Annotated in this window: 49 protein-coding genes (1 of these 49 only partly in view); 27 read left to right on the top strand and 22 right to left on the bottom strand. The window is 68.0% G+C overall.

The genetic code is table 11. The features are described 5' to 3' along the window. Positions 1 to 320: the start of a hypothetical protein gene (locus VFE83_RS05245; RefSeq protein ID WP_324903832.1), read on the bottom strand. 610 nt of this gene lie to the left of the window's left edge; the window shows 320 of its 930 coding nt (coding positions 1-320); its start codon is at positions 318 to 320; its stop codon lies off the left edge, out of view. Positions 321 to 421: 101 nt separating this feature from the next. Here VFE83_RS05245 and purT point away from each other — a divergent pair, with 101 nt between their 5' ends. The 3 genes from purT (at position 422) to VFE83_RS05230 (ending at position 2424) form a co-directional block, all read left to right on the top strand. After that, on the top strand, positions 422 to 1621 hold the full coding sequence (purT, locus tag VFE83_RS05240) for a formate-dependent phosphoribosylglycinamide formyltransferase (protein ID WP_324903831.1): 1200 nt from the start codon (positions 422 to 424) through the stop codon (positions 1619 to 1621). A gap of 10 nt (positions 1622 to 1631) precedes the next feature. Then, positions 1632 to 2054 (top strand): hypothetical protein, encoded by a 423-nt coding sequence (locus VFE83_RS05235; protein WP_324903830.1) that lies wholly within the window; start codon positions 1632 to 1634, stop codon positions 2052 to 2054. Between the two features lie 106 nt (positions 2055 to 2160). After that, on the top strand, positions 2161 to 2424 hold the full coding sequence (locus tag VFE83_RS05230) for a hypothetical protein (RefSeq protein ID WP_324903829.1): 264 nt from the start codon (positions 2161 to 2163) through the stop codon (positions 2422 to 2424). A gap of 829 nt (positions 2425 to 3253) precedes the next feature. Here VFE83_RS05230 and VFE83_RS05225 read toward each other — a convergent pair. Together VFE83_RS05225 and VFE83_RS05220 are read right to left on the bottom strand one after the other, a co-directional pair. Further along, positions 3254 to 4477 (bottom strand): endonuclease/exonuclease/phosphatase family protein, encoded by a 1224-nt coding sequence (locus VFE83_RS05225; protein ID WP_324903828.1) that lies wholly within the window; start codon positions 4475 to 4477, stop codon positions 3254 to 3256. Positions 4478 to 4541: 64 nt separating this feature from the next. After that, on the bottom strand, positions 4542 to 5276 hold the full coding sequence (locus VFE83_RS05220) for an arginyltransferase (RefSeq protein WP_324903827.1): 735 nt from the start codon (positions 5274 to 5276) through the stop codon (positions 4542 to 4544). 140 nt (positions 5277 to 5416) lie between these two features. On the opposite strand from VFE83_RS05220, the gene VFE83_RS05215 reads away from it, so the two are divergent. Continuing rightward, entirely contained in the window at positions 5417 to 6040 is a 624-nt protein-coding gene (locus VFE83_RS05215; RefSeq protein WP_324903826.1) for an EF-hand domain-containing protein, read from the top strand. Positions 6041 to 6166: 126 nt separating this feature from the next. On the opposite strand, the gene VFE83_RS05210 is transcribed toward VFE83_RS05215, so the two are convergent. The 3 genes from VFE83_RS05210 to VFE83_RS05200 form a co-directional block, all read right to left on the bottom strand. Continuing rightward, positions 6167 to 7015: a hypothetical protein gene (locus VFE83_RS05210; RefSeq protein ID WP_324903825.1), complete on the bottom strand. Its 849-nt coding sequence runs from the start codon at positions 7013 to 7015 to the stop codon at positions 6167 to 6169. Between the two features lies 1 nt (position 7016). Continuing rightward, on the bottom strand, positions 7017 to 7928 hold the full coding sequence (gene tesB, locus VFE83_RS05205; protein WP_324903824.1) for an acyl-CoA thioesterase II: 912 nt from the start codon (positions 7926 to 7928) through the stop codon (positions 7017 to 7019). 105 nt (positions 7929 to 8033) lie between these two features. Next, complete coding sequence (locus tag VFE83_RS05200; protein ID WP_324903823.1) at positions 8034 to 8606, bottom strand: N-acetylmuramoyl-L-alanine amidase; 573 nt, start codon at positions 8604 to 8606, stop codon at positions 8034 to 8036. 122 nt (positions 8607 to 8728) lie between these two features. On the opposite strand from VFE83_RS05200, the gene VFE83_RS05195 reads away from it, so the two are divergent. From VFE83_RS05195 to VFE83_RS05175, 5 genes are all read left to right on the top strand, one after another. Continuing rightward, a complete protein-coding gene (locus VFE83_RS05195) occupies positions 8729 to 9226 on the top strand; it encodes an MOSC domain-containing protein (protein WP_324903822.1) in 498 nt (165 codons plus the stop codon). 91 nt (positions 9227 to 9317) lie between these two features. Further along, positions 9318 to 9848, top strand: a complete 531-nt coding sequence (locus VFE83_RS05190) for a hypothetical protein (RefSeq protein WP_324903821.1) — start codon at positions 9318 to 9320, stop codon at positions 9846 to 9848. Between the two features lies 1 nt (position 9849). After that, complete coding sequence (rlmKL, locus tag VFE83_RS05185) at positions 9850 to 12063, top strand: bifunctional 23S rRNA (guanine(2069)-N(7))-methyltransferase RlmK/23S rRNA (guanine(2445)-N(2))-methyltransferase RlmL (protein ID WP_324903820.1); 2214 nt, start codon at positions 9850 to 9852, stop codon at positions 12061 to 12063. A 226-nt stretch (positions 12064 to 12289) separates the two neighbouring features. Next, positions 12290 to 13153, top strand: a complete 864-nt coding sequence (locus VFE83_RS05180) for a pirin family protein (protein ID WP_324903819.1) — start codon at positions 12290 to 12292, stop codon at positions 13151 to 13153. 43 nt (positions 13154 to 13196) lie between these two features. Then, entirely contained in the window at positions 13197 to 13511 is a 315-nt protein-coding gene (locus tag VFE83_RS05175; protein ID WP_324903818.1) for a DUF3861 domain-containing protein, read from the top strand. 54 nt (positions 13512 to 13565) lie between these two features. Here VFE83_RS05175 and aqpZ read toward each other — a convergent pair whose 3' ends face one another. The 4 genes from aqpZ to VFE83_RS05155 all read right to left on the bottom strand — a co-directional run bounded on the left by aqpZ (position 13566) and on the right by VFE83_RS05155 (position 16491). After that, complete coding sequence (aqpZ, locus tag VFE83_RS05170) at positions 13566 to 14306, bottom strand: aquaporin Z (protein WP_324903817.1); 741 nt, start codon at positions 14304 to 14306, stop codon at positions 13566 to 13568. 211 nt (positions 14307 to 14517) lie between these two features. After that, positions 14518 to 14970 (bottom strand): hypothetical protein, encoded by a 453-nt coding sequence (locus VFE83_RS05165; protein WP_324903816.1) that lies wholly within the window; start codon positions 14968 to 14970, stop codon positions 14518 to 14520. A gap of 195 nt (positions 14971 to 15165) precedes the next feature. After that, a complete protein-coding gene (locus tag VFE83_RS05160) occupies positions 15166 to 16026 on the bottom strand; it encodes a pirin family protein (protein ID WP_324903815.1) in 861 nt (286 codons plus the stop codon). 102 nt (positions 16027 to 16128) lie between these two features. Beyond that, positions 16129 to 16491, bottom strand: a complete 363-nt coding sequence (locus VFE83_RS05155; protein WP_324903814.1) for a hypothetical protein — start codon at positions 16489 to 16491, stop codon at positions 16129 to 16131. Positions 16492 to 16598: 107 nt separating this feature from the next. On the opposite strand from VFE83_RS05155, the gene VFE83_RS05150 reads away from it, so the two are divergent. Further along, on the top strand, positions 16599 to 18170 hold the full coding sequence (locus tag VFE83_RS05150) for a phospholipase D family protein (protein ID WP_324903813.1): 1572 nt from the start codon (positions 16599 to 16601) through the stop codon (positions 18168 to 18170). A 21-nt stretch (positions 18171 to 18191) separates the two neighbouring features. On the opposite strand, the gene VFE83_RS05145 is transcribed toward VFE83_RS05150, so the two are convergent. Next, on the bottom strand, positions 18192 to 18734 hold the full coding sequence (locus tag VFE83_RS05145; protein ID WP_324903812.1) for a phosphoglycerate mutase family protein: 543 nt from the start codon (positions 18732 to 18734) through the stop codon (positions 18192 to 18194). Positions 18735 to 18754: 20 nt separating this feature from the next. Next, the gene (gene mfd / locus VFE83_RS05140; protein WP_324903811.1) at positions 18755 to 22216 is read right to left on the bottom strand and encodes a transcription-repair coupling factor; all 3462 of its coding nucleotides are present in this window, start codon (positions 22214 to 22216) and stop codon (positions 18755 to 18757) included. A gap of 197 nt (positions 22217 to 22413) precedes the next feature. On the opposite strand from mfd, the gene VFE83_RS05135 reads away from it, so the two are divergent. Together VFE83_RS05135 and VFE83_RS05130 are read left to right on the top strand one after the other, a co-directional pair. Then, positions 22414 to 22869, top strand: a complete 456-nt coding sequence (locus VFE83_RS05135; protein ID WP_324903810.1) for a MarR family transcriptional regulator — start codon at positions 22414 to 22416, stop codon at positions 22867 to 22869. Between the two features lie 125 nt (positions 22870 to 22994). Continuing rightward, positions 22995 to 23420: an organic hydroperoxide resistance protein gene (locus VFE83_RS05130; protein ID WP_324903809.1), complete on the top strand. Its 426-nt coding sequence runs from the start codon at positions 22995 to 22997 to the stop codon at positions 23418 to 23420. A gap of 53 nt (positions 23421 to 23473) precedes the next feature. Here VFE83_RS05130 and VFE83_RS05125 read toward each other — a convergent pair whose 3' ends face one another. The 3 genes from VFE83_RS05125 to VFE83_RS05115 form a co-directional block, all read right to left on the bottom strand. Then, the gene (locus VFE83_RS05125; protein WP_324903808.1) at positions 23474 to 23746 is read right to left on the bottom strand and encodes a DUF4242 domain-containing protein; all 273 of its coding nucleotides are present in this window, start codon (positions 23744 to 23746) and stop codon (positions 23474 to 23476) included. A gap of 15 nt (positions 23747 to 23761) precedes the next feature. Continuing rightward, positions 23762 to 24811 carry a class I SAM-dependent methyltransferase gene (locus VFE83_RS05120; protein ID WP_324903807.1) on the bottom strand — a complete coding sequence of 350 codons (1050 nt, stop codon included), beginning with the start codon at positions 24809 to 24811 and terminating at the stop codon, positions 23762 to 23764. A gap of 108 nt (positions 24812 to 24919) precedes the next feature. Then, positions 24920 to 25471: a GNAT family N-acetyltransferase gene (locus VFE83_RS05115; RefSeq protein WP_324903806.1), complete on the bottom strand. Its 552-nt coding sequence runs from the start codon at positions 25469 to 25471 to the stop codon at positions 24920 to 24922. Positions 25472 to 25525: 54 nt separating this feature from the next. Here VFE83_RS05115 and VFE83_RS05110 point away from each other — a divergent pair, with 54 nt between their 5' ends. Both VFE83_RS05110 and VFE83_RS05105 read left to right on the top strand, forming a co-directional pair. Then, the gene (locus VFE83_RS05110; protein ID WP_324903805.1) at positions 25526 to 25876 is read left to right on the top strand and encodes an MmcQ/YjbR family DNA-binding protein; all 351 of its coding nucleotides are present in this window, start codon (positions 25526 to 25528) and stop codon (positions 25874 to 25876) included. 101 nt (positions 25877 to 25977) lie between these two features. Further along, positions 25978 to 26892, top strand: a complete 915-nt coding sequence (locus VFE83_RS05105) for a cation diffusion facilitator family transporter (RefSeq protein ID WP_324903804.1) — start codon at positions 25978 to 25980, stop codon at positions 26890 to 26892. A 215-nt stretch (positions 26893 to 27107) separates the two neighbouring features. Here VFE83_RS05105 and VFE83_RS05100 read toward each other — a convergent pair whose 3' ends face one another. Further along, positions 27108 to 27968 carry a 23S rRNA (adenine(2030)-N(6))-methyltransferase RlmJ gene (locus VFE83_RS05100; protein ID WP_324903803.1) on the bottom strand — a complete coding sequence of 287 codons (861 nt, stop codon included), beginning with the start codon at positions 27966 to 27968 and terminating at the stop codon, positions 27108 to 27110. 90 nt (positions 27969 to 28058) lie between these two features. Here VFE83_RS05100 and creB point away from each other — a divergent pair, with 90 nt between their 5' ends. The 5 genes from creB to VFE83_RS05075 all read left to right on the top strand — a co-directional run bounded on the left by creB (position 28059) and on the right by VFE83_RS05075 (position 34480). After that, positions 28059 to 28745, top strand: a complete 687-nt coding sequence (gene creB / locus VFE83_RS05095; RefSeq protein WP_324903802.1) for a two-component system response regulator CreB — start codon at positions 28059 to 28061, stop codon at positions 28743 to 28745. Further along, entirely contained in the window at positions 28742 to 30172 is a 1431-nt protein-coding gene (gene creC / locus VFE83_RS05090) for a two-component system sensor histidine kinase CreC (RefSeq protein ID WP_324903801.1), read from the top strand. Before creB ends, creC begins: the two co-directional genes overlap by 4 nt. A 1343-nt stretch (positions 30173 to 31515) precedes the next feature. Then, a complete protein-coding gene (gene creD / locus VFE83_RS05085) occupies positions 31516 to 32856 on the top strand; it encodes a cell envelope integrity protein CreD (protein WP_324903800.1) in 1341 nt (446 codons plus the stop codon). 83 nt (positions 32857 to 32939) lie between these two features. After that, the gene (locus tag VFE83_RS05080) at positions 32940 to 33569 is read left to right on the top strand and encodes a GNAT family N-acetyltransferase (protein WP_324903799.1); all 630 of its coding nucleotides are present in this window, start codon (positions 32940 to 32942) and stop codon (positions 33567 to 33569) included. A 26-nt stretch (positions 33570 to 33595) separates the two neighbouring features. Then, entirely contained in the window at positions 33596 to 34480 is an 885-nt protein-coding gene (locus VFE83_RS05075) for a carbon-nitrogen hydrolase family protein (RefSeq protein ID WP_324903873.1), read from the top strand. 750 nt (positions 34481 to 35230) lie between these two features. Here VFE83_RS05075 and VFE83_RS05070 read toward each other — a convergent pair. Together VFE83_RS05070 and VFE83_RS05065 are read right to left on the bottom strand one after the other, a co-directional pair. Beyond that, positions 35231 to 35779, bottom strand: a complete 549-nt coding sequence (locus VFE83_RS05070) for a phosphatase PAP2 family protein (protein WP_324903798.1) — start codon at positions 35777 to 35779, stop codon at positions 35231 to 35233. Further along, the gene (locus VFE83_RS05065; RefSeq protein ID WP_324903797.1) at positions 35776 to 36948 is read right to left on the bottom strand and encodes a glycosyltransferase family 1 protein; all 1173 of its coding nucleotides are present in this window, start codon (positions 36946 to 36948) and stop codon (positions 35776 to 35778) included. Before VFE83_RS05065 ends, VFE83_RS05070 begins: the two co-directional genes overlap by 4 nt. 219 nt (positions 36949 to 37167) lie before the next feature. Between VFE83_RS05065 and VFE83_RS05060 the strand changes: the two genes are divergently transcribed. Both VFE83_RS05060 and mdoH read left to right on the top strand, forming a co-directional pair. Further along, positions 37168 to 38715, top strand: a complete 1548-nt coding sequence (locus VFE83_RS05060) for a glucan biosynthesis protein G (protein WP_324903796.1) — start codon at positions 37168 to 37170, stop codon at positions 38713 to 38715. Positions 38716 to 38738: 23 nt separating this feature from the next. After that, complete coding sequence (gene mdoH / locus VFE83_RS05055; protein ID WP_324903872.1) at positions 38739 to 40637, top strand: glucans biosynthesis glucosyltransferase MdoH; 1899 nt, start codon at positions 38739 to 38741, stop codon at positions 40635 to 40637. 57 nt (positions 40638 to 40694) lie between these two features. Here the strand turns inward: mdoH and VFE83_RS05050 are convergent, their stop codons facing one another. The 3 genes from VFE83_RS05050 to VFE83_RS05040 all read right to left on the bottom strand — a co-directional run bounded on the left by VFE83_RS05050 (position 40695) and on the right by VFE83_RS05040 (position 48490). Next, a complete protein-coding gene (locus tag VFE83_RS05050; protein WP_324903795.1) occupies positions 40695 to 42050 on the bottom strand; it encodes a Gfo/Idh/MocA family protein in 1356 nt (451 codons plus the stop codon). Between the two features lie 53 nt (positions 42051 to 42103). Next, on the bottom strand, positions 42104 to 45079 hold the full coding sequence (locus VFE83_RS05045) for a TonB-dependent receptor plug domain-containing protein (RefSeq protein ID WP_324903794.1): 2976 nt from the start codon (positions 45077 to 45079) through the stop codon (positions 42104 to 42106). Between the two features lie 126 nt (positions 45080 to 45205). Further along, the gene (locus VFE83_RS05040) at positions 45206 to 48490 is read right to left on the bottom strand and encodes a TIM-barrel domain-containing protein (protein WP_414674693.1); all 3285 of its coding nucleotides are present in this window, start codon (positions 48488 to 48490) and stop codon (positions 45206 to 45208) included. A gap of 385 nt (positions 48491 to 48875) precedes the next feature. Between VFE83_RS05040 and VFE83_RS05035 the strand changes: the two genes are divergently transcribed. Genes VFE83_RS05035 through VFE83_RS05010 form a run of 6 tightly spaced genes read left to right on the top strand, consistent with a single transcriptional unit; the run spans position 48876 to position 56151 of the window. Further along, positions 48876 to 50033, top strand: coding sequence for an SIS domain-containing protein (locus tag VFE83_RS05035; RefSeq protein ID WP_324903792.1), 1158 nt, complete (start codon positions 48876 to 48878; stop codon positions 50031 to 50033). A gap of 6 nt (positions 50034 to 50039) precedes the next feature. Further along, complete coding sequence (locus VFE83_RS05030; RefSeq protein ID WP_324903791.1) at positions 50040 to 50969, top strand: ROK family protein; 930 nt, start codon at positions 50040 to 50042, stop codon at positions 50967 to 50969. A 21-nt stretch (positions 50970 to 50990) separates the two neighbouring features. Further along, positions 50991 to 52346, top strand: a complete 1356-nt coding sequence (locus VFE83_RS05025; protein ID WP_324903790.1) for a D-tagatose-bisphosphate aldolase, class II, non-catalytic subunit — start codon at positions 50991 to 50993, stop codon at positions 52344 to 52346. Positions 52347 to 52380: 34 nt separating this feature from the next. Then, positions 52381 to 53157 carry a DeoR family transcriptional regulator gene (locus tag VFE83_RS05020; RefSeq protein WP_324903789.1) on the top strand — a complete coding sequence of 259 codons (777 nt, stop codon included), beginning with the start codon at positions 52381 to 52383 and terminating at the stop codon, positions 53155 to 53157. After that, positions 53154 to 54290 carry an N-acetylglucosamine-6-phosphate deacetylase gene (locus VFE83_RS05015; RefSeq protein ID WP_324903788.1) on the top strand — a complete coding sequence of 379 codons (1137 nt, stop codon included), beginning with the start codon at positions 53154 to 53156 and terminating at the stop codon, positions 54288 to 54290. The genes VFE83_RS05020 and VFE83_RS05015 overlap by 4 nt, the downstream gene beginning before the upstream one ends. A gap of 49 nt (positions 54291 to 54339) precedes the next feature. Then, positions 54340 to 56151 carry an MFS transporter gene (locus VFE83_RS05010; protein ID WP_324903787.1) on the top strand — a complete coding sequence of 604 codons (1812 nt, stop codon included), beginning with the start codon at positions 54340 to 54342 and terminating at the stop codon, positions 56149 to 56151. A gap of 51 nt (positions 56152 to 56202) precedes the next feature. Here VFE83_RS05010 and VFE83_RS05005 read toward each other — a convergent pair. Continuing rightward, positions 56203 to 56472, bottom strand: a 270-nt coding sequence (locus tag VFE83_RS05005) for a SecDF P1 head subdomain-containing protein (protein WP_414674692.1), incomplete at its 5' end; no start/stop codon positions are given.

The following is a 56472-nucleotide window of genomic DNA, read 5'->3' as shown; positions in this document are numbered from 1 at the left end:
TCGAACGCCGCGATGTCCTCCCAATCGGTCTTGGTCACGCCTTCCACGCGCAGCGTCGCCAGGCGCGTGCCGCTGGTGCTCACCGCGAACAGCCGCTCCGGATTGCCGCCGTCGTCGAGCATCCACAGCACGTCAGCATGACGGCGCGAGGCGGCCAGACCGCTGATCTCGTCCAGTTGCGGGTCGATGAGGACGCCGGCCAGCCGGGTGCCGTGTTCGGCGGGTTCGGGCTGTGGCGTCTCGCGTGCACATGCCGCCAGCGCCATCGCGAGGACGGCGATCAGGCAGCGCTGCAGGTTGCGCGGGTGGGGGCCGGGCATCAACGAAGGATCGCATGCGGCCGCGATGTGCCATAGCCCGTCGGCGCGGCCGTTGCACATGCACCGTTAAACTAGCCCGCTCCCCCCAACGCGGATTGCGCATGGTCACGCTCGGCACGCCCCTGTCTCCACACGCTTTCCGCGTCCTGCTGCTCGGTTCTGGCGAACTGGGCAAGGAGGTGGCGATCGAACTGCAGCGCTATGGCGCCGAAGTCGTGGCGGCCGACCGCTATGCGGACGCGCCGGCGATGCAGGTGGCGCACCGCAGCCACGTGCTCGACATGCTGGATGGCGGCGCCGTGCGTGCGCTGATCGCGCTGGAGCGCCCGCACCTGATCGTGCCGGAGATCGAGGCCATCCACACGCAGACGCTGGTCGAGCTGGAGCGCGAGTTCCACGCCCGCGGCAGCGACGTCCGCGTGATCCCGACCGCGCGCGCGGCACGCCTGACGATGGACCGCGAAGGCATCCGCCGACTGGCCGCGGAAACGCTGGGCCTGCCGACGTCGCCGTACCGCTTCGTCGACACGCTGGAGGACTACCGCGCCGCCGTCGAAGCGGTCGGCCTGCCGTGCGTGGTCAAGCCGGTGATGTCGTCCTCGGGCAAGGGCCAGAGCCTGGTGCGCAGCGCGCAGGACGTCGACGCGGCATGGGAATACGCGCAGACCGGTGGCCGCGCCGGCGCGGGTCGCGTGATCGTCGAGGGCTTCATCGATTTCGAATATGAAATCACCCTGCTGACCGTGCGCCATGCCGGCGGCACCACGTTCTGCACACCCATCGGCCATCTGCAGCGCGATGGCGACTATCGTGAAAGCTGGCAGCCGCAGCCGATGTCGCCGCGCGCGCTGGAACGTGCGCAGGAGATCTCGCGTGCCATTACCGACGAGCTGGGCGGCTGGGGTGTGTTCGGCGTCGAACTGTTCGTGAAGGACGACGAAGTGTGGTTCAGCGAAGTCTCGCCGCGTCCGCACGACACCGGCCTGGTCACGCTGATCTCGCAGGACCTCAGCGAGTTCGCCCTGCATGCGCGCGCGATCCTGGGGCTGCCGATTCCTTCCATCCGCCAGTTCGGTCCCTCGGCTTCGTGCGCGGTGCTGGCGCACGGGCACGGCGTGCCGGTGTTCGAGAACGTGGACGCTGCGCTGACCCAGGCCGATACGCAGCTGCGCCTGTTCGGCAAGCCTCGCGTGGAAGGCCATCGGCGCGTGGCGGTGACGCTGGCGCTGGGCGACGACATCGAACAGGCGCGCGAACGCGCACGTACCGCTGCGGCGGCCCTGACCATCGAACTGCGCTGAGGAATCGCCCATGCCCCTGACCGAAGAAATGAGCGGCTATGCGGTGTTCCTCTACCCGCAGGCGCTGGCGATGCTGGGAGAGGCAATCAAGCCTTACCTGCGCGACGACGACCGCGGCCCGCACCTGGTGTGCAGCTCCATCGACACCGGCGGCGCGCTGATCGAGATGACGCTGGAGGGACGCACGGACACGGGCGAAGCGGTGTCCGTGGAGGTGATGATCCCAGTCAACATGGTGCGGATGATTGTTTCTGCACGCAGCGATGCGGCGTTCGGGTTCGGACCGCGCGTACCGGCCGAGGTAGTGACCGCGCTTCCGCCGCAGCCATTGGCGTCGGCTTCGCCGGGAACGGTTGACGTGGTCGAGCCGGTGAAGGCGACATCGGCCAAGGGCGGTGCGTCTGCGGAGGCGAAGCTGCCGCCGGAGGGGTGAGGGGAAGTGGGCGCCGGTGCGTGGCGCGTGCTCTTTGCCCGTCGTTCCGGCGAAGGCGAGCTCCATTTGCTGTCGCCCTCGTCATCCGGGGGACGGCGGGATTTATATGCTGTTGCTTTTTCTGCTCGTCATTCCCGCGAAGGCGAGAATCCAGGGACTTTTCACGCTTTACCGGCCGTACCGGCCGTCGCTCAGCAGCGATGCCTCAGCCGTTGCTCGTCATCCCGGCGAAAGCCGGGATCCAGCCGCCGTTGCTTCTGCTCGTCTGTCGTTGCTCATGCTCGTCATCGCCGCGGAGGCGGAGATCCAAGGACTTTCACGCTTTACCGGTGCGCTTGAACAACGAGAGCAAAAGCTTCCGTCCGTCTAAAGCCGGCCGGGTCACTTTTCTTTGCTGGCCCAAAGAAAAGTAACCAAAAGAAACGGTCTTCCCCGACGAAGCAATCCCACAACCGGAGAAGGAGTGGGCGCCCCGCAAGTCGGCGTCCTGCCTCCTTGCTTAGCGCCGCACATCCATGTGCGGCGCCCTCCGGGTCTAGAGGTGTGATGGGCTGTTCAGCAGCAACAGCAACAACAGTAGCAACAAAACAGCCGCAACAACGCAGCCGCCACGCACCTGCTTCAGCTCTTGCTCGTCATTCCCGCGAAGGCGGGAATCCACGCGACCGGCGTATCACGCCGTTTGACAGCAGGTGTTCGAGCGCCCACTGTGTTCGTCGTCGGAGTGGTCACGGGCAATGGCCAAAGCGCCGTTGCCCAAACACGCTCGCTAAAGCGTGAAAAGTCCCTGGATCCCCGCCTGCGCGGGATGACGGGGCCAGGCCAGAGCAGCAGAGAGGCGCATTTTGGCAACGGCAGGCGGGTCGGGCTCTCTGCCGTCATTCCCGCGAAGGCGGGAATCCATCGACGGGCGTATCACGTCTTCCGGCAGCGGTACCGTGGGTCGGTGTGTGCGCTTCATCCGAGGGCTGGACAACCACTAGAGCGTCGTTGCCAATTGCATCTGGCGAAGCGTGGAAAGTCCCTGGATCCCCGCCTGCGCGGGGATGACGAGCCAAGAGCGAAAGGCGAAAGGCGCAGCCGCCGAACTGCCGTTGAGATGTGAAATCCGTGTGCCTGCGCCACCGCGAAGTGAATCTGGGCAGTGCTGGTCCGTGCGACAGGCGAGGCACGGACGTCATTGCGCCGCTAGTCCGCACCTACTGCAATTCCACGCACACCAGATGGTGATCGCTGCCATCTGCAATGGCAGCCTCCGGTGATTCGGCGGGTGGCCAGAACACGCCGCTGTCCTTCACGGCGAAGCCGACGGATGGCAAAACGTAGTCCAGCCGCATCGTGCCGGCCCTGGGACCGAAGTCGCCGGTGGCGTGCGCGGGTGCGCCGCGGTGCGCGACACCCGCCTGCGCATACTTCGCCGCCACTTCCACCGCGCCTTCGCTGCGTGGCGTTGCATGACGGGCCACGCGCGGGTGTTCGAGCAGTTCAACGATGGCGTCGTGGTGGCCGTCGCCGTCGATGGGATCGTTGTTGAGGTCGCCCGCGATCACGAATCGCGCATCCGGAGCCAGTCCGCCACAGCGGCCCTGGTCGTCGCACAGCCACGGCTTGTCGCCGGGCGTGAGGTATTCCTGCCACAGGCGGATTTCGTCCGCATTGCGCGCGCCGTTGCGATCCTCCGGCCCGTCGAACACCGGTGGCGTCGGATGCGAGACGAGGAAGTGCACGACACCCGAAGGCGTACGCACCGGAACGTCCCAGTGCGACTTGGACGACAGGCGCAGCTGGGACCAGATGTTCGCCGGATACCACGGCTGGCCAGTGGCCGGATCGAGCGGCTGGCGCGCGCCGGGCAGTGCGCTCCACTTCAGCAGCTGGAAGGTGCGCACCTGTTCGGGATCGATCGGGAACTTCGACAGCACCAGCATCCCGTACTGCCCCGGGTGCAGGCCGTAGCCCCAGGCGTCATTGCCGCGGTTGCGGCCCTCGCCGCTGGCGGTGCCGTCGCGGTCGAGGTCCAGGCCGCTGGGCACACCGGTGTTCACCGGGGCGAAGTAACGGTACGGATAGCGCAGCGGATCGCCGCCGCCGGGCTGTGCGACCTCCAAGTAATAGCGCTGGAACAGGTCCGCCGCGCGGCCGTTTGCGTCGTAGTCGAACTCGTTCAGCAGCACGAGGTCGGGACGCACGCGCTGCAGGACCGAAGCGATCTTGCGGGCGCCCGGATCGCCACCTTCGAGCCGCCGGATCACTCCGCCCGCCTGGTCGTCGAACAGCGACGTGTTGTAGGTCGCCACGCGCAGCGTGTCGTCGGCGGTCATGGCGCGCGCCCACGCCTCGGGGTCGCCCTTGACGTTGACCTGGGTGCACGCGGCGAGCAGCACCGCGAACGATGCGGAAAACAGAGGGAGGAGTCTCGACATCGCGCGATTCTGTCACGGCCCCGCGCACGCCGGATGACAACGCGTGGCGCGTGCACCCTCGACGTCAGGGAAGGTCGTGCCATTGGCGCCCGTCGAAAGCTTCCAGCGGGTGGAAGCGGCGCTTGTAGTCCATCTTCGGATGGCCTTCGATCCAGTAACCCAGGTAGACGTGGCGACGCCGTTCGCGACGCGCCCATTCCAGCTGGCGCAGGATGGCCAGCGTGCCCAGGCCACGCGCGGCTTCGTCGGGATCGTAGAAGGTGTACACGGCCGACAGGGCTGTGTCGGTGCAGTCCGTGACCGCCACGGCCAGCAGCTTGCCCGGCCCCTGGTGCGACGGCTCGCGCAATTCGAGGAAGCGTCCTTCGCTCCAGCTGCCGATCAGGAACTGGTCGAACTCCGTCGCGCCGTGTCCGTCCATGCCGCCGCCGGCATGACGCGCGGCGAGATAGCGCCGGTACAACGCCAGTTGCTCGGCGGTGCGCTGCGCTGGCAGCACGCGCATCTGCACGTGCGCGTTGCGCGCCAGGCAACGGCGCTGGCTGCGGTCGGGCACGAAACGGTCGACGGGAATGCGTACCGCGACACAGGCGCGACAGCCGGCGCAATGCGGGCGGTACACGATGTCGCCCGAGCGGCGGAATCCCCAGCTCAATGCATGCGGATACCAGTGGCGCAGGCGAGGATCGCGCGGGTCGAGCACCAGGTCGCGCGCCGAACGTTCCGGCCAGTAGCCACAGGCGTGTTCGCCCGTGTGGAACAGGCGGAGATCGTCGCTGTCCTGCGGTTCGGTGCCCATGCACCGGAGCATAGCGCCCGTCGGCGTGAGGACAACGCTGTCGTGCGGCTGAACGCGCCCGCCCGGGCGTCAACCGTCCGATGCCGGAGGCGTTGACTGGTCATCGGCGCCGCCCGGTGCCGCCCGCAGGAGTCGCACTCATGAATCGCAACACCCTTTCCGTCGTGCTCGTCGCCGCGCTCGCGGCGGTTACCGGTGGCGTTGCCCTGGCCGCGCCGCAGGGCGATACGCCGCGCCGCCCGCAACTGGATACCAACCAGGACGGCCTCATCGACCGCACCGAGGCCGCTGCCATGCCGCGCCTGGCCGAGCGTTTCGACGAACTCGACCGCAACCGCGACGGCAAGCTCGACCGCTCCGAACGTCCGCACCGCAAGGGCGGTCACCATGGCCGTCACCGCGGTGGCATGGAACGCGTGGTGCGTGCCGACGCCGACGGCGATGGTCGCATCAGCCGCACCGAGGCGGCCGATCTGTCCTGGATCGCCAAGTCGTTCGACCAGATCGACGCGAACCGCGACGGCTACCTGGTCCGCAGCGAGCTGCGCAGCTACCACGAGCGCATGCGCCCGCAGCGCGAGGCCGAGCGGGCCAAGCGTGCGCAGGAGCGGTTCGCCGCGGCCGACCTCAACAAGGACGGCAAGCTGAGCCGGGTCGAGGTCAGCGAGAAGATGCCGCGCCTGTCGAAGGCCTTCGCCTTCCTCGATGAGGACCGCGACGGCTTCCTCACGCGCGACGATCTGAAGCCTCCGATGCATCGTTGAACCATGACCGCGTGAACTTCCCCCACATCGCGCGGTCGGAAGCAACACGCATCTACGGTTCAACCCCCTTGTACCCGTGCCGGTGTCTCCCCGGCGCGGGTCTTTTTTTGGGGTGCGTGGCGGTCGTTACATCGCCACGTGCTTGACGGTGCGCACGACCTGCCAGCCGCCGCTTTCGGCCTGTTTCACTTCCAGCGTCTTGTACGACGCCGACATGCGGTGATGGTAGGCGGTGTATTCGACCAGGCCGCTGACCAGGCCGGTCGATGCGTCGCGCGCCTGCGGGCGGAAGGCGTGCACGTCGACGATCAGGGCAGGGCGGCCGGTGGAGCGATGGGTGCTGCCGACGTCCTCGTTGGCGCTGCGCACGCATTCGGACGACGGCACGAGCTGGCGCTTGCCAGCCGATGCCTGCAGCGCCTGCACCAGTTCCGGCGAGGCCGGCTGCCCGTCGATCGACAGGCACAGCACGTCGATGCGCGCACTGGGCAACTCCCGTGCGAACACCGCCGCCGCCAGCGGCTGCGGGATCGCGGCGACGGAGCCGTCGAGCGGGTGGGTCTTCAGCGCTTCGGTCGGGATGTCGGTCTTCAGTGCGTTCATGATCGCCAGCACGCCGACCACGACGATGCCCGCCATCAGCACCAGCTTGATGCGCAGCATGCGCGACTGGGATTTGGCCTTCGCCGGGCTGTCCGTGGCGGCGAGGTTGTAGCTGGGACCGGCGAAGCTCTCGCGCGTGGATTCCAGCAGCCCGGCCTCGCGGAGGATCTCGCGCGCCTTCACCGTGTCGTCCGAGCGCACCACCCACACCGCCGGCTTGGGGCCGCTCTCGTCGCTGTAGCTGAACGTGCCGCGGCGGCCGCCCTTGTACGAGCGGCCGTTGGTGATGCGAACCTCGATGTCGGCATCGCGCAGCATCTGCGCGACGCTTTCGACGTTCTCGAGACGCTGGCTGCTGAAGACCTGCCTCATGTCATTCCTTCGCGGGTACGTGCGCGGCCGCCGCGGCGTCCTTCACCACGCGGATCAGGCCTTCCTGCGCGGTGCTGGCGACCAGGTGGCCGCTGCGGTCGAAGATCTGGCCGCGCGCAAGGCCGCGGGCTCCCTGCACGCTGGGGCTGTCGATGGAGTACAGCAGCCAGTCGTCCGCGCGGAACGGACGATGGAACCACAGCGCATGGTCCAGCGAAGCCATCTGCACGTTCGGCTGGTAGTAGCTGATGCCGTGCGGGAACGTCGCCGTGCCCAGCAGGTGGAAGTCCGACGCGTAGGCCAGCAGCGCGCGGTGCAGTTCCGGCGCGTCGCCCACGCGCTCGGTGAGGCGGAACCAGAACTGCTGGTACGGCGGACGCTTGGGCGGGTTGAGCTCGTCGCGCGGGTAGATGTGGCGGAACTCGAACGGCCCCTTGCGCGACAGCCAGCGCTGGATCTTGATCGGCAGCGTGGCCATCACGTGCTCGGGCACGGCCGGTGCGGGGTCGATGTCCTCGGGCTTGGGCACTTCGGGCATCGACAGCTGGTGTTCGCCCGACTCCTCTTCCTGCTGGAACGAGGCGGCCATGAAGAAGATCACCTCGCCGTGCTGGATCGCGGTGACGCGGCGAACCGAGAAGCTGCCGCCGTCGCGGGTCCGGTCGATCTGGTAGACGATCGGCGCGGCGATGTCGCCGGCGCGCAGGAAATAGGCATGCAGCGAATGCGCGCCGCGCGGCACCTGCATCGTCGCCTGCGCCGCCGACAGCGCCTGTCCCAGCACCTGGCCGCCGAACACGTACTTGGTGCCGATGTCGCGGCTCTGGCCGCGGAACAGGTTGTCCTCCAGCCGTTCGAGCGAGAGCAGTTCAACCAGTTCGTGGACAACCTGCTCGGGAGCGGGGACGGTCATGCGAAGGCTCATCGGAGGCGGGGCCGAAGTATAACCGCCGGTCCAGGACGGCCCGGTTGCGGGAGACTCGGCCGGCAACACACAGCACTCGCTGCGACGGCTGCCTCAGCGCAGCCGCTCCAGGCGCACCTGCGCCATCAACGCGTCCCAGGGAAACAGCGGCCCCGGATCACGCTTGCGGTAAACCATCACCCCGGGATCGTCGGTGGCCGGCACCTGCGTCGTGTCCAGGTCCTCGTGGCCCGCGATGAACCGCAACGACCGCAATGTCGCCTGCAGATGTTCGACCAGTTGCAGCAGCGCCTTGATCTGCGCAGCGGCATACGGCTCGTCCATCGACTGGTGCGACGCGGCCAGCCAGTCGGGATAGCGGCCGCGGTTGACCAGTTCGATGCCGATGGCACGCTCGTTGTGGCCGCGCACATGGTGGGCGACGCGTTCCAGTGCGACGTACTGGTGCACGCTGCCGTCGCGGTCGACGTAGTAGTGCCCGCTGTTGCCGGTCTGGCTGCCCTCGTATAGCACTTCCTCGCCGAAGCGGCGCGCCATGGCCAGGTCGGGGAGCTCGGTGCAGTGGATGACCAGCAGGTCGATCTGCCCCACCTCCCGATGCTGCAGGCGGTCCTGGTAGGGCAGGGGCTCGAAGGTGATCGGCAGGGCCGGAGCGGCGGGCGGCATGGGGCCGGATGCTACCATTCGCCCCTCCCGCATCGACCGGCCGCGCGCCGGCTCCCACGCCGGGTTCTCTCCCGCACATCGACGCGTCGACCGCATCGGCCGATCCGACGCACGGAACCGCCATGAAACTGCCTCCCGCCGACTCCGAGCTCGGCAAACTGATGGCCACGCTGCCGCGCCCAGGCCGGATCGAGTGGATCGGCCTGCGTCCGAAGCGCGACGTGTCCATGGACGAGGTGCAGCAGGTCGTGGCCGAAACCGGCGCGGGCCTGGTGGGCGATCGCTACAGCGGCGGCAGCGGCAAGCGCGGCATCACCCTGATCCAGGCCGAGCACCTGCCGGTGATCGCGGCCCTGTCCGGGCACGAGTCGGTGCAGCCGGCGACGCTGCGCCGCAACCTGGTCGTGTCCGGCCTGCCGCTGATCGCGCTGAAGGGCCGTCGCTTCCGCGTCGGTGAGGTGCTGCTGGAAGGCACCGACGAATGCGATCCGTGTTCGCGCATGGAAGCCGCGCTCGGCCCCGGCGGTTTCAATGCCATGCGCAACCACGGCGGCCTGTGCGCACGCATCCTCGAGGGCGGCACGATCCGGCTCGGCGACGCGGTGACGCCGGTCGACTGATCGCGGCGTTCACGGCGCCGGCCGGTACCGGCGCACTACATTTCCTGCCTGCCCGTCGAAACAGGGCGGCTTTCGTCATCCAGGAAGATTCATGAGCACCCGCGGACACTGCATCCTCTCCCACGGCTTCGAGAGCGGCCCGGACGCCACCAAGGTCACGGCGCTGGCTGACGTCGCGCAGCGGCTGGGATGGAGCCACGAGCGTCCCGACTACACGGACCTGGACGCCATGCGCGAGGTGAGCGAACTGGGCGACGTGCACGCGCGCCTGCAGCGCCTGCTGGAACGCGCCCGCGAGGCGGCTTCGCGCGGCCCGGTGGTGCTGGCCGGATCGAGCCTCGGTGCGTACATCTCCGGACTGGTGTCGCTGCAGGTGCCGTCGCAGGCGCTGTTCCTGATGGCGCCGCCGGTGCGCATGGGTGAAGCGCCGCGACTGGAAGCCGCACGCGTTCCGACGTCGATCATCCACGGCTGGAACGACGAACTGATTCCGGCGGCCGAAGTCGTGGCCTGGGCTTACGCGCGCGGCGCGCGGCTGCTGCTGGTGGACGACAGCCATCGCCTGGCCAACCACGTCGAAGCCAGCGCCGAGGCGTTCGCTTCTCTGCTCGCGGCGGTCTGACATGAAGTTCTACGCCAGCTGCGGCAAGGGCCTGGAATACCTGCTCGCCGACGAGTTGATGGCACTCGGCTGCACGCGCGCGACGGCGGCCATCGCCGGCGCCAACGTCGAAGGCTCGCTGGCCGATGCGCAGCGCGCCGTGCTGTGGTCGCGTCTGGCCAGCCGCGTGCTGTGGCCCATCGCGGAATTCGACTGCCCTGACGAGCATGCGCTGTACGCGGGCGCGGCCGCCGTGGCGTGGCCGGACCATCTGGCCTCGGGCGACACGGTCGCGGTGGACGCGCACGTGTCGGGCGACGCGATCACGCACGCGCGTTACGCGGCGCAGCGCGTCAAGGACGCCGTGGTCGACGTGATGCGCGCGAAGACCGGAGCGCGACCGGACGTGGACGTCGAGCATCCCGACCTGCGCCTCAACCTTGTGCTGCGCAAGGGACGCGCGATCCTGTCGGTCGATCTGTCCGGTGGATCGATGCACCGCCGCGGCTGGCGCACCAAGCAGGGCGAGGCGCCGCTGAAGGAAAACCTCGCCGCGGCCGTGCTGCTGCGTGGCCAGTGGCCGCGCGTATACGCTGAAGGCGGCGCGCTGCTCGACCCGATGTGCGGCAGCGGCACGCTGCTGATCGAAGGCGCGCTGATGGCCGCCGACGTGGCGCCGGGCCTGCAGCGCCATGGCAACGAAACGCCAACGCGCTGGCGCGGCTTCGACGCGGCCGCATGGAGCGCGATGCGCGAGGATGCGCGCAAGCGCGAAGCCACTGGCATGAATGCGCTGCGTCCGGCCTTCTTCGGTCGCGACACCGACCCGCACGCGATCCGCGCAGCGCAGGACAATGCGGTGCTGGCCGGCCTGGCGGGGCTGATCGATTTCAAGGTCGGAGACATCCGTTCGCTCGCGGCTCCTGTATCGGACACTGCCTCCGCCGACCAGACGGAGCACGTGCCCGCCGACGCAAGCGCGCCGGAGCCGGGCAAGGGTCTGGTCGTATGCAACCCGCCGTACGACGCGCGGCTTGCCGCCGACCCCGCGCTGTATCGCGCGCTGGGCGACGCGCTCAAGCGCGCCGTTCCGCAGTGGCGCGCCAGCGTGCTGTGCGGCGATGCCGAGCTGGCGTTCGCCACGGGCCTGCGTGCGCAGAAGAAATACCAGGTCTTCAACGGCGCCATCGAGTGCACGCTGATCGTGTGCGATCCGGTCGCGCCGCCGCAGCGCAGGCGCGTCGACGAAAGCGGCAACGACGTGGCTCCGCAGCTGTCGGAAGGCGCGCAGATGGTCGCCAACCGCCTGCGCAAGAACCTGCACAAGCTCAAGCGCTGGCGAGAGCGCGAAGGCGTGACGTGCTTCCGGGCGTACGACGCGGACATCCCGGAGTACGCCGCGGCCATCGACGTCTACCAGACCGACGAGGCCACGCCACGCACGTTCCTGCACGTGCAGGAATACGCCGCGCCGGCGGAGATCCCCGAGAACGTGCAGCGTCGTCGCCTCAACGAACTGCTTTCGGCGGTACGCGAGGTCTTCGGCGTGCCGCGCGAGCAGGTGGCACTCAAGACGCGGGCCCGCGGCAAGGGCGGCAGCAAATATGGACAGATGGACTCGCGCGGCGAATTCGTCACCGTGCACGAAGGCCATGCGCGGCTGCGCGTGAACCTGTTCGACTACCTCGATACCGGGCTGTTCCTCGACCACCGGCCGATGCGCCTGCGCATCTATGAAGAGGCGCAGGACACGCGCTTTCTCAACCTGTTCGGCTACACCGGCGCGGCCACCGTGCACGCAGCCGTGGGCGGCGCACGCATGACTACCACGATCGACCTGTCGGCCACATACCTGGAGTGGTGCGCCGACAACCTGCGCGAGAACAACGTCGGCGGTACGCGCCATCGCCTCGTGCAGGCCGACGCGATGAACTGGCTGGAAGCCGACACGCACCAGTACGACCTGATCTTCTGCGATCCGCCGACCTTCTCCAATTCCAAGCGTGCCGACGACTTCGACGTCCAGGCCAGCCACGTGCGCCTGCTGCAACTGGCCGTGGCGCGGCTGGACGCGGGCGGGGTGCTGTACTTCTCCAACAACTTCCGGCGCTTCCGTCTGGACGAGGTCGCCGTCGCGCAGTTCGCGCACGTGGAGGAGATCAGCGCGAGCACCATTCCGCCCGACTTCGAGCGCGACGCGCGCATCCATCGCTGCTGGCGCATCACGCGACGCTGATCGCATCGCCCTCGTCAGCCGCGGCTGCTGAACAGGCGGGCGCGGGCGCCACGGGGACGTGCTTCACACGCCCGGATTCGTGCCGTGCCGATACTTTGGCCCGGGGCGTCGCCGCCCTGGTGCGAGGGCCACCGACACCGGTCCCGTAACCTTCCGTTCCACGCGCGGTACTGTCCTCGCGACGCCGCGGCCCGCACCTTGTCGTATCGCAACGCAAGGAGTCGCCATGACCTCCGTGACCTCAATGTCCACCGCCGCCCGCATCGGGCGCACCCTGCGCGGCATGCCGGCCTCCGATGGCGCCGGCGTGAAGCTGACCCGCGTGATCGGCACGCCGCAGCTGGAGATGCTCGATCCGTTCCTGATGCTGGACGAGTTCGGCACCGATCGCGCCGAGGATTACCTGGCAGGTTTTCCCGAGCATCCGCATCGCGGCTTCGAGACCGTCACCTACATGCTCGACGGCCGCATGCGCCACAAGGACAACCACGGCAACGAGGGCGTGCTGGTGCCCGGCAGCGTGCAGTGGATGACCGCCGGCCGCGGCCTGGTGCATTCGGAGATGCCCGAACAGCAGGAAGGCCGCATGCGCGGTTTCCAGCTGTGGGTAAACCTGCCGGCCGCCGAGAAGATGACGCAGCCGCGCTACCAGGAGTTCGCACCCGAGCGCATCCCGCTGCTGCAGCCGGCGCAGGGTGTGCAGGTGAAGGTGATCGCCGGTCGTGTGGGCGACGTGGACGGGCCGATCCGCCAGCCCGCGACGGAGCCGGTGTACCTGGACATCGAACTCGCACCGCAGGCCACCTGGCAGTACGAATTGCCCGAGGAGCACAACGGTTTCGTCTACGCCTTCGAAGGTGAGGGCGTGGTGGGCGAGGGCGATGGCGCCCGCGCGCTGGCCGCGCAGGAACTGGGCGTGCTGATCGGCGGCTCGCGCTTCACCATCGCGGGCGGCGACAAGGGCGTGCGCGTGATCCTGGTGGCCGGACGGCCGCTGCGCGAACCGGTCGCACGTTACGGCCCGTTCGTGATGAACACGAAGGAGCAGGTAATGCAGGCGTTCGTCGATTTCCAGCAGGGACGCTTCTGATGCGGGCTGCCATAGAAACAACGTCACTGATGGAGGTGTGCTGATGGCCGCGCGCGAACACCGTTACCGCATCACGCTGGAACACCTCGCCACGCCGCGCGAGGACATGGAGCGGCATGCGCCGCTGGTGTTCGAGGACGGCAACCACGACGACATCTTCCGCATCGTCGACCTGCAGCGGCGCAGCGGCCGCTTCGCCAGCGACGACGAAGCCGCGGCCTTCGCGCTTGGGCTGAAGTTGCTCAGCGAGGCGGTTCTGCGTAATCGCGAAGACCCACTGCTGCAACAGCTGAAGGCGCCGATCGGCGATTTCATCCGCCAGCTCAAGGCGGCCGGTGCGAACAGGTCGGATGCGTAAAGAAACGAAGGCCACCATGCGTGGCCTTCGCCCTTTGGCGGATGTGATGTGCGCTCAGCGCGGCGCGGTGCCGGTGACGTCCGGGCCTTCCTGCCCGAGCCACCGGTAGATCACGCCGCCCAGCAGGCCACCGGCAATCGGTGCCACCCAGAACAGCCAAAGTTGCGACATTGCCGTGGCGCCGGCGAACACGCCCACGCCCGTCGAACGCGCCGGATTCACCGAGGTGTTGGTCACCGGGATGCTGATCAGGTGGATCAGGGTCAGCGCGAGGCCGATGGCCAGCGGCGCGAAGCCGACGGGCGCCTTGGTGTGCGTGGCGCCCAGGATCACCACCAGGAACATCGCCGTCATGACGATCTCGCACAGGAACGCGGCGTTGATGCCGTAGCCGCCCGGCGAATGCGCGCCATAGCCGTTGCTGGCGAACGCACCGGGTGCGTCGGGATTGATCATGAAGCCGGACGCGCCGCTGGCGATGTGCAGCAGGATGAAACCGGCGAGCAGGCCGCCCAGCACCTGCGCGATCACGTACGGCACCAGGTCGCGCGCGGGGAATCGCCCTCCGGCCCACAGGCCGAAGCTCACCGCCGGATTGAAGTGCGCGCCCGAGATGTGGCCCAGCGCGTACGCACCGGTGACGACGGTGAGGCCGAAGGCCAGCGACACACCCAGCAGCCCGATGCCGAGCGGGTTGCCGTCGCCGCCGAAATTGGCCGCGAGTACCGCACTGCCGCAACCGCCCAGAACGAGCCAGAACGTGCCGATGAACTCGGCCGCGAGACGCTTGATCATGCTGCCTCCTCTTCTTCCTTGCGAAGTTGACGGATCAGCTCGGGCCGTACTGCCAACCACCGCCCGAGCGGCGCTGTTGCAGTCTGCATGGCCCTGCCCGACGGCAGGGTCCGGCCCATCATAGGCGTGCCGGCGGCGGATGGAACCCTCGCACGCGGCATCGGCGCCCTGCATGAGGCAGGGCGACAGGTCTCCGGACCGGCGTCCGGAATTACTTGCTGCTCAGTCGGGTGCTGGGAAAGCGGATGGACTGCGCCTCGCTGATCGTGGCGCCCAGCTGCTGCGGTTCGGCCTGCAGCCAGATGTGGGCGACCCTGCCATCGGCCAGTTCCATCAGGGTTTCGCGCACTTCCAGGTTCGGACGCGTCGCGAGCTCGCCCTTGTACCAGTACATCTGCTGGCCATCGATCACGCCGGCTTCGGCGCGGTTGCCGCGCTTGGGCTCGAACGGCGACTTGCGTGCGATGTACAGCCCGAACGCTTCCGAGCCGTCCGCGCGCAGGGCGCGGCAGAAGTCGGAATCGCCGCTGCTGCGGTATTCCCAGGTGAGGCCCGACGTTGCGGGCATCTGCGGACAATTCCCCTGGTCCTGCGCCTGCGCGCTCGCCATGCCCAGCCCGGCGAGCACCAGCAGGGCGGACCCACGCCATGCGGTCGTGTTCACGACTTACCCCCTGTGATTGTTGCGAAACACCCCTTCGTTCAACGCTGTTGCGCTTCAAACGCGATCGGCGAACCGTGATCGATTCGCACGATCAGGTCCGAACATAGTCCAGAAAACGGCACTTGACAAATAACCAAACTTAATAGGCGAAAAGCCCGGCTTATACGTCCGGGCCACCGATCGGCCTGGCTTATGTCAGCGCTCGGGCAGGGGGATGAACTCGTCGTCGCCCGGTACCTTGCCGAAGCGTCCGTCCAGCCAGTCCTGCTTGGCCTGCTCGATCCGGTCCTTCGAGCTGGAGACGAAGTTCCACCACAGGTGACGCGGGCCATCCAGCGGCTCGCCGCCCAGCAGCATCGCCTTGACCGGCGTGCGGGCCCGCAGCTTGGGTCGGGTGCCGGCGTCCAGCACCACCAGGTGCATGGCCGGGATGTCCGCGCCGTCCAGTTGCGCATCACCCTCGAGAACGTAAAGGGCCCGCTGCGGATGACTGTCGTCAAGCGCGAGCTCCGCGTCGGCGTCCAGGTCGATGGCCACGTACAGCGTGTCGGCGTACACGCGCACCGGCGATTCCTCGCCGTAGCCGCGACCGGCCACCACGCGCAGCCAGCTGCCGTCGCGGCGCTGTTGCGGCAGCGTGGCCGCGGGGTGGTGGAAGAAGCCCGGCTCGGCTTCCTCGTCGCTGCGCGGCAGTGCGACCCAGGTCTGCATGCCATGCAGCGGGTGTTCGTGTTCGCGCAGCGTGGTGGGCGTGCGCTCGGAATGGGCGATGCCGCGACCGGCGGTCATCCAGTTCACGTCGCCGGGATTGATGTCCTGCAGGCTGCCCAGCGTGTCGCGATGCGTGATGGAGCCCGACCACAGGAAGGTCACCGTCGCCAGGCCGATGTGCGGATGCGGGCGCACGTCGATGCCGCGGCCAGGCTCGAACACCGCAGGGCCCATGTGGTCGACGAACACGAACGGTCCGACCGAGCGCGCCTGGATGCTCGGCACGGCGCGGCGCACCTGGAAGCCTCCGAGGTCGTGTACGCGCGGGGAGACGATGACGGTCATGGCAGGTTCCTCGACGATGAAGTGGCCAGCGTCGCACGTCGCAGTTGCAACGGCATGCACGACGGTGCTGTCGCGGGCAATGATGATTCCCGGTCTTTGACTCTAGCGCTTGTCGATGAGCAGCGTGGCGGCCGGCGCACCGCCAAACGCCAGGTCGACCAGCGTGATGTGCAGGTCGCCGTCGTCCAGCGACGAGGCGGAGGCGAGCAGCACCAGATCGCGTGCCACACCCGCACGTTCCATGCGCAGGTGCACCTGCGCATCGCCGGCTTGGATGCACTGTACCTGCGGCGGGCAGCGCGAATCGTTGCGTGTGCCCACGTACTGCAGGCGGGTGCGGTCGGGCAGGGTGATGCTTTCGCCCGGCCTCAATGCCGACTGCACCGGCCACGACGTGGCGGGCGCGCTGGCACAGGCGGCCAGCAGCAGCGAAGACAGCGCGACGAAAACGGCTCTGGCATTCATGAAGCGTTCGCTGGAAGGTGCGGGCACGCAGTCTAGCGAGCCGCGCGCGTGAACGGCCGTTGCGCATCGCGTGGCTAGAATCGGACGACGTCCCACGCCGGATCGACATGACCAGAAAACTGCGTTGGGTGGCCTCCGCACTGCTGGTCCTGCTGGCAGCGTCGCTGCTCTCTGTTTACAGCTACGGCCGCTTCGCCGAGCGCGCCCGCGGCCCAACCACCTTGTCGATTCCGGCCGATCGCATCGAGACGCCGCTCGACCGGGCGATCGCCCCGCTGACCCAGGCGCGGCCGGGACACGCGGGACTGTCGCTGATCGCCGACAACCTCGATGCCTTCACCATCCGCGCGGTAACCGCGCGTACCGCCGGGCGCAGCCTGGACCTGCAGTACTACATCTGGAAGCCCGACCTCACCGGCAACCTCATCGTGCACGAGGTGCTGCGCGCGGCCGATCGCGGCGTGCGCGTGCGCCTGCTGCTGGACGACCTGAACTCGCACGCCAAGGACTCGGTGCTGGCCGCGCTGGATCGGCACCCGAACATCGAAGTGCGCATGTTCAATCCCTCGCTCAGCCGCGAGTCGTATTTCCTGCGCGGCATCGAACTGCTGCTGCGCGGATTCAGCCTGAACCGGCGCATGCACAACAAGGCCTGGATTGCCGACGGCCGCGTGGCGGTGGTGGGTGGGCGCAACATCGGCGACGAGTACTTCGGTGCGGCGCAGGCGTCGAACTTCCTGGATGCCGACCTGGCGGTGGTCGGGCCGCCAGTGCAGGAAACCGCGCGCATCTTCGACGCATTCTGGAACAGCCGCTCCGCGATTCCACTGTCGGAACTGGTGGAGAGCGACGAACTGTCGCTGCAACGGCTGCGTCGCGTCGGCGCGCTGGAGTACCGCTCGGAAGATGCCGAGCCCTACGGCGAACAACTGGCGCGCTCGCCTTCGGTGCAGGCGCTGTTGCGCGGCAGCCGGGCGCTGCGCTGGACGCCCGACGCACACGTGTACTCCGATCCGCCCGAGAAAGCCGAAGGCGCGCCCCGGCGCGACTGGCTGATCGATGCGCTGCTGCCCGCGACCACGCAGGCCAAGCGCGAGCTGTTCATCAGCTCGCCGTATTTCGTCCCGGGCGATGCCGGCGTGGCCGCACTGCTGCGGCTGCGCGACCGTGGCGTGCACGTGAGCGTGCTCACCAACTCGCTGGCGGCCACGGATGTCGCGGCTGTGCATGGCGGTTACGCGCCCTACCGGGTGCCGCTGCTGGAGGGCGGTGTGGAACTGTACGAACTGATGTCGCGCGGGCCGCGCGGAGGCAAGGGCGGCAGCGGCCTGCTGGGTTCCTCGTCCAGCGAAGCGAGCCTGCACACCAAGGCGTTCATGGTGGACGGCGACGTCGGCTTCGTCGGCTCGGTGAACTTCGACCCGCGATCGATCAATCTCAATACCGAGATGGGCATCCTCTTCACCGATCCGCAGCTCACCGACGAGCTGATGCGCATCTATGCGTGGAAGGTCGGCGAGGACAGCAGCTACCGGCTGTGGCTGGAGAACGGCAAGCTGCGCTGGGAGGACGGTTCGGCGAAACCGCCACGCGTGTGGACGCATGAACCGGCTGCCAGCTGGAGCCGGCGCGCGATGGCGAAAGTGGTGTCGTGGCTGCCGGTGGAGTCGCAGCTGTAGCGGCAGCCCTACCCGCACTCGTCAGTGTTGCTTCGCTTCCTGCAGCGCAGCGCTTCCATCGGCCGCGATGTGCACCGTGGTAAAGCGGTCGTACTCGGCCTCGCTCATCGGCGCGACCTCGCAGCGGCACAGTGCCGCGGCGATGCCGGGGATGGTGTTGCTGTGGCCGACCACCAGCACGGTCTGGCCACCGTGCCGGGATTGCAGTTGCGTGCCGAAGTCGTCGGCGGGCTGTTTCGCGTCGTAGGTGATCAGCGGCAGGCCGTGTTCCTGTGCCGTCGGCGTCGCCGTCTGCCGGGTGCGCTTGAACGGCGTCGTGTACACGGCGGTGATTGGCGAAGTGGACAGCCGCGTTGCCAGCGCCTGCGCACGCATACGGCCCGCTTCGGTCAGCGGCGGGTCGTCCGAGCCGTCCGCCACCTTCTCCGCGTGCCGCACCAGGATGAAGGTCATGGCGCCATCAGCTTGGACACGAGTGGCCTCGGGCGCCGCAGCGTGAGGCGCCGGCGAGGACGCGCAGCCCAGCAGCAGAAAGGGAAGCAGGAAGGCGAGCGGCTTGTTCATGCCGCCCACCTTAGCCGAGCTCACGCCGCGGGCTGAAGTGCCGTGAGGATGCCGCGTGCGGCGAGGATGCGCGACGACGCATCGGGCAGGTCCAGCGTCATGCGCAGCTTGTCGGGGCCGTCCATGCGGTACAGCTTCGGCTGGCCCTGGATGAGCCGGATGATCGCCATCGGGTCCACGTTGGGCTTTTCGATGAACTGCACGCGCCCGCCCTTTTCGCCAAGGTCGAGCTTGCGGATGCCCAGCTCCGTCGCGCGCTGCTTCAGTTCCGCCACCGCAAACAGATGCTTGGCGGGATCCGGCAGCAGGCCGAAGCGGTCGATCATCTCCACCTGTAGTTCGCGCAGTTCCTCCACGTCGCGCGCGCCGCTGATGCGCTTGTACAGCGTCAGGCGCGTGTGCACGTCGGGCAGGTAGTCCTCCGGGATCAGCGAGGGCACGTGCAGCTCCACCTCGGCGCCGCGCGCGGCGTGGCCGTCGACGTCGGGGAGCTCGCCGCGCTTGATCGAACGCACCGCGCGTTCCAGCAACTCGGTGTACAGGCTGAAACCGACTTCCGCCATCTGGCCGCTCTGCTCCTCGCCCAGCAGTTCGCCGGCGCCACGGATTTCAAGGTCGTGCGTGGCCAGGGTGAAACCGGCACCGAGCTCGTCCATCGCCGCGATCGCGTCCAGGCGCTTGCGCGCATCGTCGGTCATCGCCTTGCGGTCCGGCACGACGAGGTACGCGTACGCGCGATGGTGCGAACGGCCGACGCGGCCGCGCAGCTGGTGCAGCTGCGCCAGGCCGAAGCGGTCGGCGCGGTGGATGATGATGGTGTTGGCGTTGGGGATGTCGATGCCCGACTCGATGATCGTGGTCGACAGCAGCACGTTGAACCGCTGCTTGTGGAAGTCGAGCATCACTCGTTCGAGTTCGCGCTCGGGCATCTGCCCATGCGCCACGCCGATGCGCGCCTCGGGCACGAGTTCCTCGAGCTGGCGCTGCATGCGGCCGATGCTCTCCACGTCGTTGTGCAGGAAGTACACCTGGCCGCCGCGCGAAAGCTCGCGCTGGAAGGCCTCGCGCAGTTGCATGTCGTCCCACGGCACCACGAAGGTCTGCACGGCCAGGCGATGCGCGGGCGGGGTGGCGATGATCGACAGGTCGCGCAGTCCCGCCATCGCCATGTTGAGAGTGCGCGGAATCGGCGTGGCGGTCAGCGTCAGCAGGTGCACGTTGGCACGCAGCGCCTTCAGTGCTTCCTTCTGGCGCACGCCGAAGCGTTGCTCCTCGTCCACGATCACCGCGCCCAGATCCTTGAAGCGCACGTCGGGCTGCAGCAGCCGATGCGTGCCGACGATCACGTCGATCTTGCCTTCGGACACCTTGGCCAGCTCAACCTCGATCTCCTTCTTGGTCTTGAAGCGCGACAGCACTTCCACGCGGATCGGCCAGTCGGCGAAGCGGTCGCGGAAATTGCGGTAATGCTGCTCGGCCAGCAGCGTGGTCGGCACCAGCACCGCCACCTGCTTGCCACCCATGGCGGTGACGAATGCCGCGCGCACGGCGACCTCGGTCTTGCCGAAGCCGACGTCGCCGCACACCACGCGGTCCATCGGCTGGCTGGAGGCCAGGTCGCGGATGACCGCTTCGATGGCGGAGTGCTGGTCGGGCGTTTCCTCGAACGGGAACGCCGCGGCGAACGGTTCGTACGCCGCGCGGTCCAGGTCGATCGCAAGCCCCGCGCGCGCCTGCCGCTTGGCCTGGATCTCCAGCAGCTCGGCCGCCACGTCGCGGACTTTTTCGGCCGCCTTGCGCTTAGCCTTGGTCCACTGCTCGCCGCCGAGCGAATGCAGCGGCGCGGTTTCTTCGCTGGCGCCCGAATAGCGGTTGATCAGGTGCAGCTGCGCGACCGGAACGTACAGGCGGTCGCCCTTGGCGTACTCGATCTCCAGGTATTCGGCCGGCATGCCGCCGGCTTCCAGCGTGACCAGCCCGCGATAACGGCCGACACCGTGGTCTTCGTGGACGATGGGCGCGCCTTCGGTCAGTTCGCCTAGATCCTTGATGATGGCCTCTGGCTCGCGCCCGACCCGGCGGCGGCGACGCGGCTGGCTGGCGCGCTCGGGGAACAGCTGGCGTTCGGTGAGCACGGCCAGTGCCGGCTCGGTGATCGCGAAACCGTCCTCCAGCGGTGCCACCGCGATGGCGAACTTCTCGTCGGAGGCGGCGAACGCCGGCCACTGCGCCAGCACCACGGGGCGCAGTTCCGCAGCCTGCAGCAGTTCGAGCAATGCCTCGCGCCGGCCCGGCGAATCGGCGGCGACCAGCACCCGTCCCGGATAGCTGCGCAGGAACGCCTTCAGCGCATCGCCGGGGGCCTGGTCGCGCGCCGCGATGGGCAACGCGGGTGCGGGCTGGTCGCCCAGTGTTGTGGCGCGCTCGCGCTGTGCATGCCCTTCGCCACAGACCTCGACGCGAAACCCCTGGTTGAGGCGCTCGCGCAGCGCGTCCGGCGACAGGTACAGCGTTTCGGGCGGCAGCAGCGGGCGTTCGATGTCGTGGCGCCGCTGTTCGTAGCGCTCGCCGGTGTGGGCCCAGAACTGGTCGGCGGCTTCCATTGCGCCATCGGCGATCACCGGCAGCGCGTCCTTCGACAGATAGTCGAACAGCGTCGCGGTGCTGTCGAAGAACAGCGGCAGGTAGTACTCGATGCCCGGCGGTGCGTGGCCGGCCTTCAGGTCCTGATAGAGGGCGCTGCGTCGCGTGTCCAGGTCGAAGCGTTCGCGCAGCGCATCGAGTGCGCGCTTGAGCGAAGCATCGTCCAGCGGCACCTCGCGGCCCGGCAGCAGGTGCACCGCGTCGATCCGTTCGAGCGAGCGCTGCGATTCCGGATCGAACGCGCGAATGGTCTCGATCTCGTCGTCCAGCAGCTCCACGCGGAACGGCTGGTCGGCGCCCATCGGGTATACGTCGAGCAGGCCGCCGCGCACGGCGAAGTCGCCCGGATCCAGCACCTGCGGTACGTGGCGGTAACCGGCCGACTCCAGTCGGCGTTTTTCCGCGTCCAGGTCCAGCCGCTGGCCGACCTTCACGTCGAAGCTGCCGCCGACGACGTGCTTCAGCGGTGCCAGTCGCTGCAGCAGCGTCTGCACCGGCACGATCACGATGCCGCGCTTGAGCGTGGGCAGCCGGTGCAGCGCGGCCAGGCGCTGACTGACGATGTCCGGGTGCGGACTGAAGACGTCGTAGGGCAGGGTCTCCCAGTCCGGGAACGCGACCACCGGCAACGAGTCCGCGCCCAGCAACGTATGCAGGTCGGATTCCAGCTGGTGGGCGCCGTGGTTATCGCGGGCCACGACCAGCAGCGGCGCGTCGTGCGCGTTCGCGGCCTGTGCGATATGGAAAGCCAGCGCCGACGGCGATGCTGGCGCGCGCCACCAGGCGCGCTGCTGGCCGGCGCGGGGCAGGGGAGGCGTGGAGAAGGCGGACTTCGGCATTCGACAGACCCAGATGTATCGCGCGGCCGGGCCACGCTCAAAACGAAGGCAGCGCCGGCGGCCATCGGGGGCCCCCAGCGCAAGAGGCGTGCATTTTACGGGATGGCCATGAACGCGCGGTCGCAGATCGCAGCGTTGCGCTGGCAGCGCCAAACATCGCTTGCAATTAGATAGCGCGCTATGTAAATTGCCGTCCCATGAAGAGCAAGTCCACCAAGGCCCGGAGCCTGCTGCAGCTCGACGAGCAGCTGTGTTTCGCGCTGTATTCGACCGGGCTGGCGCTCAACAAGGTGTACCGCCGCCTGCTGGCGCCGCTGGGGCTGACCTACCCGCAGTACCTGGCCATGCTGGTGCTGTGGGAAAACGATGGCCTCACCGTGTCGGAAATCGGCGAGCGGCTGTTCCTCGACTCGGCCACGCTGACGCCCCTGCTGAAGCGGCTGGAAGCCTCAGGCCTGCTGACGCGGACCCGCGCCAGCCAGGACGAGCGGCAGGTAGTCGTGGAACTCACCGCGGAAGGGCGTGCGCTCAAGGCCAAGGCGCGCGCGATCCCGTCCGAGCTGTTCTGCGCGGCCGAATGCACGCCGGACGAACTGGCCTCGCTGAAGCAGCAACTGGAATCGCTGCGCGAAAGCCTGGGCCGCAACGCCTGAGCATCGCCTGCATCACCCAGTCCCCTCAATCGCGACAAATAAATAGCGCGCTATTTAATAGCAAGCTTGTAACGAAGCAGTCGGAAGTTCCACTCAATCCCCAACCCCCAACAGGAGTTCTGCCAATGTCCCTCGATCAGGTTCTCTACACCGCCCACGCCAGCGCCACCGGTGGCCGCGACGGCCGTGCCGTCTCGTCCGACAACGTCCTCGACGTCCGCCTCACCACGCCGCGCGAACTCGGCGGTGCCGGCGGCGAAGGCACCAACCCGGAGCAGCTGTTCGCGGCCGGCTACTCGGCCTGTTTCCTCGGCGCGCTGAAGTTCGTCGCCGGCAAGGAGAAGGTCGCCCTGCCTGCGGACGCACGCATCGACGGCAGCGTGGGCATCGGTCCGATCCCCGCCGGCTTCGGAATCCAGGTCGAGCTGAAGATCTCGCTGCCCGGAGTGCCGCGCGAACAGGCCGAAGCCCTGGTGCACAAGGCGCATCAGGTCTGTCCCTACTCCAACGCTACCCGCGGCAACATCGACGTCACCCTGACGGTGCTCTGACGCCGGAAGATGCGCGGCGCGGGCATCACGCCCGCGCCGCGCTTGCCCCCTCGCTACTCGGCGCTGACCGGGTCGATCACTGCGCTCACCTCGCTGACGCGATCGGCCGGAAAACCGCCGCGTTGCGCGTGCTCGCGGATCATCGCCTCGTTCGGCGCGATGTACACGCAATAGACCTTGTCGCCAGTGACATAGCTGTGCTGCCACTGGATCTGCGGACCCAGTTCGTCCAGCACCGTGCATGACTTCTGCGAGATGGCGCGCAGTTCCTGCGGGGACAATCGACCCGCGCCCGGGATCTCGCGTTCGATCACATAGCGGGGCATGTGCGCCTCCTCGGCTCAGGGCCGGGCTTCGAACACCAGGTTGAACGGCGTCTGCGTGGCGCGGCGGAACCGGCTGAACCCGGCTTCTTCCATCACCGAGCGCAGCCGCGCCTCGCCTGCCTGCGCACCGAGCGCCGGCCCGTTGCGCGCCAGCGACACCGGCACGCAGATCTGCGACGACGCGCCGTAGTACACGCGTCCGACCGGGTTGAGGTTGTCCTCCACGCGATCGCCGGCAAACGGCTCCACCAGCATGCAGGTGCCGTCGGGTTTCAGCGCCTGTCGCGCATGGCGCGCGGCGCCGACCGGGTCGCCCATGTCGTGCAGGCAGTCGAAGAAGCAGATCAGGTCGAAGTGGTGGCCGCTGTAACCGGTGGCGTCCGCGGCCTCGAAGTACACGTTGTCCACGCCGGCCTGCTGCGCGCGTTCGCGCGCGGTCTCGATCGAGGCCTCGTGGTAGTCGTAGCCGATGAATGTCGACTTGGGAAACGCCTTGGCCATCAGCGTGGTGCTGGCGCCGTGGCCGCAGCCCACGTCGGCGACCTTGCCGCCCGCGCGCAGTTTTTCCAGAACGCCATCCAGCGCCGGCAGCCATTCGGTGATGAGGTGCGCGTTGTAGCCGGCGCGGAAGAAACGCTCGGTGCCGTGGAACAGACAGGCGTGGTGCTCGCCCCATTCCATGCCGCGGCCCGTGCGGAAGTTCTCCTTGGTCCGCTCCAGCGCGTGGAAGGTGGCCTCGACGATCGCGTACGCGCCGGGAAGGTCGACCGGGCCGCCGGGGTCGGCCAGGCACAGCGCCTGTTCCTCGCTCAGCGAATAGGTGTCGGTGCCGGGGTCGTACTGCACGTAACCGCCGGCGGCCTGGTTGCCCAGCCACTCGCGCACGTATCGTTCGTGCGTGCCGGTCTGCCGGGCGAGTTCCGCGGCGCCCATCGGTTTGCGCGCCAGTGCGCGGTACAGGCCCAGCTGGTCTCCCACCAGCATGAGGGTGGCGCTGATCGCCGCGCCCAGGTCGCCCACGGCGTGGCCGAGGAACTGGTTGAGGCGCTCTTGGTCGATGCTCATGGTCGCGTTCCGGAAGATGCCGTCCTTCCGTGGACACGCGCGGCGCCGCCTGCCGCAAAGCCCCCCTCAACAACTGGACGAACGTCGGGCCGGCCGGCTTCCGGCCACTCAGCGTTTGCCGTTCTTCAGTTCCAGCGCCACCCGCACCAGGCCGGGCGTGTCCGCCTGGACACGGCGTTCGAATCCCAGCGATTCGGCCAACGCGAGCATCGGCTGGTTGTGTTCGAACACGTCGCCGTACACGCATTCCAGCTTCTTGCCGCGCGCCCATTTCACCAGCCGGGTCATCAGGTACCGGCCCAGGCCCATGTGCGCCACGTAGTGGCTGACCAGGATGGCGAATTCGGCGTTGCGGCCAGTGTCGTCCACCGCGATGCGCGCCACCGCACCGATCAGGGCCTCGCCTGGCGGCAGCGGCTCGGCGGCGACCAGCGCGAACTCGGTCTTCGGATTGATGCGGGTCAGCCGGTCGGCCATGTCAGGGGTGAGTTCGCTCAGCGCAAACAGGAAGCGCTGGCGGACCTCGTCGGGACCGAGCAGGGGGAAACTGGCACGGATCGGCTCGGCGTCCTCGGGCCGGATCGGGCGAATCAATACCTCGCGCCCGTTGGGAAGGCGCATCCGTTCGTGCCAGGGCGGGAGTCGTTCGCGGGCGGCCATGGACCGATATTGGCACACTGCCCGTATTCACATTCTTCACGGGACGCAACGCCGATGGGCACGAAGGGATGGCAGGAGCAGGTGGCGCAATGGCCCGGCGTGGAGTCGTCGGTGAAGTGGGGCGACAACCTGGTCTTCACGGTCGCGGGCAAGATGTTCTGCGCGACCCGCCTCGACGGTCCCGGCCAAGGCAGCCTCAGCTTCAAGGTCGAGGACGACCGCTTCCTGGAGCTGACCGAGCGGCCGGGCTTCATCCCGGCGCCGTACCTCGCACGTGCCCACTGGGTCCAGGTCGAACGCCCGGACCGCCTGCCCAAGGCGGAACTGCACGCCTTGCTGCGCCGCAGTTACGAGCTGGTGCGCCTGAAGCTGCCGAAAAAACACCAGCGCGAGTTGGCGGACTGAGCCGCGCACACGGCGCGTGCACATTCCGGTCGCATCGGCCGACGCCGTGCCGGTGTAGACTCGCCGCCGTTTTGCACAACACCAACTTTAAGGACGAACGCATGGCAGGTGGTGGTGATTCGACCCGCGCGATCTTCTTCGCCCTGGGCGCCAATTTCGCGATCGCGGTGGCCAAGGGCGTGGCCGCGTTCTTCACCGGCTCCAGTGCGATGCTGGCCGAGACCGTCCACTCGCTGGCCGACTGCGGCAACCAGCTGCTGCTCCTGCTGGGCATGCGCCAGGCCAAGGCGCCGCCATCGCCCGACTACCCGCTGGGTTACGGAAAGGCCATCTACTTCTGGTCGTTCCTGGTGGCGGTGATGCTGTTCACCGTCGGCGGCATGTTTTCGCTGTACGAGGGCATCCACAAACTGCAGCACCCCGAGCCGCTGCAGCAATGGTGGTGGGCGGCCGGCGTGCTGGTGTTCGGCATCATCGCCGAGTCGGTCTCGATGCGCGCCTGCCTGCAGGAGGTCAACAAGGCCCGCGGCAACCGCAGCCTGTGGCAATGGTTCCGCGAGAGCCGCCAGGCCGAACTGGTGGTGATCTTCGGCGAGGACCTGGCCGCGCTGCTGGGCCTGGTGTTCGCGCTCGTCGCAGTGCTGCTGGCCGTGTACACCGGCAACGCCCTGTGGGACGCCATCGGCACCATCGCGATCGGCGCGCTGCTGATCGTCGTGGCCGTCTTCGTGGCCATCGAAGTCAAGGCCATGCTGATCGGACAGAGTGTCGACCCGGCGCGACAGCAGCAGATGCGCGAGTTCCTGGAGTCGCGCCCGGAAATCGCCCGCGTGATCAGCCTGATCACGCTGCAGCTGGGCAACGAGGTGCTGGTGTCGGTGCAGGCGCAGATGCGCGAGGAGCACGGCGTGATCGGCCTGATCGACCAGATCAACGCGGTCGAGCGCGCGCTGAAGCAGAGCTTCCCGGAAGTGAAGTGGAGCTTCTTCGAGCCGGACCGCAAGCTGCTGGCGTAATGGCGACGTGCGTGCGGAGCCTGCACCGTTCGCCCGCATCGGCCAGTCACTTACCGTCCTAATGTCATCCCCGCGAAGGCGGGGATCCATGCATCAGGCGAGTCATGCCGCCCGGGAAGTCGGTGCGCACAGGTGGCGTCAGCCCTCGGGACCGGCAGTGAAAGCCGCCGGTACCTCGATCCGCCTCAAGAACACGCCGCGTTGGAAGCGGCGGGCTACGCCGCCCGCACCAGCCACTCCAGCCGCCCCGCAGCCCCCGGGCCTTCCCCCAGCACCTTCGCAAGCAGCGGCAGAGCGCCGGCGAGCGTCTGGTCCAGTTGCCACGGCGGGTTGAGGATCAACAGGCCGCTGCCGTTCATGCGCAGCGGTGAATCGTCGGCGCGTACCTGCAGCTCGGCGACCAGCGATGACTTGGCCGGCAGGGCCGCTGCACGCCGGTAGAAGGGCTGCAGCGAGCGGCGCAACTTGATCGGGTACCACAGCACGTAGGTTGCCTGCGGCCAGCGCGACAGGCTCTCGCGCAACGCGGACAGCGCGGTGTCGAATTCGTCCAGCTGCGCTTCGTACGGCGGATCGATCAGCACCAGCCCGCGGTTGTAGCGGGTTTCGCCGATGCGTGGCGGCAGCAGCGCCTTCATCGCGGGATAGCCGTCGCGTTCGTGCACGGCCACGCGTGGATCGCGCGCGAACACCGATTCCAGCACGCCGGCTTCTTCCGCCTGCAGCTCGCACACCGCGATGCGGTCCTGCTCGCGCAGCGCGTGCGCCAGCAGCCAGGGCGAACCCGGATAGGCGGCCACGCCGTGCTCGTTGCGGCAGGCCCGCACGGCGGTGAGGTAGCGGGTGATAGCCGGATGCCGAGGCGCTTCAGCCATCAGCCGGCCGATACCGCCCTCCGCCTCGCCGGTGCGCTGCGCGGAGTTGCTGTCCAGCGCATACAGGCCGCGGCCAGCGTGCGTATCCAGCGCGAACAGCGCGGCCGGCTTGGCGGTGAGCGTATCGCACAGCGCCAGTAGCGCGAGGTGCTTGAGCACGTCGGCGTGGTTGCCGGCATGGAAGACGTGGCGGTAGTTCATTCGTCGGGGCAGCGGGAACTCGGGATGGGGAATCCTACGCCCATGCCCGTATGCTCTGCCGATCCCGATGGTCGAACCCGCACCGATCCCATGCGCATCCTCCTGGTCGAAGACGAAACCGCCATCGCGCAGATCGTGCTGCACGCGCTGCAGGCGGACGGTTTCGAGGCGGTGCACTGCCTGACCGGCGGCGACGCGCTGTCCACGGCCCGGCAACGCGACTTCGACCTGGCCATCCTCGACGTCGGCCTTCCCGATATCGGCGGCTTCGCCCTGTGCCGCGAACTGCGTCGCCATCGCGACCTGCCCGTGATATTCCTCACCGCGCAGAACGCCGAAGCCGACCGCATCCTCGGCCTGGAGATCGGTGCGGACGACTACGTGACCAAGCCGTTCTCGCCGCGCGAACTGGTCGCGCGCGTGCGGGTGGTGCTGCGCCGGCTGCAGCATGCCGCCGCGGGCGCCGAGGGTGGTGCCGATGCAAGCGCCGGCTTCGTGCATGACGCCGAAGGCAGGCGCATCCGTTATCGCGGCCGCGCGCTGGACCTCACCCGCTACGAATACGGCCTGCTCGCCGCGCTGCTGCAACGCCCCGGCGCCGTGCTGTCGCGCGCGCAGCTGATGGACCGCGTGTGGGGAGATGCCCTCGAGAGCGGCGACCGCACCGTGGACACGCACATCAAGACGCTGCGCGCCAAGCTGCGCGACGTGGCGCCGGATCGCGACCCCATCCGTACGCATCGCGGCCTGGGGTATTCGCTGGAAACCGACGCATGAAGATTGGCCTGCGCATCTTTCTGGGGTATTTCGTCATCGTCGCGGTGGCCGGCCTGCTGCTGGCGCAGGTGTTCGTCGCCCAGGTAAAGCCCGGCGTGCGGCAGGCGATGGAAGACACGCTGGTCGACACCGCCAACGTGCTGGCCGAGCTGGCGACCGACGATCTGGTCAACGGGCGCATCAACCAGGGGGAGTTCGCACGCAGCGTGCGCGCGATGGCGCAGCGCGACTACGGCGCGAAGATCTGGGGCTTCGGCAAGCGTTCCTCGCAGTACCGCATCTACGTGACGGACGCGCGCGGCATCGTGGTGTTCGACAGCTCCGGGCGCGATGTCGGCAAGGATTACTCACGCTGGAACGACGTGTACCTGACGCTGCGCGGCCGCTACGGTGCGCGCTCGACGCGCAGCGAGTACGCCGATCCGGACTCCACCGTGATGCACGTGGCCGCGCCGATCCACGACGGGCAGGGCCGCATCATCGGCGTGCTCACCGTGGCCAAGCCCAATCGCGCCATCGCGCCCTTCATCGAGCGCAGCCAGCGCGTGGTGCTGCGCTGGGGTGCGGTGCTGCTGGGCGTGTCGCTGCTGATCGGCCTGGTCGCCGCGTGGTGGCTGTCGCGCCAGTTGGGTGCGTTGCGCACGTATGCGAACGCCGTGACCGCGGGCGAGCGCGCCAGCCTGCCGCGGACGGCCGGCGAGTTCGGCGAACTCGGTCAGGCGCTGGAAACCATGCGCACTCGCCTGGAAGGCAAGCAGTACGTCGAGCATTACGTGCACACGCTGACACACGAGATGAAGAGCCCGCTTGCCGCGATCCGCGGCAGCGCGGAACTGCTGGAGGGCCCGCTGGACGACGCCGACCGGGCGCGCTTCGTCGGCAATATCCGCGCGCAGAGCGAACGCCTGGCGCAGATGATCGACAAGATGCTGGCGCTGGCCGCTGTCGAACACCGCCAGCGCCTGGAAAACCCCGAGCCGTTGCAACTGGCGGACATGGTTGACGACGCCGCGGCGCAGTGCGCCACGCGCCTCGCCCAGGCCGGTATCACGCTGGAGGTGCACAGCGAGGACCTTCCGCCGGTGATGGGCGATGCGTTCCTGCTGCGCCAGGCGGTGGTCAACCTGATCGAGAACGCCATCGACTTCGCGCCTGCGGGCAGTCGCATCGAAGTGACGGTGCAGCGCGACGGCGAGCGCCAGCGCGTGCAGGTAAGCGATCGCGGCCCGGGGATTCCCGACTATGCAGTGGGGCGCGTATTCGAGCGCTTCTATTCGCTGCCGCGACCGGACAACGGTAGCCGCAGCAGTGGGCTCGGGCTGTGCTTCGTCGCAGAGGTCGCGACGCTGCATGGAGGCGAGGCGACGCTGGAGAACCGGGAAGGGGGCGGGGCGGTGGCGAGTCTGGTGGTGGGTGGAGCGGGCTGATTACGGGTGATCGTCACTGCCCGCGTGCTCGCGGTTGCGTCGGCTAGTGTTGGAGCATGCGCGTGCCGCGGGCCGCGTGCCGATGCGCCTCCGCGTTTTGCTCTCGGCTCGTCATTCCCGCGAATGCGAGCTCTGCTTTACTTCGGCGGCAGCCGAATATCCAGGGACTTTTCAAGCTTTCCGTCGTGCTCTGTGACGACGCATTTAGCTCGTCATCCCGGCGAATCCACTTGCCGTTGCCTTTGCTCGTCATCCCCGCGAAGGCGGGGATCCATGGACTTTTCACGCTTCACCGGTCGCCTGTGAGAACCGAAGAGCCAAAGCTTCCGTCTAAAGCCGGCCGGGTCACTTTTCTTTGCTGACCCAAAGTCCGACTGGATTCCCTTCGGTCAAACGTAACCCAAAGAAAGGGTCTTCCCCGACACAGCAATCCCACGGCCGGCAAGGGAGTCGGTGCCCCGCAAGTCGGCATCCATGCCTCCTTGCTCAGCGCCGCACATCCATGTGCGGCGCCCTCCGGGTCTAGAGATGTGATTGGCTGTTCAACAGCAACAGCAACAGCAACAGCAACAGCGACAGAGATATCGACAGAGGCAGCGAAAGAGACAGCGAAAGAGACAGCGAAGAGACAGCAATGACTAACGACAGCGTGGCTTGAGCTGTTGAACCTGCTGTTGCACTTGCTCATCCGGCGACTTGAGCGAGCCGAGCACCGGAGCCTTCCAAGGACACCGTGGTGCGTGTTCACGGGCATCGGGATACCTTCGGAAGGCGGAACGTCAGGCTCTCTGCCGTCATTCCCGCGAAGGCGGGAATCCATCGCGCAGGCGTATCACGTCTACCAGCAGCGGTTTCCGTGCGTCAACGTGTGCGCTTCATCCGAAGGCCGGGAGAAACCGCTAAAGCGTCGTTGCCAATTGCATCCGGGAAAGCGTAGAAAGTCCCTGGATTCCCGCTTTCGCGGGAATGACGAGCCTTGGGGCAGCCGTTTCATGCTTTCCCTTGAGGACAGATGGCGCCCGCGCTTTGGTCGTCATTCCCTTCGGTGGACAGCAGGTGCCGCGCATCCGCGTGAGCTCTTCATCTGCATCGTCATGACCAAGACTAAAAGCGCGATTGCAATCACATCAGGGAAAGCGCTAAGAGTCCCTGGATCCCCGCCTTCGGGGATGACGTATGTGGAAGCGGAAAGGTTGCGGCTTTGCGGCCATATAACCAGCAGCATCTCGTGCGAGCACTCCATGCCTCGGGGCGCGCCACTTCACCCTCGCTTCACCGTCCCGCCATCGTCCGCGCACGGACGGCGCCGATGCTGCGTCCAGTCCCATAGATGGAGCTGGACCATGCGGTTGTTCCTGAAGATCGGTTTCGTCATTGCAATGACGGTCGCTATCCTGATTCCCCTGTTGATGATCCGTGGCGTCATCCACGACCGGCAGCAGTACCGCGCGCAGGCGGTGGCCGACATCTCGCGCAGCTACGCCGGTGCGCAGGCGTTCGCGGGGCCGGTGCTGGTGGTGCCGTACACCGAGCGTGTGGAAGTGGAGGAAACCGACGCGCACAACGTGGTGCGCAAGGTCTGGCGCGACAAGACGCACTACTGGACGTTCTTCCCCACCGCGCTGGACGTGCGCGGGCCGATGCGGCCTTCCACGCGCAAGCGCGGACTGCACGAGGTGCGCGTGTACGAATGGCAGGGCCGGGCGCAGGCGCGCTTCGAGGCGAAGATCCCGGCCGACGGACCCGCCGACCGGCGCGTCGGCCAGCCGTGGCTCGCCTATGCCATCGCCGACGTGCGCGGCCTGCGTGCGGCGCCCCGGCTGCAGGTGAACGGTCGCGAGATGGCGCTGGAGGAAGGCCTGGGCAGTCGTGACGGCTCCGGACTGCATGTGCGCCTGGATGCGCCGTCGCCCGGTCAGTCGCTGGTCCTCGACACCGAACTCGACCTGCTGCTCGGCGGCACCGAGTCGCTGGCGCTGGTGCCGCTGGGCAAGAGCAACCGCTTCCATCTGGAATCGAGCTGGCTGCATCCGAGTTTCGGCGGCACCTCGCCGCGGCACGACGTGGGCGCGCGCGGCTTCCGTGCCGACTGGGAGATCGCGTCGGTGGCCAGCAACGCGCAGCAGCAGTTCATCGAAGGCGAGTCGCTGCCGCGCATGGCCGACGGCGTGGCGCAGATGGCCGGCATCGACGCGGTGGGCGTGTCGCTGATCGATCCGGTCAACATCTACACGCAGGCCGATCGCGCGACCAAGTACGGCCTGCTGTTCGTGCTGCTCACCTTCGTCGGCTTCTTCATCTTCGAGCTGATCAAGCAATTGCCGATCCACCCGATCCAGTACGGCCTGGTCGGCCTGGCACTGGCGATCTTCTTCCTGTTGCTCGTCAGCCTGAGCGAGCACTTCCCGTTCCTGTACGCGTACCTCGCGGCCAGCGCGGCGTGCATCGGCCTGCTGGGCTTCTACCTGAGCGCGGTGCTGCGCAGCGTCGGGCGCGGCCTGGGCTTCGCGGGCATGCTCGCCACGCTGTACGCGGCGCTGTACGGCCTGCTGGTGTCGGAGGACAACGCGCTGGTGCTGGGCGCTGGCCTGCTGTTCCTGGTGCTTGCGGTGATCATGGTGGTGACGCGCAAGGTCGACTGGTACCAGCTGGCCGGTCATCGCCCTGCGGCGCGTCTGGCTTGAGTGAATGCGGCCGCCGGAGCGATCCGGCGGCCGCTTGCGCACGTCGCGACCTCATCCGACCCGGGGCCACTACCATGTACGTCATGGACGTTCCTTCCGCCGAAACCACCCGCCCGCTCGACGTGCGCTGCTTCACCGGGGCCGCCATCGAACCCTGGCTCGACGACCTGGCCGCGCTGCGCATCGCCGTGTTCCGCGACTGGCCCTACCTGTACGACGGCGACGCGGAGTACGAAGCGCGTTACCTGGAGACGTATCTGCAGACGCCGCGCAGCATCGCGGTGCTGGCCTTCGACGATGGCCGCGTGGTCGGCGCATCCACTGGCCTGCCGCTGGCCGACGAGTCCGAGGCGTTCCTTGCGCCGTTCGCGGGGATCTCGATCGATCCGCAGGAAGTCTTCTACTGCGGCGAATCGGTGCTGCTTCCGCAGTATCGCGGCCGCGGCATCGGGCACCGGTTCTTCGACGAGCGCGAAGCGCATGCGCGCAGCTATGGCGAGTACGCGTGGACCGCATTCTGCGCGGTCGATCGCGATGATCGCCATCCACGCCGACCGGCCTTCCATCGCGGCAACGAGGCCTTCTGGCACAAGCGCGGCTACCGTCCGCGGCCCGAACTGCGCGCGCACCTGCCGTGGCGCGAAGTCGGCCAGCGCGGCGATGTCGACCACACCCTCACGTTCTGGCTGCGACCTCTGGAGCGCACCCGATGACTTCACAGATTGAATCCGCCGGCACATTGAAGGTGGCCGCGGCCAAGTATCCGATCGACGCGCCGGCCGATTTCGAGGCCTTCGCGCACAAGCAGGCGCATTGGCTGGACGAAGCGCATGCACTCGGCGCGCAGATGGCGGTGCTGCCGGAATATCTTTCGCTGGAGCTGGCAGCGACGTTCGATGTCGATGTGCGCGGCGACCTGCACGCCTCGCTGGCGGCGACGCAGCGTTACCACGGCGCATGGCTGGCCCTGTTCTCGCGCCTGGCGCGCGAGCGCGGCATGCACGTGGTGGCCGGTACCTTCCTGCTCGACAACAGGGGCGGCCGCTACCGCAACCGCAGTTACGTGTTCGCGCCCGACGGCAGCCACGTCTGGCAGGACAAGCTGCGCCTGACCGGTTTCGAGAAGGGCACCGGCGTGATCGAGTCAGGCGACGAACTGAAGGTGTTCGAGACCGGCGGCGTGCGCAGCGCGGTGTCGGTCTGCTACGACAGCGAGTTCCCGTTGCCCGTGCGTGCCCAGTGCGAGGCTGGCGCGCGATTGCTGGTCGTGCCCAGTTGCACCGACACCGAAGCCGGCGCCACCCGCGTGCGCGTGGGCTGCCTGGCACGCGCACTGGAGAACCGCTGCTTCGTCGCACAGTCGGTCACCGCGGGTGAGGCGCCGTGGAGTCCGGCGCTGGACGTCAACACCGGCGAGGCGGCGCTGATCGCGCCGATGGACGTGGGCCTGCCGCATGACGGCATGATCGTGCAGACCCGCGGCGACCAGCACTGGGCCGTCGCCACACTCGACTTCGCCGCGCTGGAAGCCAGCCGGGCACATGCGCAGGTGGCCAATGATCGCGATTGGGCGGCGCAGTATTTTCCGAGCGTGGCGAGGGCGAGGGTGGTGAGGGCGGCGTAGGTTTCACTGTGCGAGTCCGCTCACACTGACTTTTGCTCGTCATCCCGGCGAAAGCCGGGATCCATTTTGCTGTTGCTCTCGCTCGCCATCCCAGTGACGGTGGCCAGCGGTTTGCCCGTCATTCCCGCGAAAGCCGAAATCGATCTTGACGGCCTGTTTTGGCTTCCGAGGCGTCGAGGCGCTTAAGCCATGGACAGCAACCGCAACAGCGACAGCCGGGCCATGACTGTCGCTGTTGTCTTTGCTGCCGCTGCCCTTGAACAGCCCGCCACGTCCCAAGCCCCGGAGGGCAGCGCACAGGACGTGCGCTGCTGAGCGCGGAGGCAGGATGCCGACTCGCGAAAGGCACCTACTCCCTTTCCGGTCGTGGGATTGCTTCGTCGGGGAAGACCCTTTCTTTGGGTTACTTTTCTTTGGGTCAGCAAAGAAAAGTGACCCGGCCGGCTTTAGACGGACGGAAGCTTTGGCTGTTGTTTCTCATACGTAACCCGGCAAAGCGTGAAACGTCCTTGGATCCCCGCCTTCGCGGGGATGACGAGCGAAAAGCAACAGCTAAGTGGATCCCGGCCTTCGCCGAAAATGACGAAAAAGGCGCGCTCATCCGCGAGCCGACCATCCTTCGCCGGGTAAGGCCAAGGAGGTCTTGGCTGCGGCGCCTCGCAGTCGACGGACAACGCGCGAAGGGGCCTGATACCACTCATGACGAGGGATGACCATCGCCCTGGCGTTCAACGCCGCCGGTGTGCCCCCTCAGAACAACGACACCCCCGGCACCATCCACAGCGAGATCCCGGCAAGCGTTGTACCGATCGCCGTGGCCGCCAGCACATCGCTCGGATAGTGCAGCCCCAGCACCACGCGCGAGGCGGCGACGCTGGCCGTGAAGGGGATCAGCAGCCAGGCCAGTACGGGGTAGTGCGCCATCGCTACCAGGCTGAAGGCCACGGCGTGCAGGGTGTGGCCGGAGGGGAAGGAGAACTCGTCCAGGGGGGCGACCCAGGCGTGGATGCGCTGGTCGGACGCGAACGGGCGGGGGCGGCGGGTCCAGCGCTTGAGCAGCTTGTACAGCGTCAGCGCGATCACGCCGGTGGCCGCCAGGTGCGCGGAGGCGGCCAGCCCGTCCATGCCGTCCAGCGCGATCAGCGCGCCCATCAGCACGTACCAGAACACGCCGTCGCCCAGGCGGCTCACCACCGCGAAGTACGAGCGCGAGCGGCCGCGTTCGCCCCAACGGTTGACGCGCAGGCACCAGCCGGAGTCTCCGGCGATCAGTCGTTTCTGCAGGGAATGACGGTTCATGACGCCTCCCGTTCGGGTGTGCTCGATTCGATCAGGGCCGCTTCGCCGCGGCGGGCTCGCACAAGTTGCTGCAGCAGCGCGTCGAAATCGGCGGCCACCTGTTCCGGACGCAGGCCGGCCACCGCCTGCCGCGTCGCCATGCGCATCGCACTGCGGCTGAGGTCGTCGCCCGCGATGCGCGCGCAGGCGTCGACGAACGCCGCTTCGTCGCCGGCGGCGACCGCGGCGCCGTGGATGCCGTCGCGCAGGTACTCGCGCGCGGCGCCGTAATCGAAGGCGACAGTGGGCACGCCGCTCGACAGCGCTTCCAGCGTGACGTTGCCGAAGGTCTCGCTGAGGCTGGGGAACACGAACAGGTCGCCACTGGCGAAATGGCGCGCCAGTTCTTCGCCGCGCTGCATGCCGCAGAAGACGAAGCCGGGGTTTTCCTGCTGCAGCCGCGCACGCGCCGGGCCGTCGCCGACCCAGACGAAGCGCGCCTGCGGCCGCACCTGCTGCAGGGCGCGGAATGCGCGCACTGCCAGGTCGAGGTTCTTCTCGGCCGCGATGCGTCCCACGTAGATCGCCACCAGCGTCTGGTCGTCCGCGCCCCACTGCGTGCGCAGCGCGGCGTCGCGCCGCTGCGGATCGAAAAGGGCCGTGTCGACCGCGCGGGGCAGGCGGACCACGTTGTCGAAGCCCTGGGCCTGCAAGAACTCCATCAGCTCGCGCGTCGGCACCAGCGTCGCGTCGGCGCCGTTGTGGAAGCGGCGCATCCAGCCCAGCGCGATCGGGGTGAGAAAGCCCACGCCGTAGTCGCGCATGTATTCGTCGAAGCGCGTGTGGAAGCCGGTGGCTACCGCTATGCCGAGCCGGCGCGCGGCGCGCAGCGCGGACCAGCCCAGCGGACCCTCGGTCGCCACGTAGACGGCATCCGGGCGCGCCCGTTGCCACAGCCGCTGCAGAGCGCGGGTCGCCGGCAGGCCCAGTCTCAGTCCCGGGTAGCGGGGCAGCGGTGCGCCGCGCACGAGGTGCTCGTGCGGCTGGCCCGCGCCGTCATCATCCTGGCGCGGCCGGATGAGGCCGACCTCGTGGCCGCGTGCCCGAAGACCCTGTTCCAGGCCCTGCACGGTGAGGGCGACGCCGTTGATCTCGGGCGGATAGGTTTCGCTGACGATCGCGTAGCGCATGCACGGTTCCCGTGTTTGGGAAAGCCTGATGCACAGCGGTGAAACGTCGATGGCAGGCGCATGACGCGCGAATGACGCGGATCGCCGGGCGTGTGACTGAAAACGGTTACTCCGCTCTCCGGCCGTGAAGGATGCGTGTCATGAGGCCGGTGTCGCGGCCGCGTTAACGAATCCGTCCATAGAATGTCGCGTTTGCCGATCTGGCCCAAAGGAGTTTGCGTGCATCGACGGGAAGTGTTGCTGGCAGGTATGTCCTGGCCGTTGTTGTCGTTGCTGGGAAGCGGAAGTGCGCGGGCGTGGGCCCCGGCGGGCGGCTCCTCCGCCTTCGATGCGGAAACGGTTCCCAACCTCGCGAAGGCGCTGGCGTCGCGCGCCTACCAGCCGCAGGACAAGAAGCTGCCGGCCTCGCTGGAACGCATCGGCTACGACCAGTACCGCGGCATCCGCTTCAATCCCGAGCAGGCCCTGTGGCGCAAGGACGGCCTGCCGTTCCAGGCGCAGTTCTTCCATCGCGGCTTCTTCTTCCGCGACCGGGTGGACATGCACGAGGTGGCCGGCGGCAAGGCGACGCCCATCGTATACCGGCCCTCGCAGTTCACCTTCCAGGGCACGACTGCGCCCAGGGAGAACGACCTGGGCTTCGCGGGCTTCCGCCTGCATGCGCCAATCAACCGCCCGGAGTATTTCGACGAGGTGGTCGCCTTCCTCGGCGCCAGCTACTTCCGCGCAGTCGCCAAGGGACTGGCTTACGGCCTGTCGGCGCGCGGGCTGGCGCTGGGCACGGGCGGTCCGTCGGAAGAGTTCCCGGTGTTCCGCAGCTTCTGGCTGGAGCGCCCGGAGCGCGGAGCCAACCGCGTCACCGTGCACGCGCTGATGGACAGCCCCAGCGTCGCCGGCGCGTACCGGTTCGTGATCGCGCCGGGCGCCGAAACGCTGATCGACGTGTCGGCACGTCTATATCCGCGCGTGGCGCTGGATGCGGTGGGCATCGCACCGCTCACCAGCATGTTCCAGTTCGACACCAACGACCGCGTCGGCATCGACGACTATCGCAGCGCGGTGCACGACTCCGACGGCCTGGCGCTGGTCAACGGCCGCGGCGAGCAGATCTGGCGTCCGCTGCAGAATCCGTCGGTGATCCAGGAGAGCGGTTTCGAGGACGTGAACCCGCGCGGTTTCGGCCTGATGCAGCGCAAGCGCGCGTTCTCCGACTATGGCGACAGCGAGGCGCATTACGAGCGCCGCCCGAGCCTGTGGATCGAGCCGCAAGGCGAATGGGGCACCGGCGCGGTGCATCTGCTGGAACTGCCGACCGCGGACGAGTTCCACGACAACATCGTCGCGTTCTGGCGGCCCAAGCAGCCGCTCGCCGCGGGCGCCGAGCATCGTTTCGAATACCGCATGCACTGGTGCCAGACGCACTCGTGGCAACCGCAACTGGCGATCACCACGCGCACGCGCATCGGCGGCATCGCCATCGCGGGCGGCGGCACGGGCGGACGCGACGAGCGCGGCCGGCTGATCGTGATCGACTTCGCCGGCGGGCGCCTGGACGGACTGGGCGACGGCGCGCGCGTGCGCGCCGACGTGTCGGCATCGAAGGGCAAGGTGTCCAACGTCATCGCCCACCCGAACTCGGGCGCCGGCGGCTGGCGCCTGACCTTCGAACTGCAACCGGGCAGCGAGCGCAGCATCGAACTGCGCGCGGTACTCGGCGATGAGCGCGGTCCGCTCACCGAGACCTGGCTGTACCGGTGGACGCTGTGACCGGCGTCAGCACGCCTCCCGTGATGGAGGCCGGCAACGGCGCGATGCAGGCACGTCCGTGGCTGCCGGACGAGGCACCGTTGACCATGCCGGTGCAGACGCTGCGCGAGGGCGGGTTGAAGAACCCGCGGCTGCCGACCACGCCGCGTGCGATGGCGATGCGCCGTCTGGCGGTGATAGGCGGTGCGGCGCTGCTGACCTTCGTCGCGACCTACCAGATCTGGTGGGTGATGCGCGGCGGCGGCACCGACCTTCTGGAAGGCCTGCTGCTGGTGCTGTTCGTGGCCCTGTTCGCGTGGATCGCGCAGGCGTTCGTCAGCGCACTGGCAGGCTTCGTGCTGATCATCGGCCGGCATCGCGCGCGGCTGGGCGTGGACAAGGGGCCGTTGCCGACGCTGGGCACGCGCACGGCGCTGCTGATGCCCACCTACAACGAGGACCCCGAGCGCCTGCTCGCAGGCCTGCAGGCGATCTACGAATCGGTGCGAGCCACCGGGCAACTGGCGCAGTTCGATTTCTTCGTGCTCAGCGACACCACGCGGCCGAACATCCGGGCCGACGAGGAGCGTGCGTTCATCGCGCTGCGCGAGCGGCTGGGCGACGACGGGCATCTGTTCTACCGGTTGCGTGCGGACAACCGCGAACGCAAGGCCGGGAACATCGCCGAATGGGTGCGCCGCTTCGGCGGTGCGTACCCGCAGATGCTGATCCTGGACGCCGACAGCCTGATGACCGGCGAGACCATCGTGCGCCTGGCCGATGCGATGGAACGCCATCCGGATGTCGCGCTGATCCAGACGCTGCCGATGATCGTCAACGGCAACACGCTGTTCGCGCGCATGCAGCAGTTCGCCGGCCGCGTGTACGGGCCGGTGATCGCGCACGGCATTGCGTGGTGGCATGGCGCGGAGAGCAACTACTGGGGCCACAACGCCATCATCCGCACGCGCGCCTTCGCCGAGCAGGCGGGCCTGCCGGAGTTGCGCGGACCCAAGCCGTTCCGCGGCACCGTGCTGAGCCATGACTTCGTCGAGGCCGCGCTGCTGCGCCGCGGCGGCTGGGCGCTGCACATGGTGCCCAACCTCGGCGGCAGCTACGAGGAAGGTCCGCCGTCGCTCACCGACATGCTCATCCGCGATCGTCGCTGGTGCCAGGGCAACCTGCAGCACAGCGCCGTGCTGCCGGCCAGGGGCCTGCACTGGGTGAGCCGCTGGCACCTGATGATGGGCATCGGCCATTACTTCACTTCGCCCATGTGGGCGATGCTGATGCTGGTGGGCCTGGCGATCCCGCTCTACAAGGCCGGCCTGGGCTGGGAAAGCCTGACGCTGCCCGGGTTCTCGCCCGCGGCGTACTGGCGCGAGCAGGATCCGGAGCGCTTCATCTGGGTGTTCTTCCTGACCATGTCGGTGCTGCTGGCGCCGAAGTTCATGGGCTTCCTGACGCTGCTGTTCGACCGCGAGACGCGCCGCGGCTGCGGCGGCATCATCCGCGCGTTCGCGAGCATGGTGCTGGAGACATTGCTGGCCGCGTTGATGGCGCCCATCACCATGTACGTGCAGTCGCGCGGCGTGGCCGAGGTGCTGGCCGGCAAGGACTCGGGTTGGGATGCGCAACGCCGCGACGACGGCAGCCTGCCGCTGTCGAGCCTGGTCCGCAGTTACGGCGGCGTCACCGTGCTCGGCGTGATCGCTGGCGTCATGGCGTACCTGGTATCGCCCTCGCTGGCCGCATGGATGGCGCCGGTGATCCTGGGCCTGCTGCTGTCGATCCCGATCGTTGCGTTCACTTCGGCACGCGAGCCCGGACAGTGGTTGCGCCGGATGAAAATCTTCTCGATACCGGAAGAGCACACACCGCCGAAGGTGCTGGTGCGCGCGGCGGAGTTGCGCGCCCGGGTGCTGGCGCAGCAGAACGGGTAGGGCGCCCCACCGTGACGCAGTGCCGTCCGCACGAGGTGGACAGCACTGCAATGCCGGTCAGTACTTCGCGTCGAACGCGAAGATCGGCTTGCGCGACTTCCACAGTCCCCTGGTGAAGTCGGGGAACTCCAGCGTCCTGAAGCCTTCGGCGATCGACTGTTCGGACAGGGGCGTGATGGCGCTCCACGCGACAGCGTCGTAGATGTCGATCGGCATCGGCGCCTGCGCCTTCAGCGCTTCGACGAAGGCGTGTATGACGAAGTAATCCATGCCGCCGTGTCCGGCACCCGCGGCGTCCTGCGCGTACTTGCGCCACAGCGGATGGTCGAACTCGTCCTGGTAGGCCTGGAACGGCTCCCACTTGTGCGCCGGACTGCGGCCTTCGATGTGGATGGACTGGTTGAGATCCATCCACAGGCCGCGCGTGCCCTGCACGCGGAAGCCCAGCGAGTACGGCCGCGGCAGCGAGGTGTCATGCTGCAGGATGATCGTCTCGCCGTTCTCGCAGGCCAGCGTGGTGGTGACGATGTCGCCCAGCTTGAACTTCACCTGCGTGCTGGGATGCGTCGTGCCGCCGCTCTTGGCCACGACGTATTCGTGCAGGCCACGTGCCTTGCTGGCGAAACTGTTGAGGTGGGTGAAGCGGTTGCCGCGGTTGATGCCGGTGTACATCGCGCACGGGCCGATGCCGTGGCTCGGGTACAGTTCGCCGTTGCGATCGATGGAATGCTGCGTGCGCCAGCGCGCCTCCGACCAGGCCTTCGGGCCGAATTCCACGCCGCTGCCGTAGGGGTCGTCCGGATTGCCGGAGTTGAACTTCACCGCACGCAGGTCGTGCTGATAGCCACCCTGCAGGTGCACCAGTTCGCCGAACAGGCCGGCACGCACCATCTGCAATGCGGCCATCACGTCGCGCCGGTAGCAGACGTTCTCGAGCAGCATGTAGGGCGTGCCGGTACGCAACTGCGTTTCCAGCACGTTCCAGTGGTCCTGCAGGGTGATGCCGGCGACCACTTCGCAGCCGACCGGCACCTTGGCCTGCATCGCATCGATCGCCATCGGTGCGTGCCATTCCCACGGCGTGGCGATGATCACGCCGTCCAGTCCGCGCTGCTGCAGCAGTCGGCGATACGCATGCACGTCCCCATCGGCGCCGTAGGCCTTGGGCGCGGGCTTATCGGCCTTGGCGGCCATGTCCATCGCGCGGCCCAGCATGACCGGCTCGATGTCGCACAGCGCCACCACTTCCACGTCGTCGCGGCGCAGCAGTTCGCGCAGCAGCACCTGGCCGCGCATGCCGGTGCCGATCATGCCCAGGCGCACGCGGCGCCGGGCCGCCCACGCCGGCGTGGACGGCAGCAGGCTGGTGGCGCCCAGTGCCGCAGCGGTGACGATGAAGTCTCTGCGATTCATGTAGCTGTTACCTCTTGGAGAGCGCACCGGCGCGTGGCCGGTGCGATGAACGATCAGAACCGGTAGCCGACGGTGACACTGTAGACGCGGCCATAGATGCTGGCGTAGTCGCTGGAATCGCCGAGGAAGCTGTTGGGGTCGTAGAACGGCAGGCGGTTGAACAGGTTCTTCACCGTGAAGCCGACATTGAGTTTGTCGCTTGCCTGCCACGCGACGCCGAGATTGGCGGTCCACCACGACGGCACGCCGTCGCACTGCGGCTCCGGCACCGGCAGGTAGCCGGCGGTGCAGGTCTGCGGGTTGTTGTCTTCGGCATCGATGCGGTCCCACGCCCACTTGGTGGGGCCGACGTAGTTGACGAAGAAGCTGGTGGTCACCTGCCGGTAGGTCCAGTCGGCGTTGAACGTGGCGCGCAGGCGCGGGTTGCCGTAGTAGCCCACCGTATTGCCGTAGTACCAGCGCAGTTCGTCGTCGCTGTAGAGCTCGTTGCGGCGCGCGATGGTCGCGGCGACGCCGACGTTCAGCGTGCCCCATTCGGCCAGGGGGAAGCGGCCGCGCGCGTCGATATCGAAGCCATCGACCAGGGTGCGGCCGCGGTTCTGGTACTGCCCGACCACGCTGGACACGTTGCCCACGCTGTAGCCGGGCAGCGGAGCCGGGCAGGCCACGCCGCTGGCGGGGTCCGCGCACATCGAGGCCAGCTGCGCCTGCGCGGCGCGGTCCGCGTCGGTGATCGGAGAACGGGTCATCGACAGGATGTCCTCGTCCCGGCTGTAGTCCGGCGCGGCGATCTCGTTGCGACGGTAGATGAACCAGTAGTCCGCCGACAGCGACAGCCACGAGGTCGGCTCGATCATGAAACCCAGCGTGGCGATCTTGGCCTTTTCCGGCTTCAGGTCCGGGTTGGGCTGGGTCATGCGCGCGACGGTGCGGCTGCAGTCGCTGTTCAACAGCGAGTTGCCCAGGTCCACGTCGCCAGGACGGCTGGACTGCAGCAGCAGGTTGGCGATCGCATTGGTCTCATCGCAGCGCACCTCGTCGCGGTAACCGCCAAGCTGGGCGTACACGCCACCGCTGCCGGACTCGGCCAGGCTCGGCGCGCGGAAGCCTTCCGAATAGGTGCCGCGCAGCATCAGCTCCGGCAATGCCTGGTACTTCAGGCCGATCTTCGGCGCCAGGTTGGCATTGAAGTTCGGATACTTGTCCAGGCGCAACGCCGCGTCGAGCTCCAGCTTCTCGGTCAGCGGCGCCACTGTCTCCGCGAACAGCGCATAGGTATTGCGCGCGCCGTCGAACCAGGAGCCGCCCTGCTGGGTGATCTGGCCGTTCGCCGCGTCCTCGTTGCCGGGCGTGTAGAAGGTCTCGCGGCTGACGTTGAAACCGAACGCCGCGCGCATCTCGCCGGCAGGCAAGTCGAACAGCGGACCTTCGATCTTGCCGTCCAGGGTGTGCAACCGCGTCCAGGACTGGATGTCGAAGGTCGGATATGCCGCGCGCAGCAGTGCGGCATTGGCCTCGCTGATCTCGCCGAACTTGTACGCCGGATGATCGGAGATGATGACCCGCCCGGTCGTCGGCTCGATGGTGTAGGGACCGAATGCCTTCTCGAAGCCGTCGAGATTGACGTTGACGGTCTGGTAGGTCACCGAATGGGCGCCGGCGGTGGCCAACGCGGTCTCCCAGTTCCAGTCATTGGCGAACGTGCCGCGCAGGCCGGCGACGGCGCGGTAGCTCTGGTCGGTGTTGCGCTGGCCGAAATAGTTGTCGCCGACGTCCTGCAGCAGGTACTGCAGGCCGACCACGCCACCCATCAGCTCCTTCAGTTCGGGGCTGGCGTGGTTGTACTCGTTGTTCGGACCGAGGAACGGATAGCGGAACTGGTTCACCGTGTCGCCGGTGTTGCGCGAGAACCAGCTGGTGGGGTTGCCGGTGGTGGTGTTGAAAGCCCGTGGCGTGCCGCCGTTGGCGCGCAGGTCGATGTCGGTGTAGGTCGCCTCGGCGAACGCCTCGGTGCTATCGCCGATCAGGAAGTGCGCGTTGACGTAGCCGGTCTTGCGATCGGACCTGGCGCCGCCGTCGATCTCGTTGTTCATCCAGGTTTCCCAGATGCAACGCGGGCCCGCGGCCTCGGTGGTCAGCACGTTGTTGCAACCCGGCGCCGCCTCCTGCACGCGGGCGCCGGTGACCGGGTCGAATGCGAAGTAGCTGCCCGGGTTGAACTGGCCGGGTTTGCTGCCGGTGCCCAGGCGCAGGTTGGGCAGGTAGTTCGGGTTGTTGATGTAGTACTGGTTCGGCTTCTTGTCGTAGACGTCGGCCAGCGGGATCGGGTCGCGCCGGTAGAGATTGAAGGCGGCGTAGACGTTGTAGCGGTCCTCGTCCAGGTTACCGAAGCCGAACGACAGGCTGGCCTGCTGTTCGCCGTAGGAATCGATGCGCGAGGAACGGTCGGCGGTGACGTTGACCTCCGCACCCTCGAACGAGCGCTTGGTGATCACGTTGATCACGCCGGCGACCGCGTCGGTGCCGTACACCGCGGACGCGCCGTCGGTCAGCACCTCCATGCGTTCGATCGCCGCGGCCGGGATCGCGTCGATGTTCACGAACTGGGTCTGGAACCCTTCCGGTGCGCCGTAATACGACAGGCGGCGGCCGTTCAACAGCACCAGCGTGCCCTGTGCGCCCAGGCCACGCAGGTTGGCCTGCGAGGCGCCGTCGGAACCGGTGAACAGCGAGCGCGAGTCCTGCTGCGCGGGTCGTGCCGCCGGCAGATTGTCGAGCACCTGCAACAGGGTGCGCGCGCCCATGTTCTCGATGTCCTGGCGGCTGATGACCTGCAACGGCGAAGCAGTCTCGATGTCGCTGCGCCGGATGTTGGAGCCGGTGACCTCGACGCGGTCGAGGTTGGTCGTGTCTTCCTCGGGCGGTGCTGCCTCCTGCGCGACGACCGGGCCGGCCGCAAGCGCAGCGGCGAGCGCGACGGACAACGTGGTGACTGGCAGGCGGGTACGACGGTGGCGTGCTGGCGACATCTCTCTCTCCTCGGTTCGGTCTGCAGCGAAGCGCGCTGCGATGTGGTTGGGCTTGCGTGAGGCAAAAGCGGTCCCGTGCCGCGGCCGTGGCCGCAGTCGGGAGGTCGAGGGGGATGGGGAAGCTGGCTAGGGCTGGGCGATGGTGGCGGTATCGCCCTCCTGTCCGATCAGGACCGCGTTGGCCCAGTTGCCGCAGACCCGTGCCGGCTGCGCGCCCTGTGCACCGAGCGTGCGCAGGCTGAGGCGGTGCAGGCCGCGGATGTCGAGTTCGGGTTTGACCACGCCCGGTGCGCGTACCAGACCGCTGTCGTACAGCAGGCGGTCGTCGCCCCAGACCTGGAACTGCATGCCGCCTGCGTCGCGGCAACGGTCGTCGATGCCCAGGTCGGCGCGCAGCAGTCGCCAGCCGCCCTGCAGCTGCACGTCGATGCGGCTGGTGGGGCCGACGCCGAGGCCACGACGGAAGTGCAGGCCGTTCATGCGCATCGCGCTTTCGCCGCCGAAGGCGCGGTCGCGTGCGATGGCGGTGGTGGAGTCGCCGAGCAGTTCGGACAGGTAGCGTTGCTGCGCGGGGCGCTCTGGCGTCTGGTGCTCCAGCACGTGGAAGGTCGACAGCGTGATCGGTCCCACGTCGCGCGGACGCAGTGCATCGACAGCGCGAGCCTCGCTGCCGCTCGCCGCGGTCACCATCGGGTCGTTGCCGCCGGCACCGTCGCCGTCGGGGTTCTGCACGCTCAGCACGCGGAAGCGCAGCAGGCGTCCGGCCTGTGGCGGGAACTCGATGCGCTGCGTGCCTTCCTGCAGGACAAGGCGGCCACGCTTGACCGGCTCACCCCATTCGCCGTTGCTGTCGGCCAGGTAGATCTCATAGTCGCGGACCTGGCCGTGCTTCCAGTGCTGATCGTTGCGTGGTGCCAGTTCGATGCCGTCGATGAGGCGTCGTTCGGCGAATCCCACCGTCCATTCGTGCGCGCCCGTGCGCACCGCCTGGTTGCGCACGGTGCGGAACCACGTGGCCGGGTCGTCGTCGAACGCGTTTTCGAGTGCGTGGCCGGATTCCTCGGCCGGGCGGTTCACCACCAGCAATGCGTCGGGCGGAAGCGCGCGACCAAGTTCGGGCGCCGCCGGGCAGGCATCGTCGGCGACGTCGGCCGCCGTCGGGATGGCCAGGCGGAAGTCGAGCGCGCGGCGGATGTCGGTCGGCACGGTGCGCACGTGCAGGGTGCCGCGGCGTTCGTTCGCGTCGAAGAACCAGCCCTCCGGCGATGCTTCGAATGCCGCGCGATCCGCATGCGAGGGCAGGGCGCGTCCGTCGAGCTCCACCGCCTGCGGACTCCGCCGCGTCAGCACGCGCAGCGCATGGCGGCGTTGCGGCAGCTGGCCTGCGTACTGGCCCTTCACCGCGTCGATGCGCACGCGCACTTCGCCACTGCCGGACACGGGCGCCTGCACGCGCACGGACTGCTCGCTGAACTCGCCCCGCGAGTGGCGGCGCGTATTGCCGTCGTCCTCGTACAGCGTGTACTGCGATTCGCCCTGCGGATACAGGTCGAAGGTGACTTCGTCGAGCGGCTTCTCACCGTCGTACAGCATCGCCGGATACATCGGCACGATCGCGCCGGCACGCACGAACACCGGCAGCGTGGCGAGGTCGACCTGGCGGTCGAGGTCGCGGCCCTGCGCACCGGCGGTCAGCTGGCGGCCATCCCAATAGTCGAACCAGCGGCCGGGCGGCAGGTGGATGTCGCGGCGCCAGCCGCGGCTCGCGGCCTGGCTGCGGTACACCGGCGCGATGAGCAGGTCGCGGCCCAGCAGGAACTGGTACTTGTGCGTCTCGCCGGCGGCCTGCGGATCTTGCGGGTAATCCCACATCAGTCCGCGCACGATGGGCGTGCCATGGTCTGCCGCGTCGCGCGCCAGGCCGTACATGTACGGCGTCAGGCGCATCTTCAGCTTGAGATAGTCGCGGTTGATGCCGCGATAGGGCTCATCGAACGCCCACGGATGCTTGCGTGAATTCGCCGACCAGCCGGACATGCCCATCAGCACCGGGGTGAAGCTCTTCCACTGCAGGTCGCGGGTGAAGGTTTCGGCGCTGCCGCCGAAGATCGCGTCGACGTCGCCGGTGGCGTACGCCATGCCCGACAGCCCCGAGCCGATCAGCGTCGGGACGTGCCAGCGGATGTAGTCCCAGCTCGCGCTCTGGTCGCCCGTCCACGCCACCGCGTAGCGCTGGATGCCCGCCCAGCCCATCACCGTCCACAGGAACGGGCGCGAATCGGAGTTCTTCAGGATGCCGTCAAACGCGGACCGGTTCGCGTCCATCGCGAACTGGTAACCCTTGCCGGTCCAGGCCACGTCGAGTTTCTGCACGCGGCTGCCGGCCTTGCCGACCTCCCACGCGATCTTGTCGACGCCGTCCTCGGTCCACAGGCCGGTCTTGAACCCGTACTTCGCCAGGCCCTGCACCACCTTGGGCAGGTCCTTGTAGCCGCAGCCGTAGCCGTCGTTGGGCAGGATCCAGCCGCCGGGCATGTCGTGCTCGCGGTATTGCTTCGCGACGCTTTCGACCACGTCGGGCGTGGTGCCGGTGGGCCCGTCGCTCCAGCCTTCCGGCACGGTGCCGGGCTTCTTCGCGTTGTCGCCGTCGTTGTAGCAGTCGGCGTCGCCGTAGGAGAGCGCCCAGCGCGGCAGCAGGCCGGCGCGACCCGTCAGTGCGGTGTAGCGGTCCAGCAACGGCGCCAGGCCGTCGCCGACGAAGTAGTACGCGTCGAAGCGGTCCTCGCGATGCAGCAGCGTGCTCGACTCGGCTTCGCGCAGGTCGTAGGTGCCGTCACTCCAGGTGTTGCGCAACATGCCCCAGCCGCGTGACGACAGCAGCATCGGCGCCGGGCTTGGACGGTCGCCTTCCTCCCAGCCGCCGGAGTAGGAGATCTCCAACTCGCGGCCCTTGAACTCGAAGCGTCCGTTCTGCTGGCCGCCGCCGTAGAAGTGCTCGTCCGCGGTGCTCGACAGCACCTGCACGCTCTGGTCCTTCGCCAGGTCGAGCGGTTGCAGTTCATGCCACAGCGGCACGGGTTTCCCGGCGTCCAGCCGTTCGAGCGAAAGGCGCAGGGGCTGGCGCTGGATGTGCAGCACCATCGCATCGGTACGGATGCGCACCTCGGTGGCGTCCTGCTCGAAAGTGTGCGGCACGGCGGCAGCCGGTTGTGGCAGCACGATCGGCGCGGCCTTGTCGCCCGGCGGCAGCAGTTTCCCGTTGCGGCCGGCCTGCACGCGCATGACGTCGGCGCCCAGCAGTTCCACCCGCAGGCGCGTACCGTTGTCGGTGGCGATATCCCACGCGGCTGCCCGGTCCTGGCCGGCGGCGGCAGGCGCAATGCTGCGGACGTTGCCCACCGGCTCGGCCATGGCAGTCGAGGACGCCAGCAGCAAGGCCGTCGTCGCGAGGAACAACACGTTGCGCCGTGCGCGGGTTTCCACCTTGCCCCCATCCCGCTTGGCGGGAATCGAAACCAGTGCGGCCGACTCTAGGTCACCGGTTCGAAAGGTGTCAACAAATTGAAAGAAAAAACCAAGTATTTTCGCTGAAAACGAAAGATTGTGCAAAGCACAACTTACCAAGCGGGCCCGCATCACGCATTCCCGTCCGAGCGCGTGTTGCAGCGCGGCATCGATCAAGCTCGAACCATTGAACACTGATCCGGCTCGACTGAATCAATCTTTCTTTTTACTTTCGTTATTTGACTTTTCGAAAGAAAGCGCGGATCGTGCACCCGCTCAAACGGAACGACGAATGGACGCCAATCTCCTTCCCGACCTGTCTGCCTGGCATCGCATCGGCGGTGGTCATACGGCCGAGGAAATCGCCCAGCAGCCCCGGTTGTGGGACGCGCTGGCGGACCTGCTGGTGCAGGAATCGGAACGCATCGACCGCTTCCTCGGCGATTGGCTCGGGCAGCCCGGAAACCGGCTGATCCTTACCGGCGCCGGCAGTTCCGGCTTCATTGCCGAAATGGTGGCCGACCAGATCAATGCGCAGTGGCCGGCCGAGGTTCGCGCCCTGCACACCACCAGCCTGCTGACGCACCCCGCGCTGTACCTGACGCCCGAGCGGCCGACGCTGCTGGTCTCGTTCGGGCGCAGCGGCTCAAGCCCGGAAAGCGTGGCGGCGGTGGAGCTGGTCCGCGAGCGCGTCGCGCACGCGCGCTTCCTGGACATCACCTGCAACGGCGAAGGCGAACTGGCGCGTCGCGGCCGCGGGCGCGAGGACACGTTCACGCTGCTGATGCCGCCGGCCAGCTGCGACAAGGCGTTCGCGATGACCAGCAGCCTGAGCTGCATGATGCTCGCCGCGCTGTCCGTCTTCGATCGCGGGCCGTGGCCGCAACGCGCCGAGCGCCTGCACACGCTCGCCGCGCACGGCCGCGAGGCGCTTGCACAGTGGGAAACGCCCACCAGCACGCTGGCGGAAGGCGACTTCGCGCGCGTGATCTACCTGGGCAGCGGGCCGCTGGAAGCGCTGGCTCGCGAGGCGTCGCTGAAGCTGCTGGAACTCACGGCCGGTCGGGTGCTGGCCCTGGCGAACACGCCGCTGGGCTTCCGCCATGGTCCGAAGTCCACGCTCGATGCGACCACGTTGGTGGTGCTGCTGCGCAGCGCCGATCCGCTGGCGCGCCGCTACGAACAGGACCTGCTGGACGAACTGCGCCGCGACGGCATTGCCGGCCGCGTGCTGTCGGTCGGTCCGGAAGGCGACGGCGCACAACCGGGCGATTTCGTCCTCGCCACGCCGACGCTGCCGGACTCATGGCTGGCGCCGCTGTGGCTGACGATGGCGCAGCGGTATGCATTGCGTCGCTCGGCCGCACTCGGCCTGACGCCGGACAACCCGTTCCCCGACGGTACGGTCAACCGTGTCGTGCAGGGCGTGACGATCCACCATCACGGCTGAGCCGTCATGACGCGCACGTACTACGGCCTCGACATCGGCGGCACCAAGATCGAACTGGTCGCGTGCGGCGATTCGCTGGAGGTCGGGTACCGGCGTCGCGTCACCACGCCGACGCAGGATTACGCCGAGTTCCTCGACACCGTCGATGCGCTGGTGCGCTCGGCGGACGAGGAACTGGACGCGACCTGCGATGCCGTGGGCGTCGGCCTGCCGGGCGTGGTCGATCGCGCCACCGGCCAGCAACTCAGCTCCAACGTGCCGGCGCTGACCGGTCGCCAGGTCGGCCAGGATCTGCAGGCACGCCTGCAGCGTCCGCTGCACCTGGGCAACGACCTGCAGTGCTTCGCGCTGTCCGAAGCGCACGGTGGCGCTGCGGAAGGCTACGCGAGCATGTTCGGCGCCATCCTCGGCACCGGTGCCGGCGGCGGCTATTGCATCGAAGGTCGCCTGATCGCCGGCTATAACGGCATTGCCGGAGAGTGGGGCCACTGGGGCGTGCCCGCGTCGTTGCTGGCGAAGTACGAACTCCCGCTGCTGGACTGTGCCTGCGGTCTGCGCGGCTGCCTGGAGCGTTATGTGTCCGGCAGCGGACTGGCGATGATCCACCGGCATCTTGGTGGCGGAGCGCTGGAGGCCAGCGCCGTCGTCGATCGCGTGCGGCACGACGATTCCACCGCGCTGCGCGCGCTCGAAGTGCACCGCGACCTGCTCGGCCACGCTTTCGCCAGCCTGGTGATGGCGCTCGATCCCCACGTGATCGTGCTCGGCGGCGGACTTTCAAAGTTCGAGCCGCTTTACCGTGATCTGCCCGATGCGATCGCCGCGCATCTGTTCAAGGGGATGCGCGTCCCGCCCATCCTGCCGCCGAAGTTCGGCGATGCCGGCGGCGCGCGCGGTGCGGCGTTGCTGGCGCGCCAGCACGGCACGGCACCCTGACACTTACCGGAGATACACCGCATGTCCGCCGTCCAATCGCTGATCGCCGCCCATCGACGGGGCGAGAACGTCGGCCTGTACAGCGTGTGCTGCAGCAACGAGCACGTGCTGCGCGCGGCGATGCAGGTTGCGCTGGAGTACGACACGGTGCTGCTCATCGAGGCGACGTCGAACCAGGTCGACCAGTTCGGCGGTTACACCGGCATGAACCCGGTGCAGTTCCGCGACTACGTGCGGGCGCTTGCGCAGGACGAGGCGTTTCCCGTCGAACGCCTCATCCTCGGCGGCGATCACCTCGGGCCCAATGCCTGGCAGAAGCGGCCCGCCGACGAGGCGATGGCGAACGCGCGCGTGTTGATCGAGGCCTACGTCGCTGCGGGATTCCACAAGATCCACCTGGACTGCAGCATGTCGTGCGCGGATGATCCCACGCCGCTCCCGGACGAAACGGTGGCTGCGCGCTCGGCCGACCTGGCGCGCATCGCCGAGCGCACGGCGGCCGCGCATGGACTGCCGCCGCCGGTTTACGTGATCGGCACCGAGGTGCCCGTGCCGGGCGGCGAGGCATCGCTCGCGGGTGGCCTGCAGGTGACGCGTCCCGAAGCCGCCGCGCATACGCTGGAGATCCATCGCCACGCCTTCGACGTGCCGGAACTGGCCGGTGCCTGGGAGCGTGTCATCGCGATGGTCGTGCAGCCGGGCGTGGACTTCGACCACAGCGATGTGCATCACTACGAACCGCAGGCCGCGGCGGCGCTGTCGGATTTCCTGGAGCGGCAACCGCGCATCGTGTTCGAGGCGCATTCCACCGACTACCAGACCGAAGCCTCGCTGCATGCGCTGGTGCGCGACCACTTCGCCATCCTCAAGGTCGGTCCGGCGGCGACGTTCGCCTTCCGCGAAGCGCTGTTCGCACTGACTCAAATCGAACGCGAGCTTCTGCCCGCCGACGAGTGCTCACGCCTGCCCGAGGTGCTGGAGCGCTGTATGGTCGAGGAGCCCCGGCACTGGCGTAACCACTACCAGGGCGACGATCACCAGTTGCGCCTGCTGCGCGCCTATGCCCTCAGCGACCGCTGCCGCTACTACTGGGGCGAACCGGAACTGGCTGCGGCCGTCGAACGGCTCATCGCCAACCTCCAGCCGCATGCATCGTCCGCCATCCTGCGGCTGCTGCTGAGGCAGTACATGCCGGAACAACACCGTGCGGTCGAAGCCGGCCGCCTCGCCGCCGAACCCGGCGCGCTGATCAGGCACCGCATCGCCGCCTGCCTGGGCGAATACGCGCGAGCCTGCGCACGCAATCGCTTCGATCCCCGCACGGGCGCATCCGTGCAGAACGAAACTTCCGCCGCCGCGGCGCTTTCGGACCGGTAAGCTTCGGCTTCCGTTTCCCGCCCGAGAACCCACCATGCGCAATACCCGCCAGCGCCGGCAACAGATCACCCAGATGCTGGTCGAGCAGGGCAGCGTGCAGGTGTCCGATCTGGTCGAGCGGTTCGGCGTGTCGTCGGTGACGATCCGCGCAGACCTCACGCATATCGAGTCGCAGGGGCTGGCCACGCGCACGCACGGCGGCGCCACGCTGGTGCGCACGCCGCCGCAGGAGCAGGACATCCACCAGAAGGATGCGCTGAACCTGCCGTTGAAGGAATCGATCGGCGCCTACGCCGCGCGACTGGTGAAACCCGGCGACAACATCATCATCGACTCGGGCTCCACGACGATGACGCTGGCGCGGCACCTGCGCGAGCACAGCGACGTCACCGTCATGACCAACGGCCTCAACGTCGCCTGGGAACTGGCCAACGCGCCCGGCGTGGAGCTGTTGCTCACCGGCGGCCTGCTGCACAAGCAGTCGCTGTCGCTGCATGGCAGCCAGGCCGAAGCAAGCCTGGGCAGCTACAGCTTCGACACGCTGTTCCTCGGCGTGGACGGGCTGGACCTGCAGTTCGGCCTCACCACGCACCAGGAGGCCGAGGCCAGCCTCAACCACCGCATGGTCGAGCGCGCGCGGCGCGTGGTCGTGCTGACGGATGCGTCCAAGTTCGGACGCGTCAGCCTGCACCGCATCGCCCGCCTGGACCAGATCCACGCCATCATCACCGACGAAGGCATCAGCAGCGATTACCGCGAGGGACTGCAGCGGCTGGGCATCGAAGTGATCATCGCCGAGCCACCGCCTTGACCGGACCACGCACGCTGCAGGGGCGCATCCTCACCGCAACCGGATGGGTGCGCGGGGAAATCACGTTCGACCAGCGCGTGCGGGACATCCGCGCGACGCACGAAGCGCCGGGTAGCGACGAACCGCCTCACGATGAACCGCCCGGCGACGAACCGCTGATCCTCCCGGGCTTCATCGACCTGCATGTGCACGGCGCCAGCGGTGTGGACCTGATGGAAGGCGGCGACGCCATCGGCACCATCGCGCGCACCCACGCGCGCTACGGCACGACGGCGCTGCTGGGCACCACGATGACCGCGGACGAGGCCGACATCGTGCGCGCGTTGTGCGGTGTTGCCACGGCGATCGACGCGCGCGGAGCGGGCATGGCGCGGGTGCTCGGCGTCCACCTCGAAGGTCCATACATCAGCATCGAGCGCCTCGGCGCGCAGCCGCCGCTGGTGGTGGAAGCCACGCTGGCGCAGGTCGAACGCCTGCATGCGCTGGCGCCCATCCGCGTGCTGACACTGGCGCCGGAGATCGGCGCGCACACGCAGCTGATCCCGCAGCTGGCCGCGATGGGCATCCGCGTGCAACTGGGCCACAGCGCAGGCACCTACGAAGATGGCGTGGCCGCACTGCGCGCCGGCGCGTCGGGCTTCACGCACCTGTTCAACGGCATGACCGGCGTGGACCACTACCACCCCGGCATCGCCACCGCCGCGCTCGCGCACGGCGAATACGCGGAGCTGATCCCCGACCTGCAGCACGTGCACCCCGGCGCGATCCGCACGGCACTGCGCGCGATTCCAAAGTTGTACTGCGTAACCGACGCGACCGCGGCCACCGGCATGCCCGACGGCGAGTACGCGTTGGGTTCGCAGCGCGTGCACAAGTGCCTGGGCTGCGTGCGGCTGGGCACCGGTTCGCTGGCAGGCAGCGCCCTGACGATGGACCAGGCGCTGCGCAACCTCGTTTCGCTCGGCCTCGACCTGGCCGATGCGTCGAACCGGCTGTCGCGCTATCCGGCCGACTATCTCGGCCTGCACGACCGCGGCCGCCTGCAGGCGACGGCCTGGGCGGACATCGTGGTGCTGGATCCGCAGCTGCAGGTACGGCAGGTCTTCGTCGAAGGCGAAGCGATCGAACTCTGACGACGCAGCCGCGTCTTTACCAGCCGCGTCTTTACATGGGAACCGCACGATGAACGACGTCACCGCCGCTCTGCCGTTGCGCGCGCGCACCACCGAACCGTCGTGGCAGGTGCGCTACCTGCTCTTCATCGCCGGCATGGGCGGCCTGCTCTACGGCATCGACATCGGCATCATCGCCGGCGCGCTGCCGTACCTGGAGGCCACGGCGACGGCCAGTTGGAACCTCACCAGCCAGCAGCTGGGCTTCATCGTCGCCGCGGTGCTGCTGGGCAGCGTGCTGTCGTCGCTGTTCGCCGGCGCCGTCGCCGACCTCATCGGGCGACGCGGCGCGATGGTGCTCAGTGGCGTGCTGTTCACCGCCAGCATCCCCGTCATGGCACTGGCTTCGGGCTATCTGCCGCTGCTGCTGGGGCGCCTGCTGCAGGGCATCAGCGGCGGGCTCATCGGCGTCGTCGTCCCGCTGTACCTGGCCGAAGTGCTGAGTCCGGAACGCCGTGGTCGCGGCGCGGCGATGTTCCAGCTGCTGCTCACCGTCGGCCTGGTGCTGGCGGCGGTGATCGGGCTGTATCAGGCGCACTCCGTGGATGCGGCGGCTGCCGCGGTGCAATCGCTCGGTGCGGACGAACAACGTCGCGTCCTGTTCGAAGTGAAAGATCACGCGTGGCGCACGATCTTCTGGAGCTGCCTGCTGCCGGGCGTCGTGTTCACCGCCGGCGCGATGCTGCTGAGCGAATCGCCGCGCTGGCTGGCGCGGCGCGGCCGCATCGAGCAGGCGCGCGCGGCGCTGCAGCGCACCGTGCCGGCGTCGGAAGTCGAGCCCACCCTGCAGCAGATGCGCGCAACCGACAACGCCACGGCCGATGCGCCCACGGCCGGGCGCGACCGCCTGCTCAGCCGGCGCTACGTTTGGCCGTTCCTGCTGGCCTGCGTGATCCTCGCGTGCACGCAGGCCACCGGCATCAACTCGGTGCTGGCGTATGCGGTCAACATCCTCAACCAGGCCGGCCTGTCCGGTGCCGCGGCCAACTGGGCCGACGTCGGCATCAAGCTGCTCAACGCGGTGATGACGGTCGTCGCGCTGGTGCTGGTCGATCGGAAGGGCCGCAAGTTCCTGCTGATGCTTGGCAGCGGCGGCATCACCGTGGCACTGCTGGCCGCGGGCCTGCTGTTCCTCCAGGCCGAACGCGGCCGCACGGACGTGCGTGAACAACTGCAGCGACATGTGTCGGCAGAGGCACTGCAGCTGCGGCTCGACGCATCGCAATGGCAGGCGCTGGCTGGTGGCGCGGACGCGCGGCCGCAGCAACTGACGGTGTCGTACTCGTATGGCGGCTTCAGCAATGTGCGATCGCTGCGCAGCGACGCGCCGGTAGAGGAGATGCTCACGATCCGCCGCGAGGACAGCGTGCAGCCCGACAGCGTCATCGGGTCGTTCTTCCGTCGCATGCACCTGAACCCGTTCGCCGACCCCGCGACCGCAGCGCACGCACCACTGCAGATCGAACGCGCCAGCATCGGGCCGGTGCCGCCGCCTGCGCATGGCTGGGCCGTGGCCGCCTGCATCCTGGTGTTCGTGGCGTTCTTCGCCGTCGGCCCCGGCGTCTGCGTGTGGCTGGCACTGTCGGAACTGATGCCGAACCGCATCCGTTCCAACGGCATGAGCATCGCGCTGCTGATCAACCAGTTCGTGTCCACCACCATCGCCGCCATCTTCCTGCCCACCGTGGGCCACTACGGCTATGCGAGCATGTTCGTGTTCTGGGCGGCGTGTACCTTCGTGTTCTTCCTGGTGGCCGCATTCTGGCTGCCGGAGACCAAGGGCAAGTCGCTGGAAGAGATCGAGGCGCGGTTCGCCCGGTAGCGGTCGACCTTGGTCGACCACCCCGCGCGCCGCGGGTTCATGGCGCGTCCGTCAGTCGCCAGTGATGTGCTTCGCCAGCTCCTGCGCCTCGGCAACGCTGGGCAGCCCGCTCAGCATCATCGATTCGCCGAACGGCCCCTGCACCGTCGCCACCATCAGCACACGGCCATCCACGCTGATCGCTGCCCGCTGGCCCACCAGTGCTGCAGTGTAATCGTGGATGCGCTGGTGCGCTTCGGGCCGGTAGCGGATCTGCAGGCCGGGCTGCTTGGCATCGTCCAGTACGTAGCGCACATCAGCAATGTCCGCACTGCCGGCAAT

Source organism: Lysobacter sp., from assembly GCF_035655815.1.
Lineage (GTDB): Bacteria > Pseudomonadota > Gammaproteobacteria > Xanthomonadales > Xanthomonadaceae > Lysobacter_J.
This window is presented reverse-complemented; position numbering and strand designations above follow the sequence as displayed.

Excerpts from the sequence above, each read along its gene's own strand:
- purT (WP_324903831.1), top strand. The coding sequence starts at position 422 with ATGGTCACGCTCGGCACGCCCCTGTCTCCACACGCTTTCCGCGTCCTG.
- VFE83_RS05235 (WP_324903830.1), top strand. The coding sequence starts at position 1,632 with ATGCCCCTGACCGAAGAAATGAGCGGCTATGCGGTGTTCCTCTACCCG.
- VFE83_RS05230 (WP_324903829.1), top strand. The coding sequence starts at position 2,161 with ATGCTGTTGCTTTTTCTGCTCGTCATTCCCGCGAAGGCGAGAATCCAG.
- VFE83_RS05225 (WP_324903828.1), bottom strand. The coding sequence starts at position 4,477 with ATGTCGAGACTCCTCCCTCTGTTTTCCGCATCGTTCGCGGTGCTGCTC.
- VFE83_RS05220 (WP_324903827.1), bottom strand. The coding sequence starts at position 5,276 with ATGGGCACCGAACCGCAGGACAGCGACGATCTCCGCCTGTTCCACACG.
- VFE83_RS05215 (WP_324903826.1), top strand. The coding sequence starts at position 5,417 with ATGAATCGCAACACCCTTTCCGTCGTGCTCGTCGCCGCGCTCGCGGCG.
- VFE83_RS05210 (WP_324903825.1), bottom strand. The coding sequence starts at position 7,015 with ATGAGGCAGGTCTTCAGCAGCCAGCGTCTCGAGAACGTCGAAAGCGTC.
- tesB (WP_324903824.1), bottom strand. The coding sequence starts at position 7,928 with ATGACCGTCCCCGCTCCCGAGCAGGTTGTCCACGAACTGGTTGAACTG.
- VFE83_RS05200 (WP_324903823.1), bottom strand. The coding sequence starts at position 8,606 with ATGCCGCCCGCCGCTCCGGCCCTGCCGATCACCTTCGAGCCCCTGCCC.
- VFE83_RS05195 (WP_324903822.1), top strand. The coding sequence starts at position 8,729 with ATGAAACTGCCTCCCGCCGACTCCGAGCTCGGCAAACTGATGGCCACG.
- VFE83_RS05190 (WP_324903821.1), top strand. The coding sequence starts at position 9,318 with ATGAGCACCCGCGGACACTGCATCCTCTCCCACGGCTTCGAGAGCGGC.
- rlmKL (WP_324903820.1), top strand. The coding sequence starts at position 9,850 with ATGAAGTTCTACGCCAGCTGCGGCAAGGGCCTGGAATACCTGCTCGCC.
- VFE83_RS05180 (WP_324903819.1), top strand. The coding sequence starts at position 12,290 with ATGACCTCCGTGACCTCAATGTCCACCGCCGCCCGCATCGGGCGCACC.
- VFE83_RS05175 (WP_324903818.1), top strand. The coding sequence starts at position 13,197 with ATGGCCGCGCGCGAACACCGTTACCGCATCACGCTGGAACACCTCGCC.
- aqpZ (WP_324903817.1), bottom strand. The coding sequence starts at position 14,306 with ATGATCAAGCGTCTCGCGGCCGAGTTCATCGGCACGTTCTGGCTCGTT.
- VFE83_RS05160 (WP_324903815.1), bottom strand. The coding sequence starts at position 16,026 with ATGACCGTCATCGTCTCCCCGCGCGTACACGACCTCGGAGGCTTCCAG.
- VFE83_RS05155 (WP_324903814.1), bottom strand. The coding sequence starts at position 16,491 with ATGAATGCCAGAGCCGTTTTCGTCGCGCTGTCTTCGCTGCTGCTGGCC.
- VFE83_RS05150 (WP_324903813.1), top strand. The coding sequence starts at position 16,599 with ATGACCAGAAAACTGCGTTGGGTGGCCTCCGCACTGCTGGTCCTGCTG.
- VFE83_RS05145 (WP_324903812.1), bottom strand. The coding sequence starts at position 18,734 with ATGAACAAGCCGCTCGCCTTCCTGCTTCCCTTTCTGCTGCTGGGCTGC.
- mfd (WP_324903811.1), bottom strand. The coding sequence starts at position 22,216 with ATGCCGAAGTCCGCCTTCTCCACGCCTCCCCTGCCCCGCGCCGGCCAG.
- VFE83_RS05135 (WP_324903810.1), top strand. The coding sequence starts at position 22,414 with ATGAAGAGCAAGTCCACCAAGGCCCGGAGCCTGCTGCAGCTCGACGAG.
- VFE83_RS05130 (WP_324903809.1), top strand. The coding sequence starts at position 22,995 with ATGTCCCTCGATCAGGTTCTCTACACCGCCCACGCCAGCGCCACCGGT.
- VFE83_RS05125 (WP_324903808.1), bottom strand. The coding sequence starts at position 23,746 with ATGCCCCGCTATGTGATCGAACGCGAGATCCCGGGCGCGGGTCGATTG.
- VFE83_RS05120 (WP_324903807.1), bottom strand. The coding sequence starts at position 24,811 with ATGAGCATCGACCAAGAGCGCCTCAACCAGTTCCTCGGCCACGCCGTG.
- VFE83_RS05115 (WP_324903806.1), bottom strand. The coding sequence starts at position 25,471 with ATGGCCGCCCGCGAACGACTCCCGCCCTGGCACGAACGGATGCGCCTT.
- VFE83_RS05110 (WP_324903805.1), top strand. The coding sequence starts at position 25,526 with ATGGGCACGAAGGGATGGCAGGAGCAGGTGGCGCAATGGCCCGGCGTG.
- VFE83_RS05105 (WP_324903804.1), top strand. The coding sequence starts at position 25,978 with ATGGCAGGTGGTGGTGATTCGACCCGCGCGATCTTCTTCGCCCTGGGC.
- VFE83_RS05100 (WP_324903803.1), bottom strand. The coding sequence starts at position 27,968 with ATGAACTACCGCCACGTCTTCCATGCCGGCAACCACGCCGACGTGCTC.
- creB (WP_324903802.1), top strand. The coding sequence starts at position 28,059 with ATGCGCATCCTCCTGGTCGAAGACGAAACCGCCATCGCGCAGATCGTG.
- creC (WP_324903801.1), top strand. The coding sequence starts at position 28,742 with ATGAAGATTGGCCTGCGCATCTTTCTGGGGTATTTCGTCATCGTCGCG.
- creD (WP_324903800.1), top strand. The coding sequence starts at position 31,516 with ATGCGGTTGTTCCTGAAGATCGGTTTCGTCATTGCAATGACGGTCGCT.
- VFE83_RS05080 (WP_324903799.1), top strand. The coding sequence starts at position 32,940 with ATGGACGTTCCTTCCGCCGAAACCACCCGCCCGCTCGACGTGCGCTGC.
- VFE83_RS05070 (WP_324903798.1), bottom strand. The coding sequence starts at position 35,779 with ATGAACCGTCATTCCCTGCAGAAACGACTGATCGCCGGAGACTCCGGC.
- VFE83_RS05065 (WP_324903797.1), bottom strand. The coding sequence starts at position 36,948 with ATGCGCTACGCGATCGTCAGCGAAACCTATCCGCCCGAGATCAACGGC.
- mdoH (WP_324903872.1), top strand. The coding sequence starts at position 38,739 with ATGGAGGCCGGCAACGGCGCGATGCAGGCACGTCCGTGGCTGCCGGAC.
- VFE83_RS05050 (WP_324903795.1), bottom strand. The coding sequence starts at position 42,050 with ATGAATCGCAGAGACTTCATCGTCACCGCTGCGGCACTGGGCGCCACC.
- VFE83_RS05045 (WP_324903794.1), bottom strand. The coding sequence starts at position 45,079 with ATGTCGCCAGCACGCCACCGTCGTACCCGCCTGCCAGTCACCACGTTG.
- VFE83_RS05040 (WP_414674693.1), bottom strand. The coding sequence starts at position 48,490 with ATGGCCGAGCCGGTGGGCAACGTCCGCAGCATTGCGCCTGCCGCCGCC.
- VFE83_RS05035 (WP_324903792.1), top strand. The coding sequence starts at position 48,876 with ATGGACGCCAATCTCCTTCCCGACCTGTCTGCCTGGCATCGCATCGGC.
- VFE83_RS05030 (WP_324903791.1), top strand. The coding sequence starts at position 50,040 with ATGACGCGCACGTACTACGGCCTCGACATCGGCGGCACCAAGATCGAA.
- VFE83_RS05025 (WP_324903790.1), top strand. The coding sequence starts at position 50,991 with ATGTCCGCCGTCCAATCGCTGATCGCCGCCCATCGACGGGGCGAGAAC.
- VFE83_RS05020 (WP_324903789.1), top strand. The coding sequence starts at position 52,381 with ATGCGCAATACCCGCCAGCGCCGGCAACAGATCACCCAGATGCTGGTC.
- VFE83_RS05010 (WP_324903787.1), top strand. The coding sequence starts at position 54,340 with ATGAACGACGTCACCGCCGCTCTGCCGTTGCGCGCGCGCACCACCGAA.